Here is a 56,541-nt window from a genome sequence, read left to right as displayed (position 1 = left end):
ATCGAAGAGCCGCCGGGCCACCGCCCGGACGGCTCGTCGCCGGCGAACGAGCAGAAATCTTGGGGGCACTTCGCGTGAGCGAGCGAACCATTGACAGGTGCGTGTTGCGCGCAGCGCCTGCTGAGCGAAGCGAGGTGTGCGCATGAGTGTGCTCGACACGATCATCGACGGGGTCCGGGAGGACCTCGCCGAACGGCAGGCCCGGGTCACCCTGGACGAGCTCAAGGAGCGCGCCGCCAAGGCCCGCGAGGCCAAGGACGGTGTCGCCGCCCTCAAGGGCGACGGGGTCCGGGTGATCTGCGAGGTGAAGCGCTCCAGCCCGTCCAAGGGCGCGCTGGCCTCGATCGCCGATCCGGCCGCCCTGGCGAGCGACTACGCGGCCGGCGGTGCCGCCGCGATCAGCGTGCTGACCGAGCAGCGCCGTTTCGGCGGATCGCTCGCCGACCTGGACGCCGTCCGCGCGGCGGTGGACACCCCGCTGCTGCGCAAGGACTTCATCGTCACCGCCTACCAGCTGTGGGAGGCCCGCGCGCACGGCGCCGACCTCGCGCTGCTGATCGTCGCCGCCCTCGACCAGCCGGCCCTGGTGTCGCTGATCGAGCGCGCCGAGTCGATCGGCCTCACCCCGCTGGTCGAGGTGCACGACGAGGAGGAGATCAAGCGCGCGGTGGACGCCGGGGCGCGGATCATCGGTGTCAACGCCCGCAACCTCAAGACCCTTGAGGTGGACCGCAACACCTTCGGCAACGTCGTCCACGCCATCCCGGACGGCATCGTCAAGGTCGCCGAGTCCGGCGTGCGCGGCCCGCTGGACGTGATCTCCTACGCCAACCTCGGTGCCGACGCCGTCCTGGTCGGCGAGTCCCTGGTGACCGGCAAGGACCCGCGCGCCGCGGTCGCCGACCTGGTCGCGGCCGGGGCCCACCCCGCCGTCCGGCACAAGGACTGACCCGCCGACATGAAGATCGCCACCCGCCTCGCCCCCGGTTGCCGCCCGCGCGGCTGCCGCGCGCCCGCCCGCCGGGTGCTGGGGCGGCGGGTGCGGTACGTGATCGGCTGCGAGCCCGGGCAGGTACCGGGCCGCCGATGGCGGCGCACGTCCGGCTGATCCCGGCCACGAGACGTCACTGTCGTCATCTCCCCTAAGGACTCCACCATGTCCGACAAGTCCGCGAAGGACTATCTCCCCGGTGCCCAGGTGCCGGACGCCCGCGGCTACTTCGGCGCGTACGGCGGCCGCTTCATCCCCGAGGCGCTGGTCGCCGCCGTCGAGCAGGTCGCCGAGGAGTACGAGAAGGCCAAGGCCGACCCGGCCTTCACCGCCGAGCTCGACGCGCTGCTCAAGGACTACACCGGCCGCCCGAGCCCGCTGACCGACGTGCACCGCTTCTCCGCCGAGGCGGGCGGCGCGCGCGTCCTGCTCAAGCGCGAGGACCTCAACCACACCGGCTCGCACAAGATCAACAACGTGCTGGGCCAGGCCCTGCTCACCCGGCGGATGGGCAAGACCCGGATCATCGCCGAGACCGGCGCCGGTCAGCACGGCGTGGCCACCGCCACCGCCTGCGCCCTGTTCGGCTTCGACTGCACCATCTACATGGGCGAGGTCGACACCCAGCGCCAGGCGCTGAACGTCGCCCGGATGCGGATGCTCGGCGCCGAGGTGGTGTCCGTGAAGTCCGGCAGCCGCACCCTCAAGGACGCCATCAACGAGGCGTTCCGCGACTGGGTCGCCAACGTGGACTCCACCCACTACCTGTTCGGCACCGTGGCCGGCCCGCACCCCTTCCCGATGATGGTCCGCGACTTCCACCGGGTGATCGGCGTCGAGGCCCGCCAGCAGGTGCTCGACCGCACCGGGCGGCTGCCCGACGCCGTCGTCGCCTGCGTCGGCGGCGGCTCCAACGCGATGGGCATCTTCCACGAGTTCATCCCGGACGCCGGCGTGCGCCTGATCGGCTGCGAGGCCGCCGGCGAGGGCGCCGACACCCCCAAGCACGCCGCCACCCTCACCAAGGGCGACCCCGGCGTGCTGCACGGCTCGCGCACCTACGTCCTGCAGGACGAGGACGGCCAGACCATCGAGTCGCACTCCATCTCGGCCGGCCTCGACTACCCGGGCGTCGGCCCGGAGCACGCCTGGCTGAAGGACACCGGCCGGGCCGAGTACCGCCCCGTCACCGACGACGCCGCCATGCAGGCGCTGCGGCTGCTGTCCCGCACCGAGGGCATCATCCCGGCGATCGAGAGCGCCCACGCGCTGGCCGGCGCCCTGGAGCTGGGCCGCGAACTCGGGCCCGAGGCCACCATCCTGGTCTCGCTCTCCGGGCGCGGCGACAAGGACATGCACACCGCGGCCGAGTACTTCGGCCTGTACGACGAGCCGGCCGGCGGTTCGGCCCACGACGCGGCCCACGGGGGTAAGTGATCATGGCCAACAAGCCCAATGAGGCCAGCAAGCTCAGCGGCATCCTGGCGGCCGCCAAGGCCGAGAACCGCGCCGCGCTGATCGGCTACCTGCCGGGCGGCTTCCCGACCGTCGACGGCGGCATCCGCGCGATCAACGCGCTGATCGAGGGCGGCTGCGACGTCGTCGAGGTCGGCCTGCCGCACTCCGACCCGGTGCTGGACGGCGCCGTCATCCAGACCGCCGACGACATCGCGCTGCGCGGCGGCGTGCGGATCAAGGACGTGCTGCGCACCGTCCAGGAGGTCGCCACCGCGCACCCCGAGGCGGCGGTGCTGGTGATGACGTACTGGAACCCGGTCGACCGCTACGGCACCGCGCGCTTCGCCGCCGACCTCGCCGCCGCGGGCGGCGCCGGCTGCATCCTGCCGGACCTGCCGGTGGAGGAGTCCGAGGAGTGGCGCAAGGCGGCGGACGAGCACGGGCTGGACACCGTGTTCGTGGTCGCCCCCAGCAGCAAGGACCCGCGGCTGGCCGAGGTCACCGCCGCCGGCAGCGGCTTCGTCTACGCGGCCGCCGTGATGGGCGTGACCGGCACCCGCAACCAGGTCGGCTCGCTCGCCGAGGACCTGGTCGCCCGTACCCGGGCCACCACCGACCTGCCGGTCTGCGTCGGCCTCGGGGTCTCCACCGCCGAGCAGGCCGCCGAGGTGGCGGGCTTCGCGGACGGCGTGATCGTGGGCTCCGCGTTCGTGAAGCGGATCCTGGAGGCCGGCGACGACGAGGCGGCCGCGCTGGACGCGGTGCGCGCCCTCGCCGGTGACCTGGCGGCGGGCGTCCGCCGGCGCTGACGACCCGTGCGACCTGACGGCCCGTCGCCCCCCGGGGGTGGCGGGCCGTTCGCCGTGTCCGCGCCCGACGACGCCGGGCGCGGGTGTGTCGCGGCCCCGAACGGGTGAACAGCGGCGGGGACACGCATCAGGCGGGGTTGACGGGCGTTGAGTGGAGGGACGAGTGCACGAACGACGTGTACGAGGGTTGCCGAGCGAGCGAAGGGGTGAGCCGGTGCCGGGTCTCCAGCGGGCCGTTCTGCTGCGGGCGGCCGCCGCCGCACTGGCGCTCGGCGCCGCCGTCGGGGCACACCCCGAGGTGGGGCAGGCGCTGGCCAAGCGCGGCGCCGAGCGGGCCGAGCGGGACGCGTACGCCTGTGCCGAGGCGGCCCGCTGGGACGCCGTCGTGCGGGCCGCCCGCTCGCACCGCGAAGGGCGGGCCGACCTGTTCGACCCGGCGCGCCCGCCCGGCTGCCGCTGACGAACGGGCGTTCGCCGAATTCGGACACATCCTCATCAGGCGTCACCCATCCGGCGTAATTCCTGAATATGGAGGAACCGCCCTTCATCCCTTACGGTTCATCAGGAAGTGAACGAGTTTCCCGAGGGGGGTTCCCTGATGGCCGGCCCGGCAGTGCAGCCCGGTGACCCGGTGCCCACGCCGTCGGCCCGGCGGCCGGTGCCGGTCTGGAGCCAGTGGCTGGGCACCGCCGTCCGGCTCGGCCTCGCGGTGGTCTGGGGCTGGGCCGGCCTGGCCAAGATCGCCGACCCGGCGGAGGCCGCCCAGGCCGTCCGCGCCTACGAGATCCTGCCCGAGGGCCTGGTCAAGCCGATCGGCTACGCCCTGCCCTTCCTGGAGCTGGCGCTCGCCCTGCTGCTGGTGATCGGCCTCGGAGTCCGGCTCGTCGCCGGCGTCTCCGCGCTGCTGCTGCTCACCTTCATCGCCGGGATCGCCTCCGCCTGGGCGCGCGGCATCACGATCGACTGCGGCTGCTTCGGCGGCGGCGGGCACGTCGACGCCTCGCAGACCGAGTACCTGCAGGAGATCCTGCGCGACACCGGGTTCCTGCTGCTGGCCGGGTGGCTGCTGTGGCGGCCCCGCACCAGGTTCTCGGTGGACGGCTGGCTGGCGAGCTGACCGGCCGGCCCCGCCGTACCCCCACCCCACCCCACGAAGGCCCTCCCCGATTGTGGATGTCAAGGCAATGAGCGAGAAGAACCGAGAAGGAAAGCGCACCGCCCGCGAGCGGATGCTGGAGCAGCGGGCGGCCGACGAGGCCTCGTCCCGGCGCAGGAAGAAGCTGCTCGTGGGCGGCGCGGTGCTCGTGGTGATCGCCGCCGCCGTGGTCACCGGTGTCGTGGTGCAGAACGAGCGCTCCAAGCCGGAGACGCCGGTCGCCGCCCCGGCCGGGACGATCGGCGACAAGAACCTGGTCATCCCGACCGGCTCGGCCAACGCCCCGGCCGTCCTCACCGTCTACGAGGACCCGCGCTGCCCGGCCTGCGGCATCTTCGAGCGGGAGTTCTCCTCGACCATCGACCAGCTGGAGGACGCCGGCAAGGTCTACACCAACTACCACATCGTGTCGTTCATCGACCGGGCCGTCCCGGGCAAGGGCTCCAAGATCGGTGCCAACGCGCTGGCCTGCGCCCAGGACGCCGGGCACTTCCGGGACTTCCACGACGTGCTGTACCGCAACCAGCCGGAGGAGACCAACGACGCCTTCGGCAACAAGGCCGTCCTGCTCAACCTCGCCAAGCAGGTCAACGGCCTCGACACGCCCGCCTTCGAGTCCTGCGTCAACGACGGCAAGTACGGCGGATGGGTGTCCTCGGTGCAGCAGGACTTCGACAAGTCCAGCTACAAGTCCACCCCGACGGTGCTGCTCAACGGCCAGCCGATCTACCCCAAGAACGGCAGCGAGGAGATCACCCCGGCCAACCTGGTGAAGTGGGTCGACGCCGCCAACCAGGGCAAGCAGCTGGGCACCACGGGCTCCAACGGGCAGACCCCGGCGCCCACCAGCACCGCCTCGGAGGCCAACAACCCGTCGCCGACGGCCGGTTGAGCCGCGTACGCTGCCGGATGACCGCCGCCGCCCCCTCCCCGTCCGGAGGGGACGGCGGCGCTATCCGGGACCCGTTGTTCGGTTTCTGTGACCCCAGGCGTGCCCGACGGGGCCCGCCGACCCTGTAGCGTCGGAACCGCCATGGATATCGCCTACATTCCCAGCCCGTCGCGGGGCGTCCTGTACCTCGGACCGATCCCGCTGCGCGCCTACGCCTTCTGCATCATCCTCGGTGTCGTCGTGGCCGTCTGGCTCGGCAGCAAGCGCTGGGTCGCCCGGGGTGGTGCCAAGCACACGGTCGGCGACATCGCCGTCTGGGCCGTGCCCTTCGGCCTGGTCGGCGGTCGGCTGTACCACGTCATCACCGACCACCAGCTGTACTTCGGGGACGGCAGGAACCCCTGGAACGCCCTCAAGATCTGGGAGGGCGGCCTCGGCATCTGGGGCGCGATCGCGCTCGGCGCGGTCGGTGCCTGGATCGGCGCCCGCCGCCGGGGTGTGCCGCTGCCCGCCTACGCCGACGCCATCGCGCCGGGCATCGCGCTCGCGCAGGCGATGGGCCGTTGGGGCAACTACTTCAACCAGGAGCTGTACGGCCGGCCGACGACGCTGCCGTGGGGCCTGGAGATCGACAAGACGCTGCCGAGCGGCGAGGTCGTCACGGGCGTCTACCACCCGACCTTCCTGTACGAGTCGCTGTGGTGCGTCGGGGTCGCGCTGCTGGTGATCTGGGCGGACCGCCGCTTCAAGCTGGGGCACGGCCGGGCCTTCGCGCTGTACGTGGCCGCGTACACGGTGGGCCGGGCCTGGACCGAGTGGCTGCGGATCGACGAGGCGCACCACTTCCTGGGCATCCGGCTGAACGACTGGACGGCCGGGGTGGTGTTCCTGGCCGCCGTGGCCTACCTGGTGATCGTCGGTCGGACGCGGCCCGGCCGGGAGGACCCGGCGAGCATCGACCCGGCCGCGCACGCCGAGCAGGCGTCCGGCGACGGGGCCGCGGAGGCTCCGGTGGACGGGAAGGCCGCGGCGGACGAGAAGGCCACGGTGGACGGCAGGGCCACGGCGGACGAGAAGGTCCGGGTGGACGAGAAGGACTCGAAGAGCGGGAAGTCGTCTCAGCCCGCGGACGAAAAGGTGGACGCTCCGGCCGCCGCCGGAGCCGCCGAGACGACCGGCGAGGACGCCAAGAACCTGACCTGACCTGGGAGTTCCCTCCGTTTCGGCCGCCCCCGCGATGCTCGCGGAGGGCGGCCGCCGCGCTGTTCGGACAGCCTTACTTTGCTGGAAATGCCCAGGTCAGACGGGCTACGTTCGAGGAAAGACGAATCGAACGGAGGGGAACTGCCGTGAGCGCGATCACCTTGGAGCCCGAGGCCGGGCACCACCCCCGCATACCCGCCGCGGGACACCACCGGGACGTGAACGGTGGCTGGCTGCGGCCCGCCGTGTTCGGGGCGATGGACGGCCTGGTCTCCAACTTCGCGCTGATGACCGGCGTGGTCGGCGGCTCGGCGTCCAGCGCCACGGTGGTGCTGACCGGGCTCGCCGGGCTGGTGGCCGGGGCCTGCTCGATGGCGGCGGGGGAGTACACCTCGGTGGCCTCGCAGGCCGAACTGGTGCAGGCCGAGATCGAGGCCGAGCGGCTGGAGCTGAGCCGCAACCCGCACGGCGAGCTGGCCGAGCTGGCGCAGCTGTACATCTCCCGCGGGGTGGAGCCGGGGCTCGCCCACGAGGTGGCCCGGCAGCTGTCGGCCAACCCGGACCAGGCCCTGGAGATCCACGCCCGGGAGGAGCTGGGCATCGACCCCAACGACCTGCCGTCGCCGTGGGTGGCCGCCGGGTCCTCCTTCATCTGCTTCGCGGTGGGCGCGCTGCTGCCGTTGCTGCCGTACCTGCTGGGGGCGACCTCGCTGCTGCCGGCGCTGCTGCTGTCGGTGGTGGGGCTGTTCCTGTGCGGCGCGGTGGTGGCCCGGGTGACGGCGCGCAGCTGGTGGTTCAGCGGGCTGCGGCAGCTGGTGCTGGGCGGGGCGGCGGCCGGGGTGACCTACCTGCTGGGGTGGCTGATCGGCGGGCACGTCGGCTGAGGCGGGCCTTCGGCCGGGCGTGCGTGATGACCCGGGGGACTGCATGACTATGCCGGGCAGTGGGTGACGTTCCACACACGGGCGTCGCGTACCGCCTGGCCTAGTCTCAGCATCCGAGCCTCGGAGCCGAGGATTCGCATCTGCCGACGGGCCCCGGGGATCGATTCGCAGGCGCCCTTGATCGTCCCGTGTGGCGGTCGGGTTTCGCCCCTGTTTCAGGCCGTCGACCGCCGGGCACAATCGTAGGACGTGCACTGTGGCACGCCCCCCTCACCAGCCCCCTGACCTGCGGATCCGTCCGCCATGTGGACGAGATATTCCACTTCCCGGGATCTTGGGCATCATGTAACTTGCATGAAATCGCATCAGGGCCAACGTCGTCCCTCCTTGCACCACACAGCCGAATGACGACGACGGGAGAGCCGATGCTGTCTGCATCCATGCACTCCGCCAACGAGCCCCAGGCCGGCGCCGCCCGCCAGCCGTACGCGCTCGTTCCGGATGCGCGACCTACCGCTCAGGGCCTGTACGACCCGCGAAACGAGCACGACGCCTGCGGCGTCGGTTTCGTCGCCACGCTGACCGGCATCGCCGACCACACCATCGTCGAGCAGGCGCTCACCGTCCTGCGCAACCTGGAGCACCGCGGCGCCACCGGCGCCGAGCCCGACTCCGGCGACGGCGCCGGCATCCTCACCCAGGTCCCGGACGCCTTCCTGCGCGGCAAGGTCGACTTCGAGCTCCCCGCCGCCGGCGCGTACGCGGTCGGCATCGCCTTCCTCCCCGACGAGGACGCCGCGGACGCCGCCGCCGTCGCCCGGATCGAGGCCATCGCGGCCGAGGAGGACCTGACCGTCCTCGGCTGGCGCGACGTCCCGGTCACCCCGGACCTGCTCGGCGCCACCGCCCGCAGCGTGATGCCCCGCTTCCGCCAGCTCTTCCTGGCCAAGGAGGGCCTGGCCGGCATCGGGCTCGACCGGATCGCCTTCGTCGTCCGCAAGCGCTCCGAGCGCGAGGTCGGGGTCTACTTCCCGTCGCTGTCCGCGCGCACCATCGTCTACAAGGGCATGCTGACCACCGGCCAGCTGGAGCCCTTCTTCCCCGACCTGTCGGACCGCTCCTACGCCTCCGCCGTCGGCCTGGTGCACTCGCGCTTCTCCACCAACACCTTCCCGAGCTGGCCGCTCGCCCACCCGTACCGCTTCGTCGCCCACAACGGCGAGATCAACACGGTCAAGGGCAACCGCAACTGGATGAGCGCCCGCGAGTCCCAGCTCGCCACCGACCTGATCCCGGCCAACCGGAACGGGCAGGGTCTGAGCCGGATCTTCCCGGTCTGCACCCCGGACCACTCCGACTCCGCCTCCTTCGACGAGGTCCTGGAGCTGCTCCACCTCGGCGGCCGCTCGCTGCCGCACTCGGTACTGATGATGATCCCGGAGGCGTGGGAGAACCACGCCACCATGGACCCGGCCCGCCGCGCCTTCTACCAGTACCACTCCAACCTGATGGAGCCCTGGGACGGCCCGGCCTGCGTCACCTTCACCGACGGCACCCAGATCGGCGCCGTGCTCGACCGCAACGGCCTGCGCCCCGCCCGCTACTGGATCACCGAGGACGGCCTGGTCGTCCTCTCCTCCGAGGTCGGCGTGCTCGACATCGAGCAGGAGAAGGTCGCCAGGAAGGGCCGCCTGCAGCCCGGCCGGATGTTCCTCGTCGACACCGCCGAGGGCCGCATCGTCGAGGACGAGGAGATCAAGTCCGCCCTCGCCGCCGAGCACCCCTACGCGGAGTGGGTCGCCGCCGGGCAGATCCAGCTCGCCAAGCTCCCCGAGCGCGAGCACATCGCCCACACCCACGCCTCCGTCACCCGCCGGCAGCAGACCTTCGGCTACACCGAGGAGGAGCTGCGGGTCATCCTGGCGCCGATGGCCAGGACCGGCGGCGAGGCGCTCGGCTCGATGGGCACCGACTCGCCGATCGCCGCGCTCAGCGAGAAGCCGCGCCTGCTGTTCGACTACTTCGTCCAGCTCTTCGCGCAGGTCACCAACCCGCCGCTGGACGCCATCCGCGAGGAGCTCGTCACCTCGCTGCTCAGCAACCTCGGCCCCGAGGGCAACCTGCTGGCCGCCGAGGCCGCCTCCTGCCGCTCGGTCGGCATCACCTTCCCGGTGATCGACAACGACGAGCTGGCCAAGCTCGTCCACATCAACGCCGACGGCGACCAGCCCGGCCTCAAGGCCGTCACGCTCTCCGGCCTCTACCGGGTCGCCGCCGGCGGCGAGGGCCTGGCCGCCCGCCTGGCCGAGATCGCCGCCGAGGCCGACGCCGCGATCGCCGACGGCGCCCGGATCATCGTGCTCTCCGACCGGCACTCCGACGCCGAGCACGCCCCGATCCCCTCGCTGCTGCTCACCTCCGCGATCCACCACCACCTCATCCGCACCAAGCAGCGCACCCAGGTGTCGCTGCTGGTCGAGGCCGGTGACGTCCGCGAGGTGCACCACGTCGCGCTGCTGGTCGGCTACGGCGCCGGCGCGGTCAACCCGTACCTGGCCATGGAGTCCGTCGAGGACCTCGTCGCCCAGAACACGTTCCTGAAGAGTGAGGGCAGCCAGGGCGTCGAGCCCGAGAAGGCCATCAAGAACCTGATCAAGGCGCTCGGCAAGGGCGTACTCAAGGTCATGTCCAAGATGGGCATCTCCACCGTCGCCTCCTACCGCGGCGCCCAGGTCTTCGAGGCCATCGGCCTCTCCCAGGACCTGGTCGACGGCTACTTCGCCGGCACCACCACCAAGCTCGGCGGCATCGGCCTGGAGGAGATCGCCAAGGAGACCGCCGCCCGCCACGCCAAGGCCTACCCGGCCTCCGGCATCCCGGCCGCGCACCGCGCCCTGGAGATCGGCGGCGAGTACCAGTGGCGCCGCGAGGGCGAGCCGCACCTGTTCGACCCGGACACCGTCTTCCGGCTCCAGCACTCCACCCGCAACCGCCGGTACGACGTCTTCAAGCAGTACACGGACCGGGTGAACGAGCAGTCCACCCGCCTGATGACGCTGCGCGGCCTGTTCCAGCTGGACGCCCTCGGCCGGACCCCGATCCCGGTCGAGGAGGTCGAGCCGGTCTCCGAGATCGTCAAGCGCTTCTCCACCGGCGCCATGTCGTACGGCTCCATCTCGATGGAGGCGCACGAGACCCTCGCCATCGCCATGAACCGCCTCGGCGGGAAGTCCAACACCGGCGAGGGCGGGGAGGACCCGGAGCGCCTGTACGACCCGGAGCGCCGCTCGGCGATCAAGCAGGTCGCCTCCGGCCGGTTCGGCGTCACCTCCGAGTACCTGGTCAACGCCGACGACATCCAGATCAAGATGGCCCAGGGCGCCAAGCCCGGCGAGGGCGGCCAGCTGCCCGGCCACAAGGTGTACCCGTGGGTCGCCAAGACCCGGCACTCCACCCCGGGTGTCGGCCTGATCTCGCCGCCGCCGCACCACGACATCTACTCGATCGAGGACCTGGCGCAGCTCATCCACGACCTCAAGAACGCCAACCCGGCCGCCCGCATCCACGTGAAGCTGGTGTCCGAGGTCGGCGTCGGCACGGTCGCCGCGGGCGTCTCCAAGGCGCACGCGGACGTGGTGCTGGTCTCCGGGCACGACGGCGGCACCGGCGCCTCCCCGCTGACCTCGCTCAAGCACGCGGGCGGCCCCTGGGAGCTCGGCCTCGCCGAGACCCAGCAGACCCTGCTGCTCAACGGCCTGCGCGACCGCATCGTGGTGCAGACCGACGGCCAGCTCAAGACCGGCCGCGACGTCGTCATCGCCGCACTGCTCGGCGCCGAGGAGTTCGGCTTCGCCACCGCGCCGCTGGTCGTCTCCGGCTGCATCATGATGCGCGTCTGCCACCTGGACACCTGCCCGGTCGGCGTCGCCACCCAGAACCCGGTGCTGCGCGAGCGCTTCTCCGGCCAGCCCGAGTTCGTGGTCAACTTCTTCGAGTTCATCGCCGAGGAGGTTCGCGAGCTCCTGGCCGAGCTCGGCTTCCGCTCGATCGAGGAGGCCGTCGGCCACGCCGAGCACATCGACGCCCAGGCCGCCATCGACCACTGGAAGGCCGCCGGGCTCGACCTGGCCCCGCTCTTCCACGTGCCGTCGCTGCCCGAGGGTGCGGCCCGCCACCGCACCACGGCCCAGGACCACGCGCTCGACAAGGCCCTGGACAACCAGCTGATCGCGCTCGCCGAGGACGCCCTGGAGCGCGGCGAGACCGTCCGCATCCAGCTGCCGATCCGCAACGTCAACCGCACGGTCGGCACCATGCTCGGCCACGAGGTGACCAGGCGCTACCGCGGCGAGGGACTGCCCGAGGGCACCATCGACGTCACCCTCACCGGCTCCGCCGGGCAGTCCTTCGGCGCCTTCGTGCCGCGCGGCGTGACCCTGCGGCTGGAGGGCGACGCCAACGACTACGTCGGCAAGGGGCTCTCCGGCGGCGTCGTCATCGTCCGCCCGGCCCGCGAGGCCGCGGCCATCGGCAACGACGCGCAGAACCACGTCATCGCCGGCAACACCATCGGCTACGGCGCCACCTCCGGCCGGATCCACCTGCGCGGCAAGGCCGGTGAGCGCTTCGCCGTCCGCAACTCCGGCGCCACCCTGGTCGTCGAGGGCGTGGGCGACCACGGCCTGGAGTACATGACCGGCGGCCGGGTCGTCATCCTCGGCGAGACCGGGCGCAACCTGGCGGCCGGCATGTCCGGCGGCATCGCCTACGTCCTGGACCTGCGCCCCGCGAACGTCAACGACGGCATGGTGGGCATCGAGGCCCCGAGCGCCGCCGACCGCGACTGGCTGCGCGAGACCGTGCAGCAGCACTACGAGGAGACCGGCTCCACCGTCGCCGCCGAACTCCTGGCCGACTGGGGCGGCGGGGTCTCCCGCTTCTCCAAGATCATGCCGACCGACTACAAGGCTGTGCTCGCCGCCAAGGACGCCGCTGAGCGCGATGGCCTCTCCGAGGCCGAGACCACTCGCAAGATGATGGAGGCGGCACGTGGCTGACCCCAAGGGCTTCCTGACCACCGGCAAGCAGCTGGCCGAGCGCCGGCCCGTGGACGTGCGTCTGCGGGACTGGAACGAGGTCTACGTCGAGCGCAGCCTCCTGCCGATCATCACCAAGCAGGCCGGCCGCTGCATGGACTGCGGCATCCCGTTCTGCCACAACGGCTGCCCGCTCGGGAACCTCATCCCCGAGTGGAACGACCTCGCCTACCGGGACGACTGGACCGGCGCGATCGAGCGGCTGCACGCGACCAACAACTTCCCGGAGTTCACCGGCCGCCTCTGCCCGGCGCCCTGCGAGTCCGCCTGCGTGCTCGGCATCAACCAGGACGCGGTGACCATCAAGAACGTCGAGGTCACCATCATCGACAAGGCCTGGGACCGCGGCGGCGTCACGCCGCAGGTCCCGGAGCGGCTGTCCGGCAAGACCGTCGCCGTCGTCGGCTCCGGCCCGGCCGGCCTGGCCGTCGCCCAGCAGCTCACCCGGGCCGGCCACACCGTGGTCGTGTACGAGCGCGCCGACCGCGTCGGCGGCCTGCTGCGCTACGGCATCCCCGAGTTCAAGATGGAGAAGCGCCACATCAACCGCCGCATCGAGCAGATGCGCGCGGAGGGCACCCGGTTCCGCACCGGCGTCCACGTCGGCGAGGACATCACCGGCCAGCAGCTGCGCGAGCGCTTCGACGCCGTCGTGGTCGCCGCCGGCGCCACCACCGCCCGCGACCTGCCGGTGCCCGGCCGCGAGCTCAAGGGCGTCCACCAGGCCATGGAGTACCTGCCGCTGGCCAACAAGGTGCAGGAGGGCGACTTCGTCGAGTCGCCGATCAGCGCCAAGGGCAAGCACGTCGTCGTCATCGGCGGCGGCGACACCGGTGCCGACTGCGTCGGCACCGCCCACCGCCAGGGCGCCGCCTCGGTCACCCAGCTGGAGATCATGCCGCGGCCCTCCGAGGAGCGCCCCGGCCACCAGCCCTGGCCGACCATGCCGATGACCTACAAGGTCACCTCCGCGCACGAGGAGGGCGGCGAGCGGATCTACTCCGTCAACACCACCCGCTTCGCCGGCGACGAGGAGGGCAACGTCCAGGAGCTGCACCTCGTCGAGGTCGAGTTCAAGGACGGCCGGTTCGAGCCCGTCCCCGGCACCGAGCGGGCCATCCCGGCGCAGCTGGTCACCCTGGCCATGGGCTTCACCGGCACCGACGTCCGCAACGGCCTCGTCGAGCAGCTCGGCGTCGACCTGGACGCGCGCGGTAACATTGGCCGCGACGGCCGGTTCGCCACCAATGTCGATGGCGTCTACGTCTGCGGTGACGCAGGCCGTGGCCAGTCGCTGATCGTCTGGGCCATCGCGGAAGGCCGCTCGGCCGCCGCCGCGGTGGACACGTACCTCGGCGGCAAGACCCCGCTGCCGGCCCCGATCCGTCCCACCGACCGCCCGCTGGTCGTCTGACGGAGCGACCGGCCCCCCGAACGCCCGGCACCGCATCGCCGGGAGCTCAACCCGCTGCCCCCGCCAGCGTCGCCGGGCCAACGCGGTCTCCTGGCGCCTGCCCTCTTCCCCGACCAGTTGGAGGGCGGGCGCCGTCGCGTTCCTTTTGTCAAGGGTTGCCCCAACTCTCAGACATTTCCCAGGACTTGGGTCTACCGTAAACGCGGTCCGGGCGTCGTTCGGGAAGTCGCTCCCGGACGGGCTGTTGCTCGTCGGTGCCAGGTGGCAGACTGCCGCCGACGGCCGGGGGGCTGCGCGAGTGCGGAGGTTGACGCGATGAGCACGACTCAGGCCGGCGGAGGCGCCACGGTACGGCGCCTGCTACTCGGCACCCAGCTGCGCAAGCTCCGCGAGGCCAGGGGTGTCAGTCGCGAGGAGGCCGGCTACTCGATCCGCGCCTCCGAGTCCAAGATCAGCCGGATGGAGCTCGGCCGGGTCGGCTTCAAGGAGCGCGACGTCGCCGACCTGCTCACCCTCTACGGCGTGGAGGCCGAGCAGGAGCGCGCCACCGTCCTCGGGCTCGTCCGGGACGCCAACGCCACCTCCTGGTGGCACGAGTACGGCGACGTGCTGCCCGCCTGGTTCCAGAACTACGTCGGCCTGGAAGAGGCCGTCGCCGAGATCCGCAGCTACGAGGTCCAGTTCGTCCACGGGCTGCTCCAGACCGCCGACTACGCCCGCGCCGTCATCGCCGCCGGCGGCCACGCCACCGACCCCGGCGAGATCGAGCGCCGGGTCGAGGTCCGGCTCAAGCGTCAGGCCGTGCTCACCGCCGAGCACGGTCCCCGCCTGCTCGCCGTCCTCGACGAGGCCGCGCTGCGCCGGCCCTGGGGCGGCCCCGAGCTCATGCGCAACCAGATCGACCGGCTGCTGGAGCTCGGCGAGCTGCCCAACGTCCGGCTCCAGGTGCTGCCGCTGGGCTGCGCCGGGCTGAGCGCCGAGAGCGGCGCCTTCACCGTGCTCGGCTTCGCCGAACCCGAGCTCGCCGACGTCGTCTACGTGGAGCAGTTCACCACCGCGCTCTACCTGGACAAGCCCGTCGAGGTCGCAGAGTACCGCCAGGCGATGGAGGGCCTGCTCGCCGACAGCCTCGATCCGGAGCAGACGCACCATCTCCTGTACTCCGTACGCCAAGAGCTGTAATACGTCAGTACGATGATGCCCAATCAGGTCGGGCCGTGGCGGCTCGCCCGTCGGGACGCCCCGATCCGGCACGAGAGGGTTCAGATGTCGTACTTCTCCGAGTTGGCGCTGCAGTACATCGACGGCGAATGGTGCAGCGGCAGCGGCTCCTGGGACATCGTCGACGTCGATCCGTACACCGGCGACAAGCTCGCCACCGTCACCGTGGCCACCGTCGCCGAGGTCGACCGGGCCTACCGGGCCGCCGAACGGGTGCAGAAGCAGTGGGCCGCCACCAACCCCTACACCCGCCGGCTCGTCTTCGAACGCGCGCTGCGGCTGGTCGAGGAGCGCGAGGCGGAGATCACCCGCGCCATCATGGTCGAACTCGGCGGCACCGCGCTCAAGGCCGGCTTCGAACTCTCCCTGGTCAAGGACATGCTGCGGGACTGCCTGCACCTGTCGGTCAGCCCGGAGGGCCGGCTGCTGCCCTCGACCGCGGACGGCAAGGAGAACCGCCTCTACCGGCTGCCGGTCGGCGTCGTCGGCGTGATCAGCCCGTTCAACTTCCCGCTGTACCTCTCGATCAAGGCCGTCGCCCCCGCCCTGGCGCTCGGCAACGGCGTGGTGCTCAAGCCGCACCAGGAGACCCCGGTGGTCGGCGGCACCCTGATCGCCAAGCTCTTCGAGGACGCCGGCCTGCCGGCCGGGCTGTTCAACGTCGTGGTCACCGACATCGCGGAGATCGGCGACGCGTTCATCGAGCACCCGGCGCCCAAGGTGATCTCCTTCACCGGCTCCGACCAGATCGGCCGGCACGTCGCCACCGTCGCCGCCGCCAACTTCAAGCGGACCGTGCTCGAACTCGGCGGCAACAGCGCGCTGATCGTGCTGGACGACGCCGACGTCGACTACGCCGTGGACGCCGCCGTGTTCAGCCGCTTCGCCCACCAGGGCCAGGTCTGCATGGCCGCCAACCGGGTCCTGGTCGACCGCGCGGTCGAGGCCGAGTTCACCGCGAAGTTCGTCGCGAAGATCGCCTCGCTCACCGTCGGCGACCCCAAGGACCCGGCCACCCAGATCGGCCCGCTGATCAACACCGTCCAGGCCGACGCCATCACCGCCCAGGTCGACCAGGCCGTCGCGGCCGGCGCCACCGCGCTGCTGCGCGGGTCCACGACCGGCAGTCTGATGGACCCGGTCGTCCTCACCGGCCTGGCCGAGGACGCGCCGATCCTCAAGCGCGAACTCTTCGGGCCGGTCGTGCTCGTGGTGCCCTTCGACGGCGAGGACGAGGCCGTCCGGATCGCCAACGACAGTCCCTTCGGGCTCAGCGGCGCGGTGCACACCGCGGACGTGGAGCGCGGCGTGCGGGTCGCGCACCGGATCGAGACCGGCATGATCCACGTCAACGGCGGGACCATCGCCGACGAGCCGGGGGTGCCGTTCGGCGGGGAGAAGAACTCCGGGATCGGGCGGCTCAACGGGGAGTCCACGGTGGACGCGTTCACCACGGTGAAGTGGATCTCCGTCCAGCACGGGCGGACGGTCTTCCCGTTCTGAGGCGGCACGTTCTGCGGCATCACGTTCTGCGGCGTCACGTTCCGGCGTTGCGCCCAGGCAGCGCAGGCCCCCGGCGGTAACCGCCGGGGGCCTGCCCGAACTCGCAGCGCGACGTCGGTTGACGCGGTTCGGTCGAGTGCGACCGCGGGGGCTAGAAGACCGGCTGGCCGGCGCGGACCAGGCGCCAGGAGTCGGTGAAGAAGTCGGCCGGGTCGATGACGCCCTTGGCCTTCACCCAGGCGATCATCGTGTTGCGGATCTCGTCGGAGTTCGACCAGACCAGCTTGGCCTGCGCCACGTGCGGGAAGTTGCCGCCGCCGTTGGCACGGTAGTTGTTGACCGCCAGGACGAACTGCGCGGCCGGGTCGATCGGCTTGCCCGCGAAGGACAGGTTGAGGATCCGCTGGCCCTTCGGCTGCGCGATGTCGATGTCGTAGCTCAGGCCGTACACCGAGTCGTAGTTGTAGTCCGGCGTGGTCTCCGCGCCGGTCAGCGCGTCCTTGTCGACCGGCGCGCCCGGGGCGAGCTGGTTGTAGTACTTGGCCGAGAACTCCAGGTAGTCCTTCAGCTGCGCGCCCGTCAGGACCCGGGCCTCCAGGGTGTTCTCGTAGATGTACAGGCCCGCCGCGTCGCGCAGCTTCACCTGGCCCGCCGGGATCAGCGCGGTGCGGTTGAACGGCGCCGCCTGCGCCAGCACCGGCAGGTTGGCGTACGGCCCGCCCGCCAGCGCCGTCTTCACGGCGTCCGCCTGCACCCGGCCGATCAGGTCGATGATCGGGGTCGCCTTGAAGCGCGACTCGGCGATCGACAGCTCCGTCTTGCAGGTGCCGATCAGCTGGTTGACGTACGCCACGACCTTCTTGTGCTGCTCGGTGAGCGCGTCCACGATCTCCGGGTTCTCCGGCACGGTGTTGGAGTTCAGCACCCGCGAGGAGACCGAGAGGACCTTCCAGGCGCCGTCGGCGAACTCGACCTCGAAGTCGAAGCAGCTCAGGCGCTGGCCCCAGCACAGCGGCTCGGAGAGCACCACGGTCTTGCCGGTCTGCTTGTTGACGATCAGCCGCTGCGGCACCTCCTTGTGGGTGTGGCCCACCAGCACCGCGTCGATGCCCGGCACCTTCTCCGCCATCTCGCCGGAGGCGTCCTCCGGCCAGGGCAGCTGGTCGCCGTAGGTGGTCGGCTCGTCGATACCGGAGTGCGCCGACACCACGATGACGTCCGCGCCGGCCGCCTTCATCCGCGGCACGTACTTCGCCGCCGTCTCGACGATGCCCGGGAAGACCATCTGGCCGGAGACGTTGGCCTTGTCCCAGATCGCGATGCCCGGGTTGGTGAGGCCGAGGATGCCGACCTTCAGCGGCCGGCCCTCGCCCAGCCGCAGCTCCTTGATCACGTACGGCTTGAAGGCGGGCTTCTCGTTCTTCGCGTGCAGCGCGTTGGCGCCCAGCAGCGGGAACTCCAGCTGGTCCTCGAAGGCCTTCACGGTGGGGATGCCGTAGTTGAACTCGTGGTTGCCGAGCGCGGCGGCGTCGTAGCCCATGAGGTTCATGGCGACGGCCATCGGGTGGTCGGGCACGGTGTCGGCGTCGGTGGCGATCGGCTCGATCCGGGCGTAGTAGTAGGTCAGCTGGGTGCCCTGGATGATGTCGCCGGAGTCGATCAGCAGGCAGCGGTCCCAGCCCTTGTCCTCGCGGACCTGGTTGGCCAGGGTGGAGATCTTGGCGAGGCCGACGTCGTTGTGCGCCTTGTCGGCGTAGACGGCGTCGGTGAAGTAGTCCCAGTTGAGCACCCGGCCGTGCAGGTCGGTGGTGCCCATGACGGTGAAGGCCTGCTGGTGGCTCTTGCGCTTGCCCTTGGCGGCCGCGGTGTCCGGCTCGGCGGCCGCGGCGGCGGGGGCGGCGGCGACGACTGCTCCGCCGGTCAGAGCGGCGCCGGCGGCGGTGGCGGCGGACCGGGTGACGAAGTCACGGCGGTTCAGGGGCATGGACGACTCTCCCGGGTGGGGACTGACGGGCCGATGGCCCGTCAACTGGTGTTCGGTAGCGCGCGTGGACGTGTCGACGCGCGTAGAGGGACGCGCGTAGAAGTGTGCCGTGCGGCCGGGCCGATGGGTAGCCCTCCGACGTTTCCAACAGGTGAGATCTTGGCGACTCGTTCGTGACGCGGATGTGCGGAGGCCGGGGTGGTAGAGAGCGGCGGGGGAGCGGCGGCGAGACCCGCCCGGGGTCGGGCCCGAGGCCCGTTCACCCCGGTCCGCCCCCTGGCCCGTCCGCCGGCCCTCCCCCGGCCCGTCCCCCCGGTCCGCCCCCCGTCAGTCCAGCTCCGCGACCAGCCGCCGCACCTCGCGGCCGAGCTCCGCCTCCGGATCCGGCGCGTCCGCTCCCGCCCACGGCCGCCAGGTCAGCGCCCGCAGGTACCCGGCCACCGCCACCGGCAGCCGGTGCCGCACGATCTCCCGCGGCACCGGGCCCGGCCCCACCGTGCGCAGCGCCGCCAGCAGGTCCGCCACCCCCGCCGAGGCGGGCAGTGGCACCGTGGCCAGGTACTCGGCCAGCGCCGTGAGTTCGGGATCGGGCCCCGGCCTCGGATCGCGTTTGGGCGTCAGCAGCGCGCCCGCCCCGTACAGCCCCGCCACCACCGCCGGCCACCACGCCCCGCCCAGCCCGGCGAAGTGCAGCCCCAGCCCCACCGCGCCGCCCCCGCAGCCGACCAGGTTCCGGGTCGACTCCAGGTACCGCAGCACCTGCCGGCCGAACCCGTCACTGGTAGCCACGAATCTCCTCGAACACCCCGTCCAGCGACCCCGCCCCGTCGAACAGCTTGCCGCCGCTCACGTCCGCGATCCCCTGCAACTGGCTCACCGCCGCCTCCCCGAACTTGATCGGGAACACCGGGATCGACTTCTGCCAGGCCGCCAGCCCGTCGTGGAACCGCTTGAAGTCCCCGTCCGTGGCACCGACGTTGCTCTCCCCGTCGGTCATCAGCACGATCGACGTGAACCGGTCGTCCCCCGCCGCCGACTGCTGCCGGCCGATCACCCGGTACGCCTCCTCCAGCGAGTCGTACACCGCCGTGCCCCCCGACGCCGACAGCGACTGCACGTCCGTGTTGATCGAGGCCAGCTCCGTCTCCGGCCCCGGCTGGCTTCCCGAGGCCGGCACCGCGTGCGTCTTCGTCCACTTCACGTTCGACGCGAAGGAGATCAGCGTCACCTCCTCACGGTTGCGGAACCGGCGCACCCCCCGGGTGTCGTCCGTCCCGGTCAACCGGCCCAACGCCGACTTCAGCGCCGAGATCCGCGAACCCTCCATCGACCCCGAGGTGTCCAGCACGTACACCGTCCGGGACGGCCGCCGCAGGTCGTTCTGGTACGAGGCCAGCAGCCCGTCCGCCACCGCCCGGCTCCCCGGGAACGGCAGCTCCCGCCGCCGGTCCGACGGCAACCCCGCCGCCGGTGGCACCCCCGGCGCCACCGGACGGCGCAGCGTGACCTCGGAGATCCGCTTCTGCACGTCCTCCTTCAGGAGGTACGCCGTCAGCCGCTGGAACGAATCCCGCTCCCGCTGCGCCGAGGAGGACAGCAGCGACAGCGGATAGTCCGCCGACACCACCCCGTCCAACGGGCGGATCACCGTCAACTGCTGCTCCGGCGGCAGCGACTTGTTCATCGACAGCAGCACCGACTCGTAGTTCACCAGCGCCCCGACCATGCCCGGCTCCGCCCGGGTGTACGCCTGCGCCAACCAGCCCGAGGAACCCGAGGTCAGCTTCTGGCCGGTGAAGAACCGCTTCAGCGACGGCGTCGCCTTCTGCACGTCCGCCTCCGACAGCGCCGAACCCGCACCCGAGAACGCCGAGGCCACCGCCACCAGCGTCGAGAAACCCGAGTTCGACCGGGACGGATCGGCCATCCCGTACGACAGCTTCCCGGCCGACGCCGCGTCCCCGATCTGCGCCCAGGAGACCTTCGAACCATCCCCCCAGCCGAGGTCGTCGAGGACCGACGACCGCACTCCCACGGCCACGGGCGAGACCATCACCGGTGTCTCCGACAGCACCTTCGACTTCCCCGTGTCGTCCAACCGCAGATACTGGTTGGACGGGAACCACACCGCGTCGTACTTGCCGTCCGCCCGCCCCGAGGACACCGCGTCCGCGCCGTCCAGCGACCCCGTCCAGGAGAACTGCACCGTCACCCCGGTCGCCTTCCTGGCCTCCTCCAGGATCGGCGCCAGATCCTGCAGCTCGCTGCCGGCCAGCACTCGCAGCACCCCCGGCTGCGCCGTCGCCGCCGGCGGGTCGGACGGCTTGGGGCCGGACGACGTGCCCCCGCCGGAGGAGGTGCAGGCGCTCACCGCCAGCAGGGCGGCCACTGCGGCGACCGGCCAACCCCGGCGCTTCATCGGGATGTTCACTTCTTGCTCCCCTTGGCCGCCGCGATCAGCTTGGTCAGGTTGTCCAGCGACGGCACCGTCGGCTGCTTCACCTTCGCCGCCGTGAGATCAGGGGCGAAGACCGGCTTCTTGTCCTTCATCAGCTCGGCGAAGGCCCCCGGACTGGCCTGCGGGCGGAAGCCGAACCTCGCCTCCAGCCGGCGGAGCACCTCGTCGTCCTGCAACAGACCGGCGAGCTTGCGCCCGTTCTCCGTCCGCGCCACCACCGTGTGGTCGGAGTAGATCGTGGTGTCCGGATACAGCACCACCATGTCCCCGGTCGACTGGCCCCGCAGCGCCAGCTCGGCGACCTGTGACTCGTAGGCGAAGACCAGCGGATTGCCGACCCCCGCGCCGAAGTCCTTGAACGGCTCGTCGCTGCTGCTCTTCTGCCCGCCCTGCATCGCCGTCGCCGAGCGCAGCACGTCCTTCGAGGCGTCGATCCCGGCCTGGTCCGACACCACCTGGCGGTTGTTCAGGATGTACGACAGCAGCGCGACGTACATCGCCCCCGAGGACGAACTCTCCGGATCGGTGGTGGTCACGAAGATCGGGCCGCCCAACTCGGGATGGGCCGACGAACCCGCGAGGTCCGGCCACTGGCGGCCCGCCTTCAACGCGGCCACGTAGTCGTCCATCCGGAACGTCCAGACCTTCGAATCGTCCACCGTCGCCAGGTTGTTCTGCCTCAACACCTGCGCCACCGGCTCGTGCGCCACCACGACCAGCGGCGAGTAGAACGGCACCAGCGGCGAATCCTGCAGGCCCCAGTTGGCCTGGATCGCCCTGGCCGGCGCCGTGCTCGCCGGGAAGGCGAAGTCCAGCCCGCTGCCGTCCTTCGCCTGCTCGCTCATCGTCCACGAACCGGCCGAGTCGGCCCGCACCTCAAGCCCCTGCTTCGCCAACTCGGCCTTGACGTCCGGGTTCTCGAAGAAGGCGCGCTTCTCCGAACCGATCAGTCCGACGACCGTCGCCCGCTTGGCGTCCGGCTTCCCGTCCGGGATCAGCGCGTACGTCACCCCGCCCAGCAGGGCCAACGCCGCCAACACCCCCAGAGCGCGTCTCATACCGAACGCCTCCCCCTCGTCCGCTACGTCGTCCGGGTGGTCACCCGGGGGTGACGAGCGTCCCGCCGGGCGGGGAGCGGCGGCCGAACCAACGGTGAACCAGGGGTGAACACCCCTTCACGGGTTCGCATCGGCGGGCCGATCGGCACCGCCGCCCGGGCAGCCGCTCGCACACCGGTCCGAGGATGTGTCAGATTGTTCAACTCGCCTTACGGCAACGGTCATCCCGCCGTCCGGACCCGCGTCGTGGTTACGCGCCGGTAATGCCTACCCTCAGCAGTATGCGCCGAGCAAAAATCGTCTGCACCCTCGGGCCGGCCACCGACTCGTACGACCAGATCAAATCCCTGGTCGACGCCGGAATGGACATCGCCCGCTTCAACCTCAGCCACGGATCCCACGCCGAACACGAGGAACGCTACCGCCGCGTCCGCAAGGCCGCCGACGAAACCGGCCGCAGCGTCGGCATCCTCGTCGACCTTCAAGGCCCGAAGATCCGGCTCGACACCTTCGCCCACGGCCCCGTACTTCTCGAACGCGGCGACGAGTTCACCATCTCCACCGACAACGGCGTCGTCGGAGACAAGGACATCTGCGGCACCACCTACCCCGGCCTCGCCGCCGACGTCACCCGCGGCGAACGCATCCTCGTCGACGACGGCCGGGTCGCCCTCGAAGTCGTCGAGGTCGACGGACCGCGGGTCCGCTGCCTCGTCATCGAAGGAGGCCTCGTCTCCGACCACAAGGGCCTCAACCTCCCCGGCGTCGCCGTCTCCGTCCCCGCGCTCAGCGACAAGGACGTCGCCGACCTGCGATGGGCGCTGCGCACCGGCGCCGACCTGGTCGCCCTCTCCTTCGTCCGAAGCGGCCGAGACATCGAGGACGTCCACCGGATCATGGACGAGGAGGGCCGCCACGTCCCGGTCATCGCCAAGATCGAGAAGCCGCAGGCGGTCGACAACCTGGAAGCCATCGTCGACGCCTTCGACGGCATCATGGTGGCCCGCGGCGACCTGGGCGTGGAGATGCCCCTCGAACAGGTCCCGCTCGTCCAGAAGTGCGCCGTCAAGCTCGCCCGGCGCAACGCCAAGCCGGTCATCGTCGCCACCCAGATGCTCGAATCGATGATCAACACCTCCCGGCCCACCCGGGCCGAGGCCTCCGACGTCGCCAACGCCGTCCTCGACGGCACCGACGCGGTGATGCTCTCCGGCGAGACCTCCGTCGGCAAGTTCCCGGTCGAGACGGTCAAGACCATGGGCCGCATCATCGAGGCCGCCGAGACCGACATCCTCGCCGCCGGCCTCCCGCCCCTCACCGCCGGCAGCAAGCCGCGGACCCAGGGCGGCGCCGTCGCCCGCGCGGCCGCCGAGATCGGCGACTTCCTGCACGCCAAGTACCTCGTCGCCTTCACCCAGTCCGGCGACACCGCCTGCCGCCTCACCCGCTACCGCTCACCCATCCCCGTCCTCGCCTTCACCTACGAACCCGCCGTCCGCAGCCAACTCGCCCTCACCTGGGGCGTCGAGACCTTCCTCGGCCCCTTCGCCCCGACCACGGACGAGATGGTCGAGCAGGTGGACGCGGCGTTGCTGTCGCTCGGCCGCTGCCAGAAGGGCGACATCGTCGTCATCACCGCCGGCTCCCCGCCCGGCCTCGCCGGCTCCACCAACCTCGTCCGCGTCCACCACGTGGGGACGCTGGACGGCTGACCGGAGCGGCGCGGCCCTTCCGAGGGGAGGGTCGCGCCGCCGCCGTCAGTACTTGGGGCCGATGTGGGCGTCCATGAGGGCGACGGAGTCCTTGCGGGCGATGGAGATGTTGACCTGGCCGGTGGGGCGGGGGATTGAGGCCTTCCACTGGACGCCGACGGTGTCGAGGGTGGCGGTGAAGAGGCCGATGATGTCGGTCGAGGTGTTGGTGAAGAAGTAGCGCGGGTACTCGTAGCGCTTCTTGACGCCGCCGGCCGTGCGGATGGTCCAGTTGGTGATGCGGCAGCCGTCGGAGTGGATCAGGCCGCGCAGGAACTCCCAGGGGTGGGCGTCGACGATCTCCTGCTGCCAGGGTTCCAGGGCTATGGTGCGTTCGTGCTTTTTGCCGGGACCGTGCTGGGGGAAGTGGCAGGTCAGGTGATTCGAGTAGAGCTTGACGTCGTGACAGCCGGTCCGTCGTACTCTGCAGGGCTTGTTCCTGGGAAAGACCAGGAGCATGGCGTTCTCGACGGAGTCGGTGATTCCCGGCCAGTGATCGTCACAGGTGATCTGAAGGCTCTGCGTCCTGCGGTACTCGTTGGGGAGCAGGATGTGGCCGTCGCCGAGGTAGAGGCCGAGCAGGTAGGCGTAGGCGCGGCGGTCCAGGTCGTCGCCGTAGCAGTGCATGCACGCGGAACGCTTGCGGCCGGGGAGCTGATGGCGTTTGGCGAGGTCTTGATGCTTCCACCAGGAAACCGTGCCAGGAGAGACCCGGAGTCGTCGGGCGACATCGGCATTGGGTACACCTCGACGGAGGAGGTGCACGGCTTGTTCGCGCACGGAGAGAGACGTCATGTGCGTCAGATTGAGGCGCGCCAAGCTGAATGGTGGACCCTTTTGATGTGATCCACTAGATGAGGTGAATTTCCCGCAGCCTGGGAATGTGAGGAAAAATATGGTGCCGAGTGTGGGATTCGAACCCACACGCCCTTTCGAGCAATCGCTTTTGAGGCGATCGTGTCTGCCCTTCCACCAACCCGGCAAGTTCGCGCCCGTGAAGGATACCCTGTGAGCGCTGTTGGGCGCAGCTAGGTACCCTCGTGCATGCAGTACCCCGCCGGAACTAGGAGCCCCGTGAGCACCGCCGACGAGCAGGCACAGCCGCTTGAGACCGATTCGCCCCAGATCACTCGGATTGTGATCGCCGAGGACGAGGCGCTGATCCGTCTCGATCTCAAGGAGATGCTCGAAGAGGAGGGTTACACCGTCGTCGGGGAGGCCGGGGACGGGGCGACGGCGGTGAAGCTCGTGGAGGAGCTGCGGCCGGACCTGGCGATCTTCGACGTGAAGATGCCGGTGCTGGACGGGCTCTCCGCCGCTGAGCAGATCCACGACAAGCACTTGGCGCCCGTCCTGATGCTGACCGCGTTCTCGCAGCGGGAGCTGGTGGACCGGGCGCGGGACGCCGGGGCGATGGCGTACATCGTGAAGCCGTTCAGCAAGTCCGACCTGGTGCCGGCGATCGAGATGGCGGTGTCGCGGTACACCGAGATGCGGGCGCTGGAGAAGGAGATCGGGGATCTCACCCAGCGGCTGGAGACCCGGAAGCTGGTGGACCGGGCGAAGGGCGTGCTGCAGACCAAGTTCGGACTGAACGAGCCGGCCGCGTTCCGGTGGATCCAGAAGACGTCGATGGACCGTCGGATGACGATGGCCGCGGTGGCCGAGGCGGTCATCGAGGAGGGCGAGGCCCAGGACCGCAAGAAGGCGGACGAGGGCAAGCCCGAGTAGCGGTGAGGACGATGGGCCCGGCAGATGCTTCTGCCGGGCCCATCATGTGTCCGGAGGCTCAGTCCTCGCCGAGGTAGGCCTTCCGTACGGACTCGTCGTGCAGGAGGTCGGCGCCCGTCCCGGACAGGACGATCCGGCCGGTCTCCATGACGTAGCCGCGGTCGGACAGCGAGAGTGCCGCCTGGGCGTTCTGTTCGACGAGCAGGATGGTCGTCCCGGCGGCCTTGAGTTCGACGATGGTCGCCATGATCTTCTGCATCATCAGCGGGGACAGGCCCATGGAGGGTTCGTCGAGCATGAGCAGTTTGGGCCGGGACATCAGCGCCCGCCCCATGGCGAGCATCTGCTGCTCGCCGCCGGAGAGCGTCCCGGCGGCCTGGCGGCGGCGTTCGCCGAGGATGGGGAAGAGGCCGTAGGCCCGTTCCACGTCCGCCTGGATGCCCGGCGTGTCGGTGCGCAGGAAGGCGCCGAGGAGGAGGTTCTCCTCGATGGTCATGCGGGGGAAGATGTGCCGGCCTTCGGGGGAGTGGGCGAGGCCGAGGGCGACGATCTTGTGGGCGGGGATCCGGTCGAGGTCCTGGCCGTCGAAGGTGAGGCGCCCCGCGGTGGGCTTGAGGAGCCCGGAGAGGGTGCGCAGGGTGGTGGTCTTGCCGGCGCCGTTGGTGCCGATGAGGGTGGTGACCTCGCCCTGGTTGACGGTGAAGCTGATGCCCTTGACGGCTTCGATCTTGCCGTAGGCGACGCGGAGGTCCTCGACCTCGAGGAGTGCGGTCACTGGTCGGTCTCCGTAACGGCCGGGGTGGTGCCTTCGAGCGGGGCGCCGAGGTAGGCGGTGATGACGCGTTCGTCGTTCTGGACGGTTTCGCGGTCGCCCTCGACGATCTTCTGGCCCTGGACGAGGACGGCGGTGCGGTCACAGAGGTTGAAGATGAAGCGCATGTCGTGCTCGATGACGAGGATGGAGACGCCCCGGTCGCGGATGGCGAAGACGAGTTCCTCGGCGGCGCGGGTCTCCTGGGGGTTCATGCCGGCGGTGGGTTCGTCGAGCAGGAGGAGGCCGGGGTCGGAGGCGAGGGCGCGGGCGATCTCCAGCTTGCGCTGTTCGCCGTAGGGGAGGTTGCGGGCGAGGTGGTCGGCCTTGTCGGCGAGGCCGGTGAAGGCGAGGAGTTCCATGGCCTTCTCGCGGCTCTCGGCTTCGGCGCGGTGGTAGCCGGGGCCGCGGAGGATGGCGGAGAAGATGCCCTCCTTGGTGCGGGAGTGGCGGCCGACGAGGACGTTCTCCAGGACGGTCATGTTGGCGAAGAGCCGGATGTTCTGGAAGGTGCGGGCGATGCCGGCCTGGGTGACGAGGTGGGGTCTGGGGGGCAGGAGGGTGCCGCGGTAGCGAACGGCGCCTTCGGTGGGGACGTAGAGGCCGGTGAGGCAGTTGAAGAAGGTGGTCTTGCCGGCGCCGTTGGGGCCGATGAGGCCGATGATCTCGCCTTCGCCGACGGTGAGGCTGACGTCGTTGACGGCGGTGAGGCCGCCGAAGCGCATGGTGACGCCGGTGACTTCGAGCAGGGGTGTGGCGGTGGTGGTCATCTGGGTGGTCACGCCCCTGCCTTGGTGAGTGCGGCGTCGTCTCCGGTGGGCTGGGCCGGGATGGCGGCCTCGTGGAACTCCAGTTGCCGGCGCCGGTTGGGGATGAGGCCTTCGGGGCGCACGCGCATGAGGATGATCAGGGCGGCGCCGAAGGCGAGCAGCTGGTAGTCGGAGAGGAATTCGAGCTTCTTGGGGATGAGGAAGAGGAGAGTGGCGCCGGCGAGGGGGCCGCTGATGGTGCCCATGCCGCCGAGGATGACGGCGGCGAGCAGGAAGGCGGAGTTCGGCGGGAGTGCCTCGGCGAAGGTGTACTGGTCGGGGGTGACGGTGTAGCTGACGTGGGCCTGGACGGTGCCGGCGAGGCCGGCGAGGCAGGCACCGAGGGCGAAGGCCAGGAGCTTGAGGCGGAAGCCGTTGATGCCCATGGCCTCGGCGGCGGTCTCGTCCTCGCGGATGGCGACCCAGGCGCGGCCGATGCGGGAGTTGCCGACCCGGGCGAAGACGAGCACGACCAGGGCGGTGACGAGGAGCATCAGCAGGTAGTAGTTGGAGAAGCGGCCGAGTTCGATGCCGGCGACGGTGTGCGTCTTGCCGAGGTCGAAGCCGAGGATCTCCAGGTCGGGGATCCGCGGGATGCCGTTGGAGCCGTTGGTGACCTTGGGGCCGGTGGTGCCGTTGAGGTTGAGCATGGTGATGCGGAAGATCTCGCCGAAGCCGAGGGTGACGATGGCGAGGTAGTCGCCGCGCAGCCGCAGGGTGGGGGCGCCGATGAGGACGCCGAAGACCATGGAGACGGCGGCGCCGGTGAGCATCGCGGCCCAGAACGGGAACTGGACGTGGATGGGGGAGGCGGGGGAGCCGGAGACGAGGGCGGCTGCGTAGGCGCCGACGCCGAGGAAGGCGACGTACCCGAGGTCGAGCAGGCCGGCGAGGCCGACGACGATGTTGAGGCCGAGGGCGACGGTGGCGAAGATCAGGATGTTGGTGGCGACGGAGGTGTACTGGTCGCTGGTCTGGGTGAACGGGAAGCTGGCGGCGGCGGCGAAGGCGGCGCCGGTGGTGACCGGGCGGTGCTTGACGGTGAGGGCGCGCAGCCGGGCGAGCAGGCCGGACCTGGTGAGGGCGGGGACGACGAAGGCGGCGAGCAGCAGGTAGCCGGTGAAGAGTTCGCCGTACTCGGTGTCGATGCCGAAGGTGATCGCGAAGAGTCCGAGGCCGAAGGCCAGGACGATGATCAGGACCTCGGCCCAGGAGGGGAGTTGGCGGGGCGCGGGCAGGGGTCGGGCGATGGTGCCCAGGCGCAGCCAGGTGTTGGCGAGGTGGCCGAGCTGGAGGAGCAGGACGGCGCCGGTGGCGAGGGCGAGGGCGCCGGCGAGGGCGGTCATGACGGGGGCGACGGGTTGGTCGCCGGGGATGGCGTGGGCGCCGAACCAGCCGAGGGGGGCGGCGGGGACGAGCAGGAACAGGCGCCGGTCGAGGGTGCGCAGCGGCACGCGGGTGCGGCGGTCGAGGGGGAGGCCGAGGGCGCCGAGGACGGTGAGGAGGCCGCCGGCGGCGAGGATCCAGCCGCCGGGTTCGAGGTTGGCGAGGCCGCCGAGTTCGACGGCGATGGCGGTGACGGAGAAGACGCTGACGGCGAGGGCGCCGGTGGCGGCGTAGAGGACGGCGTTGTGGCTGCTGATGGGGGCGGCCCAGCGCAGGCCGGGGGTGCCGTGGGTGGCGAGGAGTAGGACGAGGGTGAGGAGTCCGGCGGTGAGGGCGAGCCATTGGAGGCCGGCGGGGGAGCCGGCGTAGGTGAGGTCGCCGGGGAAGTCGGAGGTCCAGGTCCAGGGGAGGGCGGCGGAGGCGGCGGTGGTGAGGGCGCCGAGGCCGGTGAGGGCGGTGGCGGCGCGGGCCGGCAGGGGGATGACCGGGGTGGTTTCGGTGGTGGTGGTCATGGTGGTCACGCCCTGTCCGAGACGCGCTCGCCGAGCAGGCCTTGGGGCCGGACGAGGAGCACGAGGATGAGGAGTACGAAGGCCCAGACGTCCTTCCAGGCGCCGCCTCCGAAGAGGTGCATGCCGGGGAGGTGCTGGATGTAGCCGGTGGCGAGGGCTTCGGCGAGGCCGAGGGCGACGCCGCCGAGCATGGCGCCGTAGATGTTGCCGATGCCGCCGAGGACGGCGGCGGTGAAGGCCTTGAGGCCGAGGATGAAGCCCATCCGGAAGTCGACCTGGCCGCTGCGCAGTCCGTAGGCGACGGCGGCGACGGCGGCGAACGCGGCACCGATGGCGAAGGCCATGACGATGATGCGGTCGGTGTCGATGCCCATGAGCTTGGCGGTGTCGGGGTCCTGGCTGGTGGCCTGCATGGCGCGGCCGGAGCGGGTGCGGGTGACGAACCAGCCGAGGGCGAGCATGCACAGCGGGGCGGCGATGATCAGGAAGAGGTCGCTGCGCTGGATGGTGACGGAGCCGAGGCTGAAGGGGTCGCCGGGGAGCTTGGGGAAGACGCGGGCCTTCTTGGCGTCGGGGTAGAAGGAGAAGACGAGTTGCTGGAGGAAGATGGACAGCCCGATCGCGGTGATGAGGGGGGCGAGCCGGGGGGCGTTGCGCAGGGGCCGGTAGGCGAAGCGCTCGGCGGCGACCGCGGTGAGGGTGGAGACCAGGATTCCGGCGATCAGCATGAGCGGCAGGGCCAGCCACAGGGTGGTGCCGCCGGGGAGGGCGAGGTAGGCGGTCAGGGCGCCGAAGCCGCCGACCATGACGATCTCGCCGTGGGCGAAGTTGATGAGCTGGACGATGCCGTAGACCATCGTGTAGCCGATCGCGACGAGCCCGTAGAGGGCGCCGAGGATCAGGCCGTTGGCCAGCTGCTGCGGTAGGTCGTGCACCGCTGGGCCTCCGTAGTGCGTTCGGGGTGTCCGCGTGGGTGGTGGATGTGGGGGCGCGCGGGGGCACTCGTGGCGTCCCCGCGCGCTGTGGTGCCGGTGTGTTCGGGTGGTGCGGGTGCGGCCGGGCCGTCGGGTGGCCCGGCGGTTGGCCGGGGTGGCCCGGTCCTCGGGCGGTGTGACCGCTGGGGCCGGGCCGGTGGCCGGTGGGTCCGGGCCGTCGGCCGCTGGGGCCGGGCCGGTGGCCGGCGGGGCTCAGCCCTTGAAGGTGCCGGACTTCTCCACGGCCCACTTGCCGTCCTTGACGGTGTAGACGGTGAGCTGCTTGTTGGTGGTGTCGCCGAACTCGTCGAAGGAGACCGTGCCGGTGACGCCGTCGAAGGAGACCTTCTGGACGGCGTCGACGACGGCGGCGCGCGGGTTGGCGGGCAGCTTGCCGCCGTTGCCGGCCACGACGTTCTTGACGGCCTGGACGATGGCCCAGGCGCTGTCGTAGGAGTAGCCGCCGTAGGTCTCGTAGGCGTCCTTGTAGCCGGCGGCCTTGTAGTCGGCGATGAACTTGGCGGCGGTGGGGAGCTGTTCGACGGGCAGACCGACGGCGGTGGCGAGGTCGCCCTGGCTCTTGGGGTTGAGCTTGATGAAGTCGCCGCTCTGGATGCCGTCGCCGCCCATCAGCGGGATGTTGACGCCGGCCTCCTTGAGCTGGAGGGAGAGCGGGCCGGCAGCGGGGTACTCGCCGCCGAAGTAGACGGCTTCGGCGCTGGAGCTCCTGACCTTGGTGACGATGGCGGAGAAGTCGCGGTCGTCGGGGTTGACGTGCTCCTCGCCGACGATGGCGCCGCCCAGCTTGGTGAACTCGCCCTTGAAGGTGGCGGCGAGGCCGGCGCCGTAGGTCTTCTGGTCGTCGATCAGGAAGACCTTGGTCTTCTTGGCGTCCTGGCTGAGGTACTGGGCGGCGAAGGGGCCCTGGACGGCGTCGGTGGTGGCGGTGCGGAAGTAGGACTTGAAGGGGCGCTTCTTGTCGCCGCTGGCCCACTTCTCGCCCTGGCTGAGGGCGACGCCGGTGTTGGCGGGGGAGATCTCGGCCAGGTTGGCGTCGTTGAAGATCTGCTGCATCGACTGCGCGACACTGGAGTTGAGGGGCCCGACGACGCCGAGGACGCTGTTGTCGGAGACGAGCTGGGTGGCGTTCTGCTGGCCGGGGGCGGGCTTGCCGGTGTCGTCGAGGGCCTTGATCTGGAACTTGACGCCGGGGACCTCGTTCTGCTCGTTGGCCTTCTTGATCGCGAGGTCGACGGAGTTGCGGATGCCGAGACCGAGGGCGGAGAGGTCGCCGGTGAGCGGGGCGTCGACGCCGATGGTGACGGTGGTGGTGGAGCCGCTGTTGCCGCCGCCCCCGTCGGCGGACTTCTTGTCGCCGCGGGAGCCGCACGCGCTGAGGCTGAGGGCGCCGATCACGGCAATGCTCACGACAACTGCTGAACGGTGACGCACGAGGGTCCCCTTCGGGTCGGGAGGCGCCACGCCTGAGTGGCGGGAGCCGGGGATGCGCGGAGGGCCGGGCCCAATCCGGTGGCGCGGTGACTGGCCGTGACTCTAGATGCCCCTGGGCTGCTCGGGCAGTGGTGTGGCGAGGCTGTGATTCTCTTGTTATGAGCACACGGAGCAGTTGTCTCACCATGTGGTCGTTTCGGCCCGACCGATCCGCCGATGTCGGGCATGTACGGGCTGTTGGGGCGATGTAAGGGCCGGAAATGGGGGATGTTGCTGTCCCCGCCGATAATCGGACGCCAGCGTCCGGTGTGCTCGTTCCGACCGTGCGCGTCCGAATTTCGGACGCCGGGGGAACGGTGAAGGGGTTGCGGGGTTTCCTTGGGCCTCGAGACAGGCCGTTACTCGGATTTCCTGGCTGTTACACAGCGTTACAGGCGTGGAATGTCGGCGTGGAACCGTGCCGACCGCGCCCGGACATGCCGCCGCCCCCTTGTCTGGATCAACGCCTGCCCAGGGCAGGTGAAGGTCAAACAAGGGGGCGGCCAAGGGATGTGATGATCCGTCGGAAAGCCGGAGAGGGCCCCGGCGCGGGATCAGAGGTCGCGCAGCATGCAGGTCAGCCGGCAGCTGGTGACCCGCTTGCCGGTGTCGTCGGTGATCGCGATCTCGTACGTGGCGGCGGTGCGGCCCTTGAACACGGCCGTCGCCACCCCGGTGACCAGCCCGGAGGTGGCCGAGCGGTGGTGGGTGGCGTTGAGGTCCACCCCGACCGCGTACCGGCCGGGACCGGCGTGCAGCATCGCGCCGATCGAGCCCAGCGTCTCCGCCAGTGCCGCCGACGCCCCGCCGTGCAGCAGCCCGTACGGCTGCTGGTTGCCCTCCACCGGCATGGTGCCGACCACCCGGTCGCCGGAGGCCTCGACGATCCGGATGCCGAGCTTCTCGCCGAGGTGGCCGCCGGAGAAGGTCTCCGGGTTGACGCCGAGCTTGGCGAAGTGGTCCAGCACGTCCTGCGGGACGTTCAGGACGGGGGCCGCGTCGGGGGCCGCGTCGGTCATGGGGAACTCCTGCCGCTCGGGGGTCACGTCGTCGTGCTGCCTGTGATGGTACGACCGTCCTACTCGGCGGTAGCGGCCGCGCCCGGGGGTTGGCGTGGCGGTCCCCGGGCGAGCTCCCCGGCGCGGCGCCGCCGCCCGCGCCCCGCGCCCGACCGGCACGGCGCCCCTTTTGTCGGTGCCGGGCCATAGGATCGGTGGCCGGTAGTGGAATCGGCAGGAACGGACGTTGACGTGGCTACGCAGAGTACGGACAAGGGCGCGACGGGTGGCGGCGGGGCCGGCCCGCGGCCCCGGCTGATGCTGCTCGACGGGCACTCGATGGCCTACCGGGCCTTCTACGCCCTGCCCGTGGAGAACTTCAACACGGTCACCGGCCAGCCCACCAACGCGGTCTACGGCTTCGCCTCGATGCTCGCCAACACCGTCCGGGACGAGCAGCCCACCCACCTCGCCGTCGCCTTCGACCTCTCCCGGCAGACCTTCCGCTCCGTCGAGTTCCCCGACTACAAGGCCAACCGGGCCAAGACGCCGGACGAGTTCCGCAGCCAGGTCGGCCTGATCGGCGAACTGCTCGACGCCATGAGCATCCCCCGGATCACCGCCGAGGGCTTCGAGGCCGACGACATCATCGCCACCCTGGCCACCGCCGCCGAGGCGGCCGGTTACGACGTCGACATCGTCACCGGCGACCGCGACTCCCTCCAGCTGGTCACCGACCACGTCACCGTCCTCTACCCGACCAAGGGCGTCTCCGAACTCACCCGCTACACCCCGGAGAAGGTCGCCGAGAAGTACGGCGTCACCCCGCGCCAGTACCCGGACCTCGCGGCCCTGCGCGGAGACCCGTCCGACAACCTGCCCGGCATCCCCGGCGTCGGCGAGAAGACCGCCGCCAAGTGGGTCAACCAGTTCGGCTCCTTCGACGAACTCGTCTCCCGCGCCGACGAGGTGAAGGGCAAGATCGGCGAGAAGCTGCGCGACCACCTCGACTCGGTCAAGCGCAACCGCGTCCTCACCGAGCTCGTCCGCGACGTCGAACTCCCGCTCGGCGTCGGCGACCTGGCCCGCGCGCCGTTCGACCGGGACGCCGTCGGCACGCTCATGGAGTCGCTGGAGTTCCGCAACGCCAACTTCCGCGACCGCGTCTACGGCATCGACCCGGCCGCCGGCGGAGAGGAGGCCGCGGCCGAACTCGCCCCCGGCGTCGAGGTCGACGGCGAGCTGCTCACCGACCCGGGCACGCTGGCCGCCTGGCTCCGGGAGCAAGCCGCCGACACCAAGGCCCCGGTCGCGCTGGCCGCCGTCTACCAGTGGGCGCTCGGCAGCGGCGAGGTCACCGAAGTCGCCCTCGCCACCGGAGAGTCCGCCGCCTGGTTCGACCCGGCGCAGCTCGCCGAGGAGGACGAGCGGGCCTTCGCCGCCTGGCTCGCCGACCCGGCCGCCCCCAAGGCCCTGCACATCGCCAAGCAGGTCATGCGGGCCTTCGCCGAGCGCGGCTGGACCATCGAGGGCGTTGTCGCCGACACCGCCCTCGCCGCCTACCTGGAGAAGCCCGGCCGCCGCACCTTCACCCTGGAGGTGCTCGCCGAGGAGTACCTGGCCCGCTCGCTCACCCCCGCCCCCGCCACCGAGGACGGCCAACTCGCCTTCGACGCCCCGGAGGAGGCCGGCGACGTCGACGCGGAGGCGGCCCGCGCCCAGGCGCTCATGCTCCAGGCCCGCGCCGTCCTCGACCTCGCCGAGCTCTTCGACACCCGCCTGGCCGAGGTCGGCGCCACCGGGCTGCTGCGCGACATGGAGTTGCCCATCGCCGCCCTGCTCGCCCGGATGGAGCGCTACGGCATCGCCGCCGACGGCCCCTGGCTCACCGGCCTGGAGGCGCAGTTCGCCGCCGAGATCCAGCGCGTGGTCGAGGAGGCGCACGCCGCCGCCGGGCGCGAGTTCAACCTCGGCTCGCCCAAGCAGCTGCAGGAGATCCTCTTCGGCGAGCTCGCCCTCCCCAAGACCAAGAAGATCAAGACCGGCTACACCACCGACGCCGACGCGCTCACCTGGCTCGCCACCCAGACCGACAACGAGCTGCCGGTCATCCTGCTGCGCCACCGCGACCAGGCCAAGCTGCGCACCACGGTCGAGGGCCTGCTCAAGACCGTCTCGCCCAAGGGCCGGATCCACACCACCTTCAACCAGATGGTCGCCGCCACCGGCCGGCTCTCCTCGCAGGACCCGAACCTGCAGAACATCCCGGTCCGCACCGAGGAGGGCCGCGCCATCCGCCGCGCCTTCATCGTCGGCGAGGGCTACGAGTCGCTGCTCACCGCCGACTACTCGCAGATCGAACTGCGCATCATGGCCCACCTGTCCGAGGACGAGGCCCTGATCGAGGCCTTCGCCACCGGGGAGGACCTGCACACCACCGTCGCCTCCCAGGTGTTCGAGGTCCCGGGTGCCGCGGTGGACGCCGAGATGCGCCGCAAGATCAAGGCGATGTCCTACGGCCTCGCCTACGGGCTGTCCGCGTACGGGCTCTCGCAGCAGCTCGGCATCAAACCCGCCGAGGCCCAGGGCCTGATGGACACCTACTTCGAGCGCTTCGGCGGCGTCCGCGACTACCTGCGCAGGGTCGTCGACGAGGCCCGCGCCACCGGCTACACCGAGACGCTGCTCGGCCGCCGCCGCTACCTGCCGGACCTCAACAGCGACAACCGCCAGCGCCGCGAGATGGCCGAGCGGATGGCCCTCAACGCCCCCATCCAGGGCTCGGCCGCCGACATCGTCAAGATCGCCATGCTGCGGGTGGACGAGGCGCTGCGCGCGGCCGGCCTCACCTCCCGGATGCTGCTCCAGGTGCACGACGAAATCGTGCTGGAGCTGGCCCCGGGCGAGCGCGAGCGGGTCGAGGCGATCGTCCGCGAGCAGATGGCCGGCGCCTACCCGCTGCGCGCCCCGCTGGACGTCTCGGTCGGCGTCGGCGCCAACTGGGAGGCCGCCGCGCACTGACGGATCGCCGTCGAACGGGCCCGGACGCGAGAGTGTCCGGGCCCCTTCAACGCGTGCGAGCCGCGCCGTGCATCTCCCCGGCTGCAGGCCCAACGCGCCGATCGGGCGCAAGGGCCGGGTATTCGGATAACCAACCCGGCATCGCGCATGGAAGTTCAGTACGCCGCAAGGCCGGATTCGCAGCCAGCTGCCAAGGCACCTGCCGTGCGATCACGGCAGGTGCCTTGGAATGGTCGAGTTGGGGACTTCCCCGCCTATCGAATGAGGTCGGAGAACTCCTCGAAGCTGATCCGACCGTCGCTGTTCTCGTCGGCGTACTGGATCGTCGCCTTCGCGTTGGCCTCGCTGACCTTGGGGTTCTGCATGAGGTACGTCTTCAGCTCATCGGGGCTGATGTAGCCGTTGTGGTCGGTGTCGATCTCGTCGAACTGCTCGCGGGCGCTGCGCATGCTACTCATCGTCATCCTCTGTTCGTTGGAACTGCCGACGTAAGGCCAGGAATATTCCTCGCCCGCTGAAGAATATGGCAGCCGACCCTGAATTTGCCGAGGACTCCCTCGGGGAAGAATAGGTGGGAAATTAGTTGCATGATTAGGCTCATATGAGAATGCAATCTATGGCTGGAGTCATAGGAAGGTCTCTCCTGCCATCAGGAACCGCGTTGGTTACTGACCCACACTCCTGACCGGCGGCGACAACCAGGAGACGCTCCTGGAAGTCCCGTACCGCCGGGCGACGGGCCCGCGAGCCCCGGCCGACCGGGCGCGTGGTGTCGGCGTTGCGGGGGTTGCGGCCGAACGAGGACCGGAAGGCGGCGAATCCAGCGGCGGCGTCCGCGAGGGCCCGGCGGCGCGCGAGGCTTCCTGGTGTTCTCCTCCCTGGTGATGGCCCGCAGCGTTTCCAGGACTGTGGCGTCCATGGCGAGGACGCGTCTGGGCCCGCCGCTACGATCTGGCCCGGTCCGTCGCGCAGCAGGCGCTCCGGACGGACGGGACTCCGTCGGGTCGGCCGGGGGCGAGGAACCGGCGGACGTCCGAGGCGAGACCGGCCGACTGTTCCCCCGGACGGTAGACGGCTTCGCGCCGGATGCCATCGCGATTCGGTGCGGCCGGCCCGGGCGGTGGGTGCTGCCGAGGGCATCGGCGCGCCGGTGGGGCGGCGCGCCGGGAACCCCGCTCCGGGTCAGCCCGCGAGGTGCTCCAGGAGCAGCGGCACGATCCGCTCGGCGTCGGCCTCCGGCAGCCAGTGGGTGGCGCCCTCCAGCGCAACGAACCGGTACGGGGCGCTGACGTGCTTGGCCGTCAGGTCGGCGGCGTCGCGGCCCAGGGCTCGGTCCTCGGTGCCCCAGACGAAGAGCGTGCGGACGGTGATCTCGCCGGCCGGCACCCGGAGTTCCTCGTTGATCGCCCGGTACCAGTTGAGCCCGGCCGTCAGCACACCCGGCTCGGTCAGCCGTCGGACGTTGGACTCGGCCAGGTCCGTCGGCAGCGCGCCCCGGTAGATCGCGCGCAGCCGGGCCGCGTCGTCGGCCAGCATGGCCTGCTCGGCCACGTGCTCCGGCAGGCGGAACTCCCTGATGTACCGGGAGCGTTCGCGCTGGTCGCTGTCGTTGTTCAGGGCCTCGTAGAGCGCCTCGGGATGCGGGGTGGAGAGCACGGTCAGGCTGCGCAGCCGCTTCGGGTGGGTGGAGGCCAGCGCCCAGGCGACGAGGCCGCCCCAGTCGTGGGCGACCAGGTGGAAGCGCGGCGCGTCCAGGGCGTCGGCGAAACCGAGGGCGTCCGCGACCAGCAGCTCGACGGAGTAGTCCGCGATGTCAGCGGGGCGGGCGTCGGGGGAGTAGCCGCGCTGGTCCACCGCCACCGCGCGGTAACCGGCCGCGGCCAGCGCGGTCAGCTCGGCGCTCCAGCAGTCGGCGAACTCGGGGAACCCGTGCAGTAGCAGGACGAGTTCCCCGTCGGCGGGCCCGGCGGCCAGCCCGTCGAAGGTGTGCCCGCCGACGGTCAGGCGGACGGTGGTGGGCAGGGTTGAGGACATGGTCAGCTCCTGTTGGTGGCGCGTCAACAGGACGATCAGATCACAGGGTTGGTCGGGCGGACGCGGCGGGCGGTGCAGTGGTCGGTGGGCAACGTGCGTGATGAGCACGCGCTGGATCCTGCGGCAGGGGAAGCGGGGTGAGCGCAGGAAGTCGGCGGGGTCGACTTCCGGTGCTCGGTGGTCGGCTCCGTACATCCTTCGGGGGTGCCGGCGAAGCCGCTGGTGGGCAGGATGGCGTCTCGAACCCAGTCGTTCAGGCTTCCTTGTCAGTGAACCTGGTCGCTCTTCGGCCCGATGCCTTTGAGCCTGGTCGGAGTTCCCTCCGGGGCGAACGGGTGGTGGAAGGTGAAGGCGTGCGGCGCGGAGGCGTGGTCGTGGAGGTGTTCCAGCCTGGAAACCCCGTCCTGCCAGGTGGGTATCACGCCGTCGGAGACCCACCAGAAGACGTAAAGCGGGTGTCCCGTCCGCTCGAACCAGTCGTAACGCCTGTTCAGCGCCTCACGGTGCAGACCGGTGTAGATGGCGTCGAAGGCGGGGCGCAGGTCGGTCCAGAGTGAGAGGGTCGCGGCCAGGGCGGTGGTTTCCACCGTACGGCCCTTGCCGTACCAGGTCGGTACGGCGAACTCTCCCCATGCACCCCAGTCCAAGTCGAAGTGTGTGCCCCGGTCGCCGTCCGCCGCTTCGGCATGAGCGAGGTATCCGGGGTGCTGGCTGATCGTCCGGTAGACGGCCTCGCTGCTGTCGTGGAGTTCGCGCGTGAGAGGTGCGGGATCGGCGAGAGGTGACTTCAGGACGCCGAATGTGTACAGCGCAAGATGGGGCATGCGTCTCTCCCTGGTCGGGGGTGCCTGGTGTGGACCCGGTTCGGTGGCTTACGCACGGGGGCGAGGATTCGTGGGGCGTGACCGACTCGTCCCGTCGCGGGTGGCTCAGCCTGAAGGAACTCCGGTGCGACCGTGGGCGATCGCCGAAGACCAGGCGAAGGTAGCTGCCTCTGCGGCCCGTGTCGAAGTTGTGTTTTCCCTGTCCACGTGGCCTCTTGTGCCGGTCATTGCGGGGGCTGGGGCGGTGACGGGCGGGGCAGGCTGCGGGGTATCCCTCGGTGAGAGGAACCGTTGTCGACGATCCAGAAGACACGTCTGGCGCTCGCGTAAGGCTCCTGGGAAATCGGCGCAGGCCCGGAGGTCTTCGGCCGCCGCGACGTCCCGCAAGGGTGTGCGATCGGCGCTGCGGTACTACAGCGAGGCGTTCCGGATGAACGGGTGGGACCGGAAGCGCATCCTGGACAGTGTCGACATCGCGGACGAAGATCGTGCACGCGTCGCCGAGGTGGTCCACTCAGACCGCGGCGCCGTGCTGGCGCTCGGCCACACCGGCAACTACGACCATGCCGGAGCATGGCTCATCGCGACGCACTCGATCGAGTTCACCACGGTCGCCGAGAACCTCAAGCCCGAGGCGGTCGCTGAACGATTCTGGGACTACCGCCGCAAGCTCGGGATGGAAGTGCTGCCGCACGACGGCGGACCATCGGTCGTCGGGACCCTGGCGCGGCGGCTTCGGGAGGGCCGCACCGTCTGCCTCGTCGCGGATCGCGACCTCGGCGCCTCCGGGATCCCAGTGGACTTCTTCGGCGAAACCACACGGATCGCCGCCGGACCGGCGGCGCTCGCAGTACAGACCAACTGCGGGCTGTATCCGGTGAACCTCTGGTACTCGGGTCCGGGCCGGATGGGTATCAGAGTCCATCCGGAGATCCCGGTGCCTCCCGAAGGCACTCGGCAGGAGAAAATCGCCCGGATGACTCAAGCGCTCGCAGACGCCTACGCGGAGGGGATCGCCGCCCATCCCGAGGACTGGCACATGTTGCAGAAGTACTTCCTGGCCGACCTGGATCCGGGCAAAACGCCGCCGTCGGCCCCGGCGACCCTCGCCGAGTAGGCCGGATCATAAAGATCGGCGCGGTCTGCCCTGCGCCTGGGACATTCCCGGCGGCATCCAGAACCACATCAGAGACCTGGCCGACCACTCCTGGCCTACACGTCGATCCACAGGTATTGACAATTACTCACCCCGAGGACTCCTTCGGCTGTGCCTGCCAGCCCCACTTCGCCACCCCAGACCACTAACGGACTGATGTGGAATCGGGCCCCGATGTCAACCCTCGAAGGATTTCCGAAGCCGACCACTCAGGGGTGGGGTGAGTGGGTGGCTGCTTGGGTGCGGCAGTGGGTGAGGGCGGGTTTGATGCGGGGGTCGGGGGTGGGGGTGGTGGTGAGGAGTTCGCCGGCGGTGATGAGGGTGGTCCAGTAGTGGGTGGGGTCGCCGGTGGTGGGGCGGGGGTGGGTGGCGGCGAGGGAGAGGTAGGCGGCGGTGAGGTTGCCGGTGGTGAACCAGCGGGTGAGGCCGTGCTGGTGGCCGGCGCGGATGCCGCCGAGGGCGTCGATGGCGGTGAGGAAGAGGTCGATGATGGCGAGGTCGCGGTCGTCGGGGGTCTTGGGGATGTCGAAGACGCCGAGGGCTTCGAGGAGTTCGCCGGTGTCGGCCTCGGCGCCGGGGCGGGGGCTGGCGAGTAGGGCGTCGTAGCAGTCGTCGAGGCGGCGGTTCACCTCGGTGGCCGGGATCGCGAGGGCCGCGCAGACGGCGCGGGCGGCGCGGAGCGGTTGGCGGGTGCGGCGGGCGAGGTTGGCGTAGGCCTCGGCGGGGGTGGCGCCGGTGTCGAACAGGTGGCGGGCGGTGAGGGGGAGTCGCATGGGGTTCCTGTTCAGGCGACGGCGAGGACGGTGACGGGGGCGGGGGCGATGAGGGCCCAGACGAACTTGCCGATGCCGCCTGCGCGGGGGCAGCAACCCCACTTCTCGGCCAGTTCGTTGATGAGGAGGACGCCGCGTCCGTGCTCGTCGTCGGGCGCGGGGGAGCGGAGGGACGGGCGGCCGCTGCCCGCGTCGTGGACTTCGAGGCGCAGCCGGTCGTGGACGAGGGCGAAGCGGACCTCGATGAGGCGGTCGGCGGGGGCGTCGGTGTGCTGGACGGCGTTGGCGAAGAGTTCGCCGAGGAGGAGTTCGGCGATGTCGGGGTAGCGGTCGCCGGTGGGGAGGGCGGCGAGGTACGCGCGGAGCAAGTGCCGCGCGAGGGGGGTGGATTCGGTCCGCGAGTCGAGGCGCGCGGCGAACGTGCGGGGGCGGCGGGAAACGAGCATGGCGAAGTTCCTCAGGGGGCGGATGGGGGAGCGCGGAGGTAGTGCGCAATCGCGCTATGCGCAGCATCGCTCCGATCCGTAGCGCTGCGACTACCCGGGGTGCCCACTGTCCTCTAGGCTTCAGAGCTGTTCAACTTGTCCGCGTTGATTGATTGGTTGGGTGAATCGCCTTGAACAAACGGGAACTTGACCCTCAGGCCTCCCCTGCGGCCGAGTTCGGGGCGTTTCTTCGCACGTCACGCGAGCAGCGGGGCTGGACGCAGGAGCACCTTGCGGGGCTGGTTGGGTGTACGTCGTCGCACGTCTCGGCCCTTGAAAATGGTCGAAGGAAGCCAACTCGACGGATTGCCGACGCACTTGACAGGGCGTTTGGTACATCGCAGGCAGGCACCTTCAAGCGCAGGGCCAGCGACGTCAAGCACAGCGCACTGCTGGAAGGTTTCGCCGAGTTCGTCACCCAAGAACGCCGGGCCGCTGAACTGCGGCTCTTTGAACTCGGCATCGTGCCGGGCTTGCTGCAGACGACGGAGTACGCAACTGCCATTGCGGCGGGCGCCGTGCGCCGGAGGAGCATCACGCAGGACCAGGCGGACGAACGGGTGCGCGTTCTCATAAGCCGTCAGGCTGGCATGCTCCGGGAACCGTCGCCCCTGGTCCACGTGGTCATGGACGAAAGCTGCATTCGTCGGCGCGTGGGTGGGGATGCTGTGATGGCGGCCCAGCTTGACCATCTCGTTGAGTTCGCCAGCGAGCCGACCGTAAGGCTCCAGCTCGCCCTGTACACGCTCGGCGAGGACAGGGCGTTTGATCTTCCGGTGTCGATCCTGACGCTGCCGGACCGTTCGCTGATCTCCTACGCCGAGAGTGCACACCAAGGGCGTTTGGAGCGGGATACCAACGCGGTGACGGCCGAGTTGGCGGCCTACTATCAGCTACAAACTCATGCCCTTTCACAGGCGGACTCGGTGGCGATGATCCGCGAGCTACGGAGGCAGCTATGACCCTCGACTGGTTCAAGTCCAGCTACAGCAGCAACGGCGGACAGTGCATCGAGGTATCCGACAGCATGCCCGGTGTCGTCCCCGTCCGCGATTCCAAGGACCCCGAGGGCCCTGTCCTGGCCTTCTCGGTCGATGTCTGGTCGAGCTTCATTGCCGCCGTCCGCTCCGGCGAGTTCGGCGACGTCTGACGCGTCCTGCTGAACTGCCCGAGACCCCACTGCTCGCGGATGAGTAGTGGGGTCTTCTGCTGCTACTTCCGGGTGTTGGTGCGGCGGGTGGGCTCTGCCGTGGTCGGGTCTTCGGGCCAGGGGTGGCGGGGGTAGCGGCCCCTGAGATCTGCGCGGACGGCGCGGTAGCCGTCGCGCCAGAAGGACGCCAGGTCGCCGGTGACGGCGGCGGGGCGGCCGGCGGGGGAGAGCAGGTGGACGGTCAGCGGGACGCGGCCGGCGGCCAGCGCCGGAGCCGACGTCCAGCCGAAGAGTTCTTGCAACTTGACGGCCAGGAACGGGCGTTCGGTGCTGTAGTCGACTCGTATCTTCGAGCCGCTGGGGACGGTGATGCGCTCGGGGGCGAGTTCGTCCAGCCGCCCGGCCTCGCCGGTGGCCCAGGGGAGCAGGCGTTGCAGGGCGGCAGTCGTATCAATGCGGGCAAGGTCGGCGCGGCGGCGGGCGCGGGAGAGTTCGGGCTCCAGCCACTCGTCGGCGTGTTCGAGTAGCGCTTCGTCGCTGACGTCGGGCCAAGGGGTGCCGATCGCGGTGTGGAGGAAGGCGAGGCGTTCGCGCAGGCCGGGGGCGGGCCAGGTGAGCAGGGTGCTCACGCCTTCGCGGGCGAGGCCTTCGAGGAGGGCGGCGCGGACGAGGGCCGGGTCGGGGCGGCTGAGTGGCTTCTCGGCGAGTTCGATGGCGCCAAGGGATTCGACCCGGCGGGAGACGACTTCACCTCGCCGGGTGTCCCAGTGGACTTCGGCGCGGTTGGTGAGCAGCGGCGATCCGGCGAGCCGGGCGGTGTCCTCGTCGAGCGCGGCGGCGTGCAGGATGCGGGCGGAGTGCGAGCCGGCCGGGCGGTCGGCGACCGCGACGGCGAGCCAGGGCAGGGCGCCCAGCGCGGTGCCGGGGGCGAGTTCGGCGGCGGTGCCGGAGGCCATCAGGTAGGGGCTGCGTTCGCCGGGGGCGGGCCGCTCGACCCGGGCGCGGGCGATCCGCTCGGGAAACGCGAGGGCGACGACGAGTCCGACAGCGGTGGCGTCGGGCAGGGCGGTGGCGGGTTCGTCGGAGGTGGCGCGTAGGAGGCGGCGGACCTCTTCGCGCCAGCGTCCGGCGTACGGGTCCCGGGAGTTCTTCACCGTGCGCCAGACCGCGCCGAGGTCGTCGCCCAGGGCGCGCGGCGGTTCCTCGGAGAGCAGCGCGACCACCTCGGCGGCCCGCCGCGCGCCGACCGCCGCCGCGCCGTCGACGAGGGCGCGACCCAGCCGGGGATGCAGCCCGGTGCGGGCGAGGCGCACCCCGCGCGGAGTCGCCCGGCCGGCCGCGTCCACCGCGCCGAGGGCCTGGAGGGTCTGCCGGGCGGCGGCCATCGCCCCCGAAGGCGGAGCGTCGGGCAGGGCGAGGCCGGTGGCGTCCGGGTCGCCCCAGCAGGCGGCCTGGAGCGCAAACGTGGTGAGGTCGGCGAGGGCGATCTCGGGGGTGGGGAAGCGGGCGGCGAGGGCGTCCTCGGCCTCGTGCCAGCAGCGGTAGACGGTGCCGGGGGCTTCGCGCCCCGCCCGGCCGGCGCGCTGGCGGGCGGCGGCGAGCGAGGCGCGGACGGTGACCAGGCCGGCCAGGCCACGGGCGTGGTCGGTGCGAGGTTCGCGGGCGAGCCCGGCGTCGACGACGATCCGCACGCCGGGCACGGTGAGCGAGGACTCGGCGACGGCGGTGGCGAGGACGACCCGGCGCTGCGCGGAGGGAGTGAGGGCGGCGTCCTGGACGGCCTGCGGGGCGCGGCCGTGCAGTTGCAGCACGTCGGCGGGCACACCCTGGAGCTGCCCGGCGACGCGGGCGATCTCGCCGACGCCGGGCAGGAAGCAGAGCACGTCCCCGGCCTGCTCGGCGAGCGCCCGCCGGACGGTGGCGGCGACGTGGTCGAGCAGCGCCGGGTCGACCCGCGTCCCGTGGGCGGGCCGGACGGCGCGCGGCGGCGGAGCCCACACCGTCCGGACCGGGTGGGACACCCCGTGCGCCTCCACCACCGGGGCGCCGCCGAGGAGTTCGGCCCAGGCCTCGGTGTCGGAGGTGGCGGAGGCGCAGACCAGCCGCAGTTCGGGCCGCAGGGCGGCACGGACGTCGAGCAGGAAGGCGAGCGCGGTGTCGGCGTCCAGGTGCCGTTCGTGGCACTCGTCCAGGACGACGACGTCCACGCCGGGCAGCTCCTGGTCCCGCTGCAGCCGTTGCAGCAGCACCCCGGTGGTGACCACCTCGACCACCGTGTCCGGCCCGACGCGACGCTCGCCGCGCACGGTGTAGCCGACCCGGCCGCCGACGGCCTCGCCGAGCAGCCAGGCCATCCGCCGGGCGGCGGCCCGTACGGCGAGCCGGCGGGGTTCGGCGACCAGCACCCGCCGCACGGGTCGGCCGTCGGAGAGCAGCCCGGCGAGGGCGAGCGGCACCAGGGTCGTCTTGCCGGTGCCGGGCGGGGCGGCGAGGACGGCGGTGCCGGGCCCGTCCAGCGCGTCGTGCAGGGCGGGCAGGGTGGTGCGGACGGGCAGTTCGCGCCACGCGGGGTTCAAGCGGCTCAGCCCCGCTCGGCGACGAAGATCGCGGTGCCGGGGATCAGCCGCCCGCGCAGCGGGGACCAGCCGCCCCACTCCTGATCCAGCCCGGCCGGCCACTCGGGTTCGACCAGGTCGATCAACCGGAAGCCGGCGCCGACGAGTTCGCGGACCCGGTCGCCGAGGGTGCGGTGGTGTTCGACGTAGGTGGCGTGGCCCTGCTCGTCCTGTTCGACGTAGGGGGTGCGATCGAAGTAGGAGGAGGCGGCGGTGAGGCCCTCGACGCCCGGCTCGTCGGGGAAGGCCCAGCGGATCGGGTGGGTCACCGAGAACACCCAGCGGCCGCCGGGGCGCAGCACGCGGTGGACCTCGCGCATCAGGGCGGCGGTGTCGGCGCTGAACGGGACGGCGCCATAGGCGGAGCAGGCGAGGTCGAAGGAGGCGTCGGTGAAGGGCAGGACGGCGGCGTCGGCCTGGACGACGGCGACGGGGGCGGTGCCGCGGCCGAGATCGATCCGGCGGGAGTGCTGGAGCTGGCGGTGGGAGATGTCCAGGGCGACCGGGCGGGCGCCGCGGGCGGCCAGCCACCGCGAGCACTGGGCGGCGCCGGCGCCGATCTCCAGCACGTCCCGGCCGGCCACGTCGCCGAGCAGGTGGGCGTCGGCCTCGTCGAGGCCTTCGGGGCACCAGGTGAAGCGGTCGTCGCCGAGGAACTCCCCGTGCTCGTCCTGGTACTCGTCGGCGTTGCGGTCCCACCAGTGCCGGCTGGCCTGGCTGCTCTCCCCGGTGCCGGCCTCGCGCCGTACCGCGTCGTCGCCGTCGCCGTCAAGATCATGCAGGTCGGACTGGGGGGTGGTGGCCACGGTGATAATGCCCATCGCGTAGGGTGTGGACTGCGGAAGCGCCGCTGCCGCGACCGGGCCCGAAAGGATCCGGATCCTGGCGGTGGCATCCGGGGAAGGGTCCCTTCGGGCGCCACCGTGAGGTGCGCAATCGGAGGATATGGCCTGATCCGTACCGGGCTCCACCGTCTTGCCGCTCTTGGCGTTGACCGTGCCTGGCCGTCCCCGTATGCTACAAGTTGCGCTGCGGGCCTGCGCGCCTCGGACGGAGCAGGTCGCGCTCGCATCTGTCGAAGACCCCACGGTCGCAAGACGGACGCCGGATTTCTCGCTGTGCGGGAATCCCGGTGCGCCGTGTTCTTGGCTGTCCGGCTTTCGGTGGGAGCGATACGGGCCCTCCGCGTGGCATTACCTACGACTTCATGTCCGTACCGGAGCCCTTTTCCTAATGACGAGCCCCACCGACTCCTCCCTCAGCACCACCCCGCAGGTCGCGGTCAACGACATCGGCGACGCGGAGGCCTTCCTCGCCGCCATCGACGAGACCATCAAGTACTTCAACGATGGCGACATCGTCGAGGGCGTCATCGTGAAGGTCGACCGTGACGAGGTCCTCCTCGACATCGGTTACAAGACCGAGGGCGTCATCCCGTCCCGCGAGCTCTCGATCAAGCACGACGTTGACCCGCACGAGGTCGTCGCCGTCGGTGACAACATCGAGGCCCTGGTTCTCCAGAAGGAGGACAAGGAGGGTCGTCTCATCCTGTCCAAGAAGCGCGCTCAGTACGAGCGTGCCTGGGGCACGATCGAGAAGATCAAGGAAGAGGACGGCATCGTCACCGGTACCGTCATCGAGGTCGTCAAGGGTGGTCTCATCCTCGACATCGGCCTCCGTGGCTTCCTGCCGGCCTCGCTGGTCGAGATGCGCCGCGTCCGCGACCTCCAGCCCTACGTGGGCAAGGAGCTCGAGGCCAAGATCATCGAGCTGGACAAGAACCGCAACAACGTGGTCCTGTCCCGCCGTGCCTGGCTGGAGCAGACCCAGAGCGAGGTCCGCCAGACCTTCCTCACCACCCTGCAGAAGGGCCAGGTGCGCTCCGGCGTCGTCTCCTCGATCGTCAACTTCGGTGCCTTCGTGGACCTGGGTGGCGTCGACGGCCTGGTGCACGTCTCCGAGCTGTCCTGGAAGCACATCGACCACCCGTCCGAGGTTGTCGAGGTCGGCCAGGAGGTCACCGTCGAGGTTCTCGACGTTGACATGGACCGCGAGCGCGTCTCCCTGTCGCTGAAGGCGACCCAGGAGGACCCGTGGCAGCAGTTCGCCCGTACCCACCAGATCGGCCAGGTCGTTCCGGGTAAGGTCACCAAGCTGGTTCCGTTCGGTGCGTTCGTCCGCGTGGACGAGGGCATCGAGGGTCTGGTCCACATCTCCGAGCTGGCCGAGCGCCACGTCGAGATCCCGGAGCAGGTCGTCCAGGTCGGCGACGAGATCTTCGTCAAGGTCATCGACATCGACCTCGAGCGTCGTCGCATCAGCCTCTCGCTGAAGCAGGCCAACGAGGCCCTGGGTGCCAACCCGGCCGAGGTCGAGTTCGACCCGACCCTGTACGGCATGGCCGCCTCCTACGACGACCAGGGCAACTACATCTACCCGGAGGGCTTCGACCCCGAGGCGAACGACTGGCTGCCCGGCTTCGAGAAGCAGCGTGAGGAGTGGGAGCGCCAGTACGCCGAGGCGCAGTCCCGCTTCGAGCAGCACCAGGCCCAGGTCATCAAGAGCCGTGAGGCCGACGCCGAGGCCGCTGCCGAGGGTGGCGACGCCGTCGCCGCCGCTGCCGGTGGCTCCTACTCGTCCAGCAGCGACGAGGGCTCCGGCGCTCTCGCCTCGGACGAGGCCCTGGCGGCCCTGCGCGAGAAGCTGGCCGGCGGCCAGAGCTGAAGCTCTGACCCGCTGCCAGTACCTGGCGCATAGCTGAACGGTGGGCCCCACCCGGAGAAATCCGGGTGGGGCCCATTTCGTATTTTGCCTTCACTTATTTGTCGTTTATGTGAAGGAAATTTGTGAGATGAGGCTCATTGCCCGTCTATAGGTCGAAGACCGGGTTCCACCTACATTGAGGGGAGCTGCCCGAAAGGCCTCCTTCATGCGCAACGCCTCCACCGCTGCCGCCGACCCCGTGGTCCGCGGGCGGCTCGCCGCCCTCGGCCGGTTCTGTTTCCGCCACCGCCGTTGGGTGCTCGGTTTCTGGGCCGTCGTCCTGGTCGTCGGGGTGCTGATCGGCGGCCGGGTCTTCGAGGGATCGGTGGCCGGAGCCTCCTCCGCCACCGCCGAGGCCGACCGGGGCAGCGCGGTGGTCGCCGCGGCCGACCCGGCCAGGGGCACCGTCACCGCCGTCGTGGACGGCAGGCCGGCCGACGACCCGGCCGTGCGGGCCGCCGTCACCAGGGCCACCGCGGACATCGCCGCCCTCCCCGGCGTCTCCTCCGCGCTCGACGCGTACGGCAGTGGCCCGGCGCCCGCCGCACTGCGCTCCGCCGACGGCACCGCGAGCCTGGTCACCGTACGGATGGCCGACACCAGCACCCCCGCCCAGGCCGACGCGGTCACCCACCGGCTCGCGGCCCTGAACGGCCAGGGCGGTGCCCACGTCACCGTCGGCGGGGACCTGGTGCTCCAGCAGGAGGTCAAGAAACAGACCGAACAGGACACCCGCTTCGGCGAGGTGGTGACCCTGCCGCTCACCCTGGTCGTCATGGTGCTGGTCTTCGGCGGCCTCGCCGCGGCCAGCCTGCCGGTGATCGGCGCGGTCGCCTCGGTGGGCGGCGCCCTGCTGGCGATGTTCGGTTTCAGCCGCATCATGGACATCGACACCAGCGTGCTGCCGATCGCCACCGTGCTGGGGCTCGGGCTGTCGATCGACTACGCGCTGCTCATGGTGAATCGTTTCCGCGAGGAACGCGGGCACGGCGCGGGCATCGCCGCCGCCGTCGAACGCACCGCCGCGACCGCCGGGCGCACCGTCGCCTTCTCCGGCCTCACCGTCGCCGTCGCGCTCTCCGGCCTGTTCGTCTTCACCAGCCCGGTGCTCGGCGCGGTCGCCGCCGCCGGGGTGAGCGTGGTGGTGATCGCGGTCGCCGCCGCGCTGACCCTGATCCCCGCGCTGCTCGGCTTCGCCGGCTCCCGGATCAAGGCGCCCGCCGCGCCCGTCCCCGACGAGGGTTTCTTCAGCCGGACCGTCCGTCGGGTCCGCAAGCGGGCGGTGCCGGTCGCGCTCGCCTGCGTCGCCCTGCTGATGGCCGCCGGCGCGCCCTTCCTGCACGCCGACATGCGCAACTCCGGCGCCGCCGTCCTGCCGGCCTCCTCGGCCGGGCGGCAGGTCGCCGACACCATCGACCAGCGCTTCCCGCAGGCCGCGGCCGCACCGATCACCGTCGTCGTCGAGGGCGGCGCGCGGGTCGCCCAGGCGTACGCGGACGACGTCGTCGCCAAGCTGCCCGGGGTGAGCGGGGTGCGGGCGGTGACCCCGGTGGGCGACTCGCTGTCCACCGTCGACGTGCTCGTCCACGGCGACCCGCAGGGCGGCCAGGCCAAGCAGGTCGTCCAGGAACTGCGGGCCGACCGCGGCGGACTGAAGACCTACGTCACCGGCGGCGCGGCCTCGGTGGTCGACTTCAAGGACGAGCTGATGTCGCGCGGCCCCTGGGCGCTCGGCCTGGTGGCGGCGGGGACGCTGGTGCTGCTGTTCCTGATGACCGGCTCGGTGGTCATGCCGGTCAAGGCGCTGCTGATGAACCTGCTGTCGCTGGGCGCCTCGCTGGGCGTGCTCACCCTGGTCTTCCAGGACGGGTACTTCAGCGGGCTGCTCGGCTTCAGCCCCACCGGCGGGCTGGAGACCTTCATCCCGGTGCTGGTCTTCGCGTTCGCGTTCGGGCTGTCCATGGACTACGAGGTGTTCCTGCTCGCCCGGATCAAGGAACTGCGGGACAAGGGCCACAGCTGCACCCGGGCGGTGGAGCTGGGCGTCCAGCGCAGCGGCCGGATCATCACCTCGGCGGCGCTGCTGATGGTGATCGTGTTCGCCGGGTTCGCCCTCGGGGACATGCTCATGGTCAAGCAGATGGGCATCGCGCTGGCCGTCGCCGTCGCGGTGGACGCGACCCTGGTGCGCTGCCTGCTGGTGCCCGCCGCGATGAGCCTGTTCGGCGAGTTCAACTGGTGGGCGCCCGCCCCGCTGCGGCGCCTGCACCGGCGTTTCGGGCTGAGCGAGCACGTCGAACTGCCGGCCATCGAGCCGACGGCGATCCCGGCCCCGCTGCCGGGGACGGACGAGCCGAAGGATCTGGTGGGTACGGCGGTCTAGGTTTTCTGTCCCGTGCGGTTGGGGTTGCCTGGGCCGCCTGGGCCGCCTGGGCCGCCTGGGCCGCAGGTCAGTGCAGGCGGTGCAGGAGTTCGACGGCGGCGCGCAGCCGCGCCTGCTCCTCGGGGGTGAGGCGGGTCTCGATGGCGGTGGCGATCCGGGCCTCGCGGCGGGCGCGTTGTTCCAGCAGGGCGGCGCGGCCGGCTCCGGTGGCGGTGACCAGCAGTTTTCGGCCGTCGGTGGGGTGCGGCTGCTGCGTGACCAGGCCGGCCTCGGTGAGCAGAGCGACCGTGCGGGCCATCGACTGGTGCCGGACGCGTTGCCGGGTGGCCAGTTCGGCGACGGTGTAGGAGCGCTCGTCTCGGACCAGCAGGCCGAGGACCCCGGCCTGGTTCTGCGGCAGGGCGTCGTCCGGGCGCAGCGAGCGGACGAGTTCGCCGACGGCGGCGCGCAGGTCGGCGGCGAGTTCCAGGGTGTCCGGGTGGGGGCTGCTCATGGGACAAGCCTATCGGAAATTTGTACAGCGAAACTGTGCAGCTCTGCTGTGCAGTTTTGCTGTACGGTTTGCGGCATGCGAATCACCAAGTTCGGACACGCCTGCGTACGCCTGGAGCACGACGGGACGACCGTCGTCGTCGACCCCGGGATGTTCACCGACCCCGCCGCGCTGGCCGGGGCCGACGCCGTCCTCATCACCCACGAGCACATGGACCACTTCGAGGAGTCCCGGCTGCGCGCCGCCCTGGAGGCCGACCCGGCGCTGCGGGTGTGGACCAACAGCGCGGTGGCCTCCCGACTCGACGGCGTGGCGAGGCGCGTCAGCGTGGTCGGCGAGGGCGACGCCTTCGAGGTCGGCGGGATCGGCGTCTCGGTGCACGGCGAGTGGCACGCGGTGATCCACCCGGACATTCCGCTGGTGCACAACATCGGCTTCCTCTTCGACGGCCGGCTCTTCCACCCCGGCGACGCGTTCACCGTGCCGCCGCACGCCGTGGACACCCTGCTGCTGCCGCTCGCCGCGCCGTGGAGCAAGGCGTCCGAGGTGATCGACTACGTCCGGGAGGCGTGCCCGCGCCAGGCCGTGCCGGTGCACGACGCGGTGCTCAGCCCGGCCGGGTTCGCCGTGCACACCCGGCTGGTCGGCCCGGACGGGCCGGGCACGGGCGCGGAGCTGCGGGTCCTGGGCGAGGGGGAGAGCCTGGAGCTGGGCTGACGGCACCGCCCGGGCGGCTGGCGGCCGGCCGCTGGTCCCGGCCGTCCGGGCGCCGGTAGCCTGACGCCATGCTGAAGATCGGACTGACGGGTGGTATCGGCGCGGGCAAGAGCGAGGTGTCCCGGCTCTTCGCCGCCCACGGCGCGGTGATCGTGGATTCCGACGTGATCGCCCGCGAGGTGGTCGCGCCCGGGACGGACGGTCTGGCGGCCGTGGTCGCCGAGTTCGGACCGCAGGTGCTGCGGGAGGACGGCGCGCTGGACCGCCCGACCCTCGGCGCGATCGTGTTCGCCGACCGGGCCCGGCTCCAGTCGCTGAACGCGATCGTCCATCCGCTGGTGCGCGCCCGCTCCGCCGAGCTGGAGGCCGCGGCCGCGCCGGACGCGGTGGTGGTGCACGACGTGCCGCTGCTCGTGGAGAACGGGCTCGCGCCGCTGTTCGACCTGGTCGTGGTGGTCGACGCGGCGGACGAGGTGCGGGTGGACCGGCTGGTACGGCTGCGCGGGATGGCCGAGGAGGAGGCCCGGGCCCGGATGGCCGCACAGGCGAGCCGCGCGGACCGGCTGGCCGCCGCGGACCTCGTGATCGACAACAGCGGGCCGTTGGAGGTGTTGGCGACCCGGATCGACGAGGTGTGGGCGGAGCTGACCGCGCGCGCGGTGTCCTGAGCGGGTCAGTGCCTTGGGCGGGTCAGTGCCTTGGGCGGTGCAGTGTTCTGAGCGGTGCAGCGTCCTGAGCGGTTCAGTGTTCTGAGCGGTTCAGCCGGTGGTCAGCGGCAGGCGGGCCCGGATGGCGAAGCCGCCGTCGGGGGTGGGGCCGGCATCCAGGGTGCCGCCGAGGTCGTCGGCGCGGGTGCGCATGCCGTCCAGGCCGTGGCCGCCGGAAGGAAGTTCGGGGTTGGAGCGCAGTTCGGGGTTGGAGCGCAGTTCGTCGGGGTCGGTAGGCAGCGTGGGGTTCTCTCCGGTGTCGCCCGGGGAGTTGACGACGGCGACGCGCAGCCCGTCCGGCTGGACCTCGACGGTGACGGCCACCTCGGCGGCCGGGGCGTGTTTGTGGGCGTTGGTCAGTGCCTCCTGGACGATCCGGTAGGTCGCGTACTGGACGGCGGGCCCGGGTGCGGGCCCGCCGTCGGCCGGTCCGGTGAGGGTGAGGCCGACGGCCAGTCCGGCCTGTCGGGACTCCTCGACCAGGGCGGGCAGTCCGCGCAGTGAGGGGCCCTGGTCGGCGGCCGGGGTGAGGACGCCGAGCAGGCCGCGCAGTTCGGTGAGCGCCTGCAGGCCGAGGGCGCGGATCAGGGTGAGGGTCTCCCGGACGGCGGCCGGGTCGTCGGCTGCCGCGACCTGCAAGGCCCCCGCGTGCAGGGTGATCAGCGAGACCCGGTTGGACACCACGTCGTGCATCTCCCGGGCGAGCCGGGCGCGTTCGGCGGCGGCGGCGCGTTCCTCGGCGTGCCGCCGGGCCACTTCCAGCAGCCGGTTGCGCTCGGCGAGCACGGTGACGGCGCGGGTGCGCTGGTGGGCGGTGAGGCCGAGGGCGAGCGGGACGGCGCCGAGGACCAGGGGGTCCTCGGCCAGATTGACGAGGGCGGAGAGGCTGCTGACGTCCCCGAGGTCCATGGGGACGAGCAGGCGCACCTCGGCCAGGACCGCGAGCGCGGCAAGCGTCCGGGTCGCGCCGCGTCGGGCGGCCAGCCCGTAGAGGGCGACGGTGAGCGGGAGTTGGCCGCTGAGCAGGGTGGCGGCGGCGACCGCCGCCGGGTGGCGCCGTCGGACGGCGAGGGCGAGCGCGCCGGCGGCCATCAGGGCCGTGTTGAGCGGCGCCGAGGTGGTCGGCCCGACATCGGGGTCGTTCGCGGAGAGCGGGACGAGCACCAGCAGTATCAGGACCGTCGGCCCCAGGGCGACGACCGGGCGGGGCAGGCGCAGCGGCGGGCCCGGCAGCGACATCGCGGCGAGGGCCGAGTCCCACTGGTCGGTGGCGTCCGGCCGGCCGGCGGGGCGCGGCGGGTGGCCGGCGGGGTTCGCCTGGTGGCCGGCGGGATTCGACGGGCCGTTGGGGCCCAACTGGCCGTCGGGACGCCGGAGTCGGGGCCGCTGGTGGGTGGACTGGCGCATGGGGGCATGCTCGCACACCCCGTCCGGCCCGTGGTGGCCAGTGGGTCGCAGTGGCCGGGAAGAGCCTGGAAATCACCTTCCCGGGAAGAGATCATGGTCGGATGAATGATCGTTTCTCTCCCGAGCCGCCGACCGTCGTCCGGCTGCCGCAGTACACCCGCGCCGACCAGGACGAGATCCTCGGCCCCGGCGACGACCCGTACGGTGTCGCCTACACCGGGCTGACCTGGCTGCCCAAGGACATCCACTTCGGCGTCCGGGCCGCCGACGGCAGACTCGTCGCGCACGCCGGCCTGCTGCCGCTGCCGCTCACCGTCGGCGGCACCGACCTGGCGGCGATCGGCGTCGGCGGCGTCGCCGTCGCCCCCGACCGGCGCGGCGCCGGCCTCGCGCAGGCCGTGGTCCGGGCCGCCCTCGACCACGCCCGTACGCTCGGCCACCGCTACGCGCTGCTGTTCTGCCGCCCGCCGCTGGCCGCGCTCTACCGGGGGCTCGGATTCCGCGAGGTGGCAGAGGAGGTGACGGTGGAGCAGCCCGAGGGGCGGTTGGCGGTGATGCCGCTGCGCACCATGTGGGCGCCGCTGGCGGAGGGCGCCGGGTGGCCGGAGGGGCCGGTGCGGTTGCGCTCGCTGCCGATGTGACCTGCCCCGGGCGGCCCGGGGAGTCAGGCGGTGGCGCCCGGTGCCGGGGAGTCAGACGGTGGTGCCCGGGCTCGGGGAGTCAGGCGGTGGCGCCCGGTGCCGGGGAGTCAGACGGTGGCGCCCGGGGCCGGGGTGGCCGGGGTGGCTGCGTACGCGACGGCGGCGGCGGCCAGTGCGCGGATCATCGCGTGCGCCCGGGTGCCGTCGCCGGACAGTTCCGGCTGGAACAGCGAGGCGAGGAAGAACGGGTGGTCCGGCAGCTCCAGGACGCGCACCTCGCCCGTCCCGTCCACGCCGCTGAACCGCAGCCCGTGCGCGCGCAGCCGGTCCAGGTAGTCGGCGTTCAGGCCGTACGCGCAGTGGTAGCGCTCCAGGGTGCGGGTGGTGCCGAGGACGCGTTCGGCGAGCGTGCCCGGGGTGATCTCCACCGCCCCCTCGTGGCCGACCAGGGAGCAGGCCAGCGGGACGATCACCTGCTCGTCCCGCTCCGGGTGCTCCTCGCCGTGGACAGCCCCGTCGAGGCCGCAGACGTTCCGGGCGTACTCCAGCACCGCGTGCTGGAAGCCGGCACAGGTGCCGAGGAAGGGGATGCCGCGCTCGCGGGCGGTCCGGACGGCGGCCAGCGCGCCCGCCTCGCTGCGGTAGGGGCTGCCGGGGAGCAGCCAGATCGCGTCGAAGCCGTCCAGGGTGCCGGGTGCCCCGGCGTCCTCGGTGGGGATCCAGTAGGCGTCCAGGACGAGCTGGTCGCGCTCGGCGAGGGCGTCGAGCAGGCCGGGGATGCGGGCGTGCGAGCGGACGGCGGGGGAGCGGTCGCCGACCAGGGCGACCCGCGGGGTCAGGTAGGTCATGGGGCTATCCTGGCCCCGCACCCGAGATCAGCGCCAACGATGATTGCTTAACCCTCGATCAGAAAAGTTGATGGACACCGTGGATCCGCAGCACCTGCGCACCTTCGTCACCGTCACCCGCCTCGGCTCCTTCTCCGAGGCCGCGCGGGAGCTCGGCTACACCCAGTCCGCGGTCTCCCAACAGATCGCCGCCCTGGAGGCCGACCTCGGGGCCGGTCTGCTCAACCGCCGCCCGGTCGGCCCGACCGAGGCCGGTCGGCGGCTGCTGGAGCACGCGGCGCCGCTGCTGGTCCGGCTGGAGGCGGCGCGCGCCGACGTCGCACGCCTGGCCGGTGCCCCGAGCGCCCGCCTGGTGCTCGGCGCCACCCCACTGGCGGTCGGACCGGAGTTGGGGCGCGCGCTCGGCGAGGTGCGCCGGGCCTATCCGGCGGCCGAACTCGTCGTCCGGGTCCTCGCCCAGGGTGTGCTGCCCGCCCAGGCCGCCACCGGCGAGGTCGACCTCGCCCTGATCGACGGCCTCGCCGCCCCCAGCGACCCGCTGCCGCTGCCCGACGTCGGCCCGCTCGCCACCCGCGCCGTCGACGAGCAGCCGGTCGCCGTCGCCCTCCCGGCCGGCCACCCGCTGGCGGGCCGCAGCGGTGTCGCCCTCGCCGACCTCTCCGCCGCCCGCTGGCTCGACGCCCCCGACCTCACCCCCACCGCGGCCCGGCTGCGCGCCGCGGCCGGCGTCGACGGCTTCCGCCCCGCCACCCGCTACCGGGGCACCGACGTGCACGGGCTGCTCGCCCTGGTCGCCACCGGGCACGGGCTCACCCTGCTCCCGGCATCCGCCCTCGCCGATGCTCCCGGCGTCGCGTCCGCGCCGATCGCGGCCCCGCGACTGGTGCACCGCACCGAACTGGTGCACGGCAGCCTCCCGGAGGGGCCGGCGGCACTGCTGGCGCGGCTGCTGGGCGCGTAGGGTCCGGCCGTCCCGGGCGGGCGCGCCGATGCGGGCGCGCTGATGTGGGCGCGCTGGTGTGGGGGCGCTGATGCGGGCGCGCTGATGTGGAGGCGCGATCACCAGGCGTTCACGTCCTGGGCCTGACGGTGGTCGCTCAAGCGGTGCTGTCATGGGCACAGTCGCCCGGTGACAGGCCGGGCCGGCCCAGGAGATCGCCCACATGATGCCCCGTCAGCGTCTCACCGTCGTCGCCGCGGCGGCCGCCCTCGCCGCCGCCGGGCTCGCGGCCGGCACCGCGCAGGCCGCCCCCGCGAAGGCCTCGCCCGTCAAGGCCCGCCCGCTCGCGGCGAGTTGTTCGCAGGCCTACCTGCCGCTGCCCGACCCGTCCTGCACGCCGGGCGCCTACAACCCGGACGTCACCCAGGCCACCATCGGCCAGACCATCTGCGTCTCCGGCTGGACCTCCACCGTCCGCCCGTCGACCAGCTACACCAACGCGCTCAAGGCGCAGCAGATCGCGCAGTACGGCTACGCGGACACCAACCTGTCCGACTACGAGGAGGACCACTTCGTCCCGCTGGAGCTCGGCGGCGCCCCGCGCGACCCGCGCAACCTCTGGCCCGAGCCCCGCTACGGCACCCAGACCGCGTCCGGCAAGGACGGCGTCGAGACCAAGCTGAAGAACGCGGTCTGCAACGGCCGGGTCGGCCTCGACGACGCCCGCAGCGCCATCGCGAGCGACTGGACCACCGCGCTCAGCAGCCTCGGTCTCTGACGCTTCGGTCTCTGACGCTTCGGCCGCTGAGTCCTCGGTCCTCTGCGCCCTCGGCCTCCCACGTCCGGGCGTTTGACGCCTTCAGCGGTGTGGCGGTCGGTCCGTCCGGTCCCCTGTGCCGGCCCGGCCGCCCCCCCGCTGGGCCCCCCCAGGCCGGGGGGGTCGGAGGGGGGGCGCGCCGCCAACCCCCCCCGCGCCCCCAACCACCCCCCCCCC

General features: G+C 71.4%; 47 protein-coding genes and 1 tRNA gene. 26 read left to right on the top strand and 22 right to left on the bottom strand.

Features of this window, described 5'->3' with window-relative positions; translation table 11 throughout:
- Nucleotides 1-142 precede the first annotated feature (142 nt).
- The 13 genes from trpC (at nt 143) to ACIOJE_RS20575 (ending at nt 16,627) form a co-directional block, all read left to right on the top strand.
- Nucleotides 143-949, top strand: coding sequence for an indole-3-glycerol phosphate synthase TrpC (gene trpC, locus ACIOJE_RS20635; protein WP_280674375.1), 807 nt, complete (start codon nt 143-145; stop codon nt 947-949).
- Between the two features lie 9 nt (nt 950-958).
- Nucleotides 959-1,108 carry a tryptophan biosynthesis modulator TrpM gene (gene trpM, locus ACIOJE_RS20630; protein WP_167745855.1) on the top strand — a complete coding sequence of 50 codons (150 nt, stop codon included), beginning with the start codon at nt 959-961 and terminating at the stop codon, nt 1,106-1,108.
- Between the two features lie 48 nt (nt 1,109-1,156).
- Nucleotides 1,157-2,428, top strand: a complete 1,272-nt coding sequence (gene trpB / locus ACIOJE_RS20625; RefSeq protein ID WP_400662709.1) for a tryptophan synthase subunit beta — start codon at nt 1,157-1,159, stop codon at nt 2,426-2,428.
- A gap of 2 nt (nt 2,429-2,430) precedes the next feature.
- Nucleotides 2,431-3,258 (top strand): tryptophan synthase subunit alpha, encoded by an 828-nt coding sequence (trpA, locus tag ACIOJE_RS20620; RefSeq protein WP_280674373.1) that lies wholly within the window; start codon nt 2,431-2,433, stop codon nt 3,256-3,258.
- A 214-nt stretch (nt 3,259-3,472) separates the two neighbouring features.
- Nucleotides 3,473-3,718 carry a hypothetical protein gene (locus ACIOJE_RS20615; RefSeq protein ID WP_280674372.1) on the top strand — a complete coding sequence of 82 codons (246 nt, stop codon included), beginning with the start codon at nt 3,473-3,475 and terminating at the stop codon, nt 3,716-3,718.
- A 138-nt stretch (nt 3,719-3,856) separates the two neighbouring features.
- Nucleotides 3,857-4,375: a MauE/DoxX family redox-associated membrane protein gene (locus ACIOJE_RS20610; RefSeq protein ID WP_280674371.1), complete on the top strand. Its 519-nt coding sequence runs from the start codon at nt 3,857-3,859 to the stop codon at nt 4,373-4,375.
- A 67-nt stretch (nt 4,376-4,442) separates the two neighbouring features.
- Nucleotides 4,443-5,306, top strand: a complete 864-nt coding sequence (locus tag ACIOJE_RS20605; protein ID WP_400777765.1) for a DsbA family protein — start codon at nt 4,443-4,445, stop codon at nt 5,304-5,306.
- A gap of 141 nt (nt 5,307-5,447) precedes the next feature.
- Complete coding sequence (lgt, locus tag ACIOJE_RS20600; RefSeq protein WP_280674369.1) at nt 5,448-6,509, top strand: prolipoprotein diacylglyceryl transferase; 1,062 nt, start codon at nt 5,448-5,450, stop codon at nt 6,507-6,509.
- Nucleotides 6,510-6,664: 155 nt separating this feature from the next.
- Nucleotides 6,665-7,393, top strand: a complete 729-nt coding sequence (locus tag ACIOJE_RS20595; RefSeq protein WP_280674810.1) for a VIT1/CCC1 transporter family protein — start codon at nt 6,665-6,667, stop codon at nt 7,391-7,393.
- Between the two features lie 440 nt (nt 7,394-7,833).
- Nucleotides 7,834-12,450, top strand: coding sequence for a glutamate synthase large subunit (gltB, locus tag ACIOJE_RS20590; RefSeq protein ID WP_400777895.1), 4,617 nt, complete (start codon nt 7,834-7,836; stop codon nt 12,448-12,450).
- A complete protein-coding gene (locus ACIOJE_RS20585) occupies nt 12,443-13,903 on the top strand; it encodes a glutamate synthase subunit beta (RefSeq protein WP_280674367.1) in 1,461 nt (486 codons plus the stop codon). The genes gltB and ACIOJE_RS20585 overlap by 8 nt, the downstream gene beginning before the upstream one ends.
- 315 nt (nt 13,904-14,218) lie before the next feature.
- Entirely contained in the window at nt 14,219-15,085 is an 867-nt protein-coding gene (locus tag ACIOJE_RS20580; RefSeq protein ID WP_280674366.1) for a helix-turn-helix transcriptional regulator, read from the top strand.
- An 84-nt stretch (nt 15,086-15,169) separates the two neighbouring features.
- On the top strand, nt 15,170-16,627 hold the full coding sequence (locus ACIOJE_RS20575; protein ID WP_400777893.1) for an aldehyde dehydrogenase family protein: 1,458 nt from the start codon (nt 15,170-15,172) through the stop codon (nt 16,625-16,627).
- Between the two features lie 151 nt (nt 16,628-16,778).
- Here the strand turns inward: ACIOJE_RS20575 and ACIOJE_RS20570 are convergent, their stop codons facing one another.
- The 4 genes from ACIOJE_RS20570 to ACIOJE_RS20555 form a co-directional block, all read right to left on the bottom strand.
- On the bottom strand, nt 16,779-18,611 hold the full coding sequence (locus ACIOJE_RS20570; protein ID WP_280674365.1) for a bifunctional UDP-sugar hydrolase/5'-nucleotidase: 1,833 nt from the start codon (nt 18,609-18,611) through the stop codon (nt 16,779-16,781).
- A gap of 327 nt (nt 18,612-18,938) precedes the next feature.
- Nucleotides 18,939-19,400, bottom strand: a complete 462-nt coding sequence (locus ACIOJE_RS20565; RefSeq protein ID WP_400777763.1) for a hypothetical protein — start codon at nt 19,398-19,400, stop codon at nt 18,939-18,941.
- On the bottom strand, nt 19,387-21,030 hold the full coding sequence (locus ACIOJE_RS20560; protein WP_400777891.1) for a substrate-binding domain-containing protein: 1,644 nt from the start codon (nt 21,028-21,030) through the stop codon (nt 19,387-19,389). The genes ACIOJE_RS20565 and ACIOJE_RS20560 overlap by 14 nt, the downstream gene beginning before the upstream one ends.
- Nucleotides 21,031-21,038: 8 nt before the next feature.
- Complete coding sequence (locus tag ACIOJE_RS20555) at nt 21,039-22,127, bottom strand: hypothetical protein (protein WP_400777762.1); 1,089 nt, start codon at nt 22,125-22,127, stop codon at nt 21,039-21,041.
- Between the two features lie 281 nt (nt 22,128-22,408).
- On the opposite strand from ACIOJE_RS20555, the gene pyk reads away from it, so the two are divergent.
- On the top strand, nt 22,409-23,839 hold the full coding sequence (gene pyk / locus ACIOJE_RS20550; RefSeq protein WP_280674361.1) for a pyruvate kinase: 1,431 nt from the start codon (nt 22,409-22,411) through the stop codon (nt 23,837-23,839).
- Between the two features lie 45 nt (nt 23,840-23,884).
- On the opposite strand, the gene ACIOJE_RS20545 is transcribed toward pyk, so the two are convergent.
- Together ACIOJE_RS20545 and ACIOJE_RS20540 are read right to left on the bottom strand one after the other, a co-directional pair.
- Entirely contained in the window at nt 23,885-24,673 is a 789-nt protein-coding gene (locus ACIOJE_RS20545; RefSeq protein WP_280674360.1) for a helix-turn-helix domain-containing protein, read from the bottom strand.
- A gap of 101 nt (nt 24,674-24,774) precedes the next feature.
- A tRNA-Leu gene (locus ACIOJE_RS20540) sits at nt 24,775-24,860 on the bottom strand.
- Between the two features lie 62 nt (nt 24,861-24,922).
- On the opposite strand from ACIOJE_RS20540, the gene ACIOJE_RS20535 reads away from it, so the two are divergent.
- Complete coding sequence (locus tag ACIOJE_RS20535) at nt 24,923-25,609, top strand: ANTAR domain-containing response regulator (RefSeq protein ID WP_400777760.1); 687 nt, start codon at nt 24,923-24,925, stop codon at nt 25,607-25,609.
- A 58-nt stretch (nt 25,610-25,667) separates the two neighbouring features.
- Here ACIOJE_RS20535 and ACIOJE_RS20530 read toward each other — a convergent pair whose 3' ends face one another.
- The 6 genes from ACIOJE_RS20530 to ACIOJE_RS20505 form a co-directional block, all read right to left on the bottom strand.
- On the bottom strand, nt 25,668-26,384 hold the full coding sequence (locus ACIOJE_RS20530) for an ABC transporter ATP-binding protein (protein ID WP_280674358.1): 717 nt from the start codon (nt 26,382-26,384) through the stop codon (nt 25,668-25,670).
- Nucleotides 26,381-27,190 (bottom strand): ABC transporter ATP-binding protein, encoded by an 810-nt coding sequence (locus tag ACIOJE_RS20525; protein WP_280674804.1) that lies wholly within the window; start codon nt 27,188-27,190, stop codon nt 26,381-26,383. The genes ACIOJE_RS20530 and ACIOJE_RS20525 overlap by 4 nt, the downstream gene beginning before the upstream one ends.
- A gap of 8 nt (nt 27,191-27,198) precedes the next feature.
- Complete coding sequence (locus tag ACIOJE_RS20520; RefSeq protein ID WP_400777757.1) at nt 27,199-29,127, bottom strand: branched-chain amino acid ABC transporter permease; 1,929 nt, start codon at nt 29,125-29,127, stop codon at nt 27,199-27,201.
- 5 nt (nt 29,128-29,132) lie between these two features.
- Nucleotides 29,133-30,062: a branched-chain amino acid ABC transporter permease gene (locus ACIOJE_RS20515; protein ID WP_280674356.1), complete on the bottom strand. Its 930-nt coding sequence runs from the start codon at nt 30,060-30,062 to the stop codon at nt 29,133-29,135.
- Between the two features lie 252 nt (nt 30,063-30,314).
- The gene (locus tag ACIOJE_RS20510) at nt 30,315-31,553 is read right to left on the bottom strand and encodes a branched-chain amino acid ABC transporter substrate-binding protein (RefSeq protein WP_280674355.1); all 1,239 of its coding nucleotides are present in this window, start codon (nt 31,551-31,553) and stop codon (nt 30,315-30,317) included.
- 593 nt (nt 31,554-32,146) lie between these two features.
- Nucleotides 32,147-32,611 (bottom strand): hotdog fold thioesterase, encoded by a 465-nt coding sequence (locus tag ACIOJE_RS20505; protein WP_280674354.1) that lies wholly within the window; start codon nt 32,609-32,611, stop codon nt 32,147-32,149.
- Between the two features lie 297 nt (nt 32,612-32,908).
- Between ACIOJE_RS20505 and polA the strand changes: the two genes are divergently transcribed.
- Complete coding sequence (polA, locus tag ACIOJE_RS20500) at nt 32,909-35,611, top strand: DNA polymerase I (RefSeq protein WP_400777889.1); 2,703 nt, start codon at nt 32,909-32,911, stop codon at nt 35,609-35,611.
- Between the two features lie 254 nt (nt 35,612-35,865).
- Here polA and ACIOJE_RS20495 read toward each other — a convergent pair whose 3' ends face one another.
- From ACIOJE_RS20495 to ACIOJE_RS20485, 3 genes are all read right to left on the bottom strand, one after another.
- Nucleotides 35,866-36,060 (bottom strand): EF-hand domain-containing protein, encoded by a 195-nt coding sequence (locus ACIOJE_RS20495; RefSeq protein ID WP_400777755.1) that lies wholly within the window; start codon nt 36,058-36,060, stop codon nt 35,866-35,868.
- Nucleotides 36,061-36,793: 733 nt separating this feature from the next.
- A complete protein-coding gene (locus ACIOJE_RS20490; RefSeq protein WP_280674352.1) occupies nt 36,794-37,645 on the bottom strand; it encodes an alpha/beta hydrolase in 852 nt (283 codons plus the stop codon).
- Nucleotides 37,646-37,911: 266 nt separating this feature from the next.
- On the bottom strand, nt 37,912-38,469 hold the full coding sequence (locus ACIOJE_RS20485) for a DUF3291 domain-containing protein (protein ID WP_400777753.1): 558 nt from the start codon (nt 38,467-38,469) through the stop codon (nt 37,912-37,914).
- On the opposite strand from ACIOJE_RS20485, the gene ACIOJE_RS20480 reads away from it, so the two are divergent.
- Nucleotides 38,468-39,586, top strand: coding sequence for a phosphatidylinositol mannoside acyltransferase (locus ACIOJE_RS20480; protein WP_400777751.1), 1,119 nt, complete (start codon nt 38,468-38,470; stop codon nt 39,584-39,586). The two genes, ACIOJE_RS20485 and ACIOJE_RS20480, sit on opposite strands and share 2 nt — an antisense overlap.
- Nucleotides 39,587-39,834: 248 nt before the next feature.
- On the opposite strand, the gene ACIOJE_RS20475 is transcribed toward ACIOJE_RS20480, so the two are convergent.
- Both ACIOJE_RS20475 and ACIOJE_RS20470 read right to left on the bottom strand, forming a co-directional pair.
- On the bottom strand, nt 39,835-40,398 hold the full coding sequence (locus ACIOJE_RS20475; RefSeq protein ID WP_400777750.1) for a hypothetical protein: 564 nt from the start codon (nt 40,396-40,398) through the stop codon (nt 39,835-39,837).
- Nucleotides 40,399-40,409: 11 nt separating this feature from the next.
- Complete coding sequence (locus tag ACIOJE_RS20470; RefSeq protein WP_400777748.1) at nt 40,410-40,844, bottom strand: ATP-binding protein; 435 nt, start codon at nt 40,842-40,844, stop codon at nt 40,410-40,412.
- A gap of 170 nt (nt 40,845-41,014) precedes the next feature.
- Between ACIOJE_RS20470 and ACIOJE_RS20465 the strand changes: the two genes are divergently transcribed.
- Nucleotides 41,015-41,845 carry a Scr1 family TA system antitoxin-like transcriptional regulator gene (locus ACIOJE_RS20465; RefSeq protein WP_400777747.1) on the top strand — a complete coding sequence of 277 codons (831 nt, stop codon included), beginning with the start codon at nt 41,015-41,017 and terminating at the stop codon, nt 41,843-41,845.
- Nucleotides 41,842-42,033, top strand: coding sequence for a DUF397 domain-containing protein (locus ACIOJE_RS20460; protein WP_280674346.1), 192 nt, complete (start codon nt 41,842-41,844; stop codon nt 42,031-42,033). Before ACIOJE_RS20465 ends, ACIOJE_RS20460 begins: the two co-directional genes overlap by 4 nt.
- Nucleotides 42,034-42,095: 62 nt before the next feature.
- On the opposite strand, the gene hrpB is transcribed toward ACIOJE_RS20460, so the two are convergent.
- Together hrpB and ACIOJE_RS20450 are read right to left on the bottom strand one after the other, a co-directional pair.
- A complete protein-coding gene (hrpB, locus tag ACIOJE_RS20455; protein ID WP_400777745.1) occupies nt 42,096-44,609 on the bottom strand; it encodes an ATP-dependent helicase HrpB in 2,514 nt (837 codons plus the stop codon).
- A 5-nt stretch (nt 44,610-44,614) separates the two neighbouring features.
- A complete protein-coding gene (locus ACIOJE_RS20450) occupies nt 44,615-45,469 on the bottom strand; it encodes a class I SAM-dependent methyltransferase (RefSeq protein ID WP_400777743.1) in 855 nt (284 codons plus the stop codon).
- A gap of 412 nt (nt 45,470-45,881) precedes the next feature.
- Here ACIOJE_RS20450 and rpsA point away from each other — a divergent pair, with 412 nt between their 5' ends.
- Both rpsA and ACIOJE_RS20440 read left to right on the top strand, forming a co-directional pair.
- Complete coding sequence (rpsA, locus tag ACIOJE_RS20445) at nt 45,882-47,372, top strand: 30S ribosomal protein S1 (RefSeq protein ID WP_153460312.1); 1,491 nt, start codon at nt 45,882-45,884, stop codon at nt 47,370-47,372.
- 205 nt (nt 47,373-47,577) lie between these two features.
- Entirely contained in the window at nt 47,578-49,794 is a 2,217-nt protein-coding gene (locus ACIOJE_RS20440; RefSeq protein ID WP_400777742.1) for an MMPL family transporter, read from the top strand.
- A 67-nt stretch (nt 49,795-49,861) separates the two neighbouring features.
- Here the strand turns inward: ACIOJE_RS20440 and ACIOJE_RS20435 are convergent, their stop codons facing one another.
- Nucleotides 49,862-50,287 (bottom strand): MarR family winged helix-turn-helix transcriptional regulator, encoded by a 426-nt coding sequence (locus ACIOJE_RS20435; protein ID WP_400777740.1) that lies wholly within the window; start codon nt 50,285-50,287, stop codon nt 49,862-49,864.
- Nucleotides 50,288-50,362: 75 nt separating this feature from the next.
- Here ACIOJE_RS20435 and ACIOJE_RS20430 point away from each other — a divergent pair, with 75 nt between their 5' ends.
- Both ACIOJE_RS20430 and coaE read left to right on the top strand, forming a co-directional pair.
- Entirely contained in the window at nt 50,363-51,004 is a 642-nt protein-coding gene (locus tag ACIOJE_RS20430) for an MBL fold metallo-hydrolase (protein WP_400777738.1), read from the top strand.
- A gap of 68 nt (nt 51,005-51,072) precedes the next feature.
- A complete protein-coding gene (gene coaE, locus ACIOJE_RS20425; RefSeq protein WP_400777736.1) occupies nt 51,073-51,672 on the top strand; it encodes a dephospho-CoA kinase in 600 nt (199 codons plus the stop codon).
- A 90-nt stretch (nt 51,673-51,762) separates the two neighbouring features.
- Here coaE and ACIOJE_RS20420 read toward each other — a convergent pair whose 3' ends face one another.
- Nucleotides 51,763-53,118 (bottom strand): sensor histidine kinase, encoded by a 1,356-nt coding sequence (locus tag ACIOJE_RS20420; RefSeq protein ID WP_400777734.1) that lies wholly within the window; start codon nt 53,116-53,118, stop codon nt 51,763-51,765.
- 101 nt (nt 53,119-53,219) lie between these two features.
- Here ACIOJE_RS20420 and ACIOJE_RS20415 point away from each other — a divergent pair, with 101 nt between their 5' ends.
- The gene (locus ACIOJE_RS20415; protein WP_400777732.1) at nt 53,220-53,759 is read left to right on the top strand and encodes a GNAT family N-acetyltransferase; all 540 of its coding nucleotides are present in this window, start codon (nt 53,220-53,222) and stop codon (nt 53,757-53,759) included.
- A gap of 107 nt (nt 53,760-53,866) precedes the next feature.
- On the opposite strand, the gene ACIOJE_RS20410 is transcribed toward ACIOJE_RS20415, so the two are convergent.
- Nucleotides 53,867-54,607 (bottom strand): hypothetical protein, encoded by a 741-nt coding sequence (locus ACIOJE_RS20410; RefSeq protein ID WP_400777730.1) that lies wholly within the window; start codon nt 54,605-54,607, stop codon nt 53,867-53,869.
- 70 nt (nt 54,608-54,677) lie between these two features.
- On the opposite strand from ACIOJE_RS20410, the gene ACIOJE_RS20405 reads away from it, so the two are divergent.
- Both ACIOJE_RS20405 and ACIOJE_RS20400 read left to right on the top strand, forming a co-directional pair.
- Nucleotides 54,678-55,568 carry a LysR family transcriptional regulator gene (locus tag ACIOJE_RS20405; protein ID WP_400777729.1) on the top strand — a complete coding sequence of 297 codons (891 nt, stop codon included), beginning with the start codon at nt 54,678-54,680 and terminating at the stop codon, nt 55,566-55,568.
- Between the two features lie 202 nt (nt 55,569-55,770).
- Nucleotides 55,771-56,325, top strand: coding sequence for a hypothetical protein (locus ACIOJE_RS20400; RefSeq protein WP_400777728.1), 555 nt, complete (start codon nt 55,771-55,773; stop codon nt 56,323-56,325).
- Nucleotides 56,326-56,541 lie beyond the last annotated feature (216 nt).

The sequence above is a fragment of the Kitasatospora sp. NPDC087861 genome (assembly GCF_044742585.1).
Classification (GTDB): domain Bacteria; phylum Actinomycetota; class Actinomycetes; order Streptomycetales; family Streptomycetaceae; genus Kitasatospora.
Note: the sequence above shows the minus strand (reverse complement) of the source record. Positions and strands in the feature narration are given on the sequence as shown.

Excerpts from the sequence above, each read along its gene's own strand:
- ACIOJE_RS20410 (WP_400777730.1), bottom strand. The coding sequence starts at position 54,607 with ATGACCTACCTGACCCCGCGGGTCGCCCTGGTCGGCGACCGCTCCCCC.
- ACIOJE_RS20570 (WP_280674365.1), bottom strand. The coding sequence starts at position 18,611 with ATGCCCCTGAACCGCCGTGACTTCGTCACCCGGTCCGCCGCCACCGCC.
- ACIOJE_RS20555 (WP_400777762.1), bottom strand. The coding sequence starts at position 22,127 with ATGAGACGCGCTCTGGGGGTGTTGGCGGCGTTGGCCCTGCTGGGCGGG.
- trpM (WP_167745855.1), top strand. The coding sequence starts at position 959 with ATGAAGATCGCCACCCGCCTCGCCCCCGGTTGCCGCCCGCGCGGCTGC.
- lgt (WP_280674369.1), top strand. The coding sequence starts at position 5,448 with ATGGATATCGCCTACATTCCCAGCCCGTCGCGGGGCGTCCTGTACCTC.
- trpA (WP_280674373.1), top strand. The coding sequence starts at position 2,431 with ATGGCCAACAAGCCCAATGAGGCCAGCAAGCTCAGCGGCATCCTGGCG.
- ACIOJE_RS20605 (WP_400777765.1), top strand. The coding sequence starts at position 4,443 with ATGAGCGAGAAGAACCGAGAAGGAAAGCGCACCGCCCGCGAGCGGATG.
- ACIOJE_RS20535 (WP_400777760.1), top strand. The coding sequence starts at position 24,923 with ATGCAGTACCCCGCCGGAACTAGGAGCCCCGTGAGCACCGCCGACGAG.
- ACIOJE_RS20415 (WP_400777732.1), top strand. The coding sequence starts at position 53,220 with ATGAATGATCGTTTCTCTCCCGAGCCGCCGACCGTCGTCCGGCTGCCG.
- ACIOJE_RS20440 (WP_400777742.1), top strand. The coding sequence starts at position 47,578 with ATGCGCAACGCCTCCACCGCTGCCGCCGACCCCGTGGTCCGCGGGCGG.
- ACIOJE_RS20545 (WP_280674360.1), bottom strand. The coding sequence starts at position 24,673 with ATGACGTCTCTCTCCGTGCGCGAACAAGCCGTGCACCTCCTCCGTCGA.
- ACIOJE_RS20400 (WP_400777728.1), top strand. The coding sequence starts at position 55,771 with ATGATGCCCCGTCAGCGTCTCACCGTCGTCGCCGCGGCGGCCGCCCTC.
- ACIOJE_RS20430 (WP_400777738.1), top strand. The coding sequence starts at position 50,363 with ATGCGAATCACCAAGTTCGGACACGCCTGCGTACGCCTGGAGCACGAC.
- ACIOJE_RS20525 (WP_280674804.1), bottom strand. The coding sequence starts at position 27,190 with ATGACCACCACCGCCACACCCCTGCTCGAAGTCACCGGCGTCACCATG.
- ACIOJE_RS20470 (WP_400777748.1), bottom strand. The coding sequence starts at position 40,844 with ATGCTCGTTTCCCGCCGCCCCCGCACGTTCGCCGCGCGCCTCGACTCG.
- ACIOJE_RS20475 (WP_400777750.1), bottom strand. The coding sequence starts at position 40,398 with ATGCGACTCCCCCTCACCGCCCGCCACCTGTTCGACACCGGCGCCACC.
- coaE (WP_400777736.1), top strand. The coding sequence starts at position 51,073 with ATGCTGAAGATCGGACTGACGGGTGGTATCGGCGCGGGCAAGAGCGAG.
- ACIOJE_RS20420 (WP_400777734.1), bottom strand. The coding sequence starts at position 53,118 with ATGCGCCAGTCCACCCACCAGCGGCCCCGACTCCGGCGTCCCGACGGC.
- ACIOJE_RS20490 (WP_280674352.1), bottom strand. The coding sequence starts at position 37,645 with ATGTCCTCAACCCTGCCCACCACCGTCCGCCTGACCGTCGGCGGGCAC.
- gltB (WP_400777895.1), top strand. The coding sequence starts at position 7,834 with ATGCACTCCGCCAACGAGCCCCAGGCCGGCGCCGCCCGCCAGCCGTAC.
- ACIOJE_RS20450 (WP_400777743.1), bottom strand. The coding sequence starts at position 45,469 with ATGGGCATTATCACCGTGGCCACCACCCCCCAGTCCGACCTGCATGAT.
- pyk (WP_280674361.1), top strand. The coding sequence starts at position 22,409 with ATGCGCCGAGCAAAAATCGTCTGCACCCTCGGGCCGGCCACCGACTCG.
- ACIOJE_RS20405 (WP_400777729.1), top strand. The coding sequence starts at position 54,678 with ATGGACACCGTGGATCCGCAGCACCTGCGCACCTTCGTCACCGTCACC.
- rpsA (WP_153460312.1), top strand. The coding sequence starts at position 45,882 with ATGACGAGCCCCACCGACTCCTCCCTCAGCACCACCCCGCAGGTCGCG.
- ACIOJE_RS20560 (WP_400777891.1), bottom strand. The coding sequence starts at position 21,030 with ATGAAGCGCCGGGGTTGGCCGGTCGCCGCAGTGGCCGCCCTGCTGGCG.
- ACIOJE_RS20485 (WP_400777753.1), bottom strand. The coding sequence starts at position 38,469 with ATGCCCCATCTTGCGCTGTACACATTCGGCGTCCTGAAGTCACCTCTC.
- ACIOJE_RS20495 (WP_400777755.1), bottom strand. The coding sequence starts at position 36,060 with ATGCGCAGCGCCCGCGAGCAGTTCGACGAGATCGACACCGACCACAAC.
- ACIOJE_RS20580 (WP_280674366.1), top strand. The coding sequence starts at position 14,219 with ATGAGCACGACTCAGGCCGGCGGAGGCGCCACGGTACGGCGCCTGCTA.
- ACIOJE_RS20435 (WP_400777740.1), bottom strand. The coding sequence starts at position 50,287 with ATGAGCAGCCCCCACCCGGACACCCTGGAACTCGCCGCCGACCTGCGC.
- polA (WP_400777889.1), top strand. The coding sequence starts at position 32,909 with ATGCTGCTCGACGGGCACTCGATGGCCTACCGGGCCTTCTACGCCCTG.
- ACIOJE_RS20520 (WP_400777757.1), bottom strand. The coding sequence starts at position 29,127 with ATGACCACCACCACCGAAACCACCCCGGTCATCCCCCTGCCGGCCCGC.
- ACIOJE_RS20610 (WP_280674371.1), top strand. The coding sequence starts at position 3,857 with ATGGCCGGCCCGGCAGTGCAGCCCGGTGACCCGGTGCCCACGCCGTCG.
- trpC (WP_280674375.1), top strand. The coding sequence starts at position 143 with ATGAGTGTGCTCGACACGATCATCGACGGGGTCCGGGAGGACCTCGCC.
- ACIOJE_RS20505 (WP_280674354.1), bottom strand. The coding sequence starts at position 32,611 with ATGACCGACGCGGCCCCCGACGCGGCCCCCGTCCTGAACGTCCCGCAG.
- ACIOJE_RS20480 (WP_400777751.1), top strand. The coding sequence starts at position 38,468 with ATGCGTCTCTCCCTGGTCGGGGGTGCCTGGTGTGGACCCGGTTCGGTG.
- trpB (WP_400662709.1), top strand. The coding sequence starts at position 1,157 with ATGTCCGACAAGTCCGCGAAGGACTATCTCCCCGGTGCCCAGGTGCCG.
- ACIOJE_RS20575 (WP_400777893.1), top strand. The coding sequence starts at position 15,170 with ATGTCGTACTTCTCCGAGTTGGCGCTGCAGTACATCGACGGCGAATGG.
- ACIOJE_RS20460 (WP_280674346.1), top strand. The coding sequence starts at position 41,842 with ATGACCCTCGACTGGTTCAAGTCCAGCTACAGCAGCAACGGCGGACAG.